The organism is Nocardioides sp. (genome assembly GCF_050246775.1).
In the GTDB taxonomy this organism is placed as follows: domain Bacteria; phylum Actinomycetota; class Actinomycetes; order Propionibacteriales; family Nocardioidaceae; genus Nocardioides.
Genome location: NZ_JBFWVK010000004.1, coordinates 56,471 through 112,838, shown reverse-complemented (window position 1 = coordinate 112,838; position 56,368 = coordinate 56,471). Strand labels below are relative to the sequence as shown.

Annotated in this window: 55 protein-coding genes (2 of these 55 cut by a window edge); 24 read left to right on the top strand and 31 right to left on the bottom strand. The window is 68.7% G+C overall.

The genetic code is table 11. The features are described from left to right. Positions 1-160: the 5' end (the start) of a uroporphyrinogen-III C-methyltransferase gene (gene cobA, locus AB7I40_RS17430; RefSeq protein ID WP_428344405.1), read on the bottom strand. The gene continues 1,052 nt to the left of window position 1, outside the view; the window shows 160 of its 1,212 coding nt (coding positions 1-160); the start codon lies at positions 158-160; its stop codon lies beyond the left edge, outside the window. After that, a complete protein-coding gene (cobT, locus tag AB7I40_RS17425; protein WP_428344404.1) occupies positions 157-1,218 on the bottom strand; it encodes a nicotinate-nucleotide--dimethylbenzimidazole phosphoribosyltransferase in 1,062 nt (353 codons plus the stop codon). The genes cobA and cobT overlap by 4 nt, the downstream gene beginning before the upstream one ends. Positions 1,219-1,295: 77 nt before the next feature. Here cobT and AB7I40_RS17420 point away from each other — a divergent pair, with 77 nt between their 5' ends. From AB7I40_RS17420 to AB7I40_RS17405, 4 genes are all read left to right on the top strand, one after another. Beyond that, positions 1,296-1,817, top strand: a complete 522-nt coding sequence (locus tag AB7I40_RS17420) for a YbhB/YbcL family Raf kinase inhibitor-like protein (RefSeq protein WP_428344403.1) — start codon at positions 1,296-1,298, stop codon at positions 1,815-1,817. A 30-nt stretch (positions 1,818-1,847) separates the two neighbouring features. After that, on the top strand, positions 1,848-2,831 hold the full coding sequence (locus AB7I40_RS17415; RefSeq protein WP_428344402.1) for an alpha/beta hydrolase: 984 nt from the start codon (positions 1,848-1,850) through the stop codon (positions 2,829-2,831). Next, positions 2,828-3,373, top strand: a complete 546-nt coding sequence (locus AB7I40_RS17410; protein WP_428344401.1) for an RDD family protein — start codon at positions 2,828-2,830, stop codon at positions 3,371-3,373. The genes AB7I40_RS17415 and AB7I40_RS17410 overlap by 4 nt, the downstream gene beginning before the upstream one ends. A gap of 87 nt (positions 3,374-3,460) precedes the next feature. Continuing rightward, a complete protein-coding gene (locus AB7I40_RS17405) occupies positions 3,461-3,985 on the top strand; it encodes an RDD family protein (protein WP_428344400.1) in 525 nt (174 codons plus the stop codon). On the opposite strand, the gene AB7I40_RS17400 is transcribed toward AB7I40_RS17405, so the two are convergent. From AB7I40_RS17400 to AB7I40_RS17390, 3 genes are read right to left on the bottom strand one after another with little or no spacing between them, the layout of a single operon-like run. Then, positions 3,986-6,451 (bottom strand): GcvT family protein, encoded by a 2,466-nt coding sequence (locus tag AB7I40_RS17400; RefSeq protein ID WP_428344399.1) that lies wholly within the window; start codon positions 6,449-6,451, stop codon positions 3,986-3,988. Then, the gene (locus AB7I40_RS17395; protein ID WP_428344398.1) at positions 6,444-7,346 is read right to left on the bottom strand and encodes a choline/ethanolamine kinase family protein; all 903 of its coding nucleotides are present in this window, start codon (positions 7,344-7,346) and stop codon (positions 6,444-6,446) included. Before AB7I40_RS17395 ends, AB7I40_RS17400 begins: the two co-directional genes overlap by 8 nt. A gap of 1 nt (position 7,347) precedes the next feature. Further along, positions 7,348-8,967 carry an amino acid permease gene (locus AB7I40_RS17390; RefSeq protein ID WP_428344397.1) on the bottom strand — a complete coding sequence of 540 codons (1,620 nt, stop codon included), beginning with the start codon at positions 8,965-8,967 and terminating at the stop codon, positions 7,348-7,350. A 139-nt stretch (positions 8,968-9,106) separates the two neighbouring features. Between AB7I40_RS17390 and AB7I40_RS17385 the strand changes: the two genes are divergently transcribed. The 5 genes from AB7I40_RS17385 to AB7I40_RS17365 all read left to right on the top strand — a co-directional run bounded on the left by AB7I40_RS17385 (position 9,107) and on the right by AB7I40_RS17365 (position 14,372). Further along, on the top strand, positions 9,107-9,838 hold the full coding sequence (locus AB7I40_RS17385; protein WP_428344396.1) for a FadR/GntR family transcriptional regulator: 732 nt from the start codon (positions 9,107-9,109) through the stop codon (positions 9,836-9,838). A gap of 24 nt (positions 9,839-9,862) precedes the next feature. Next, the gene (locus AB7I40_RS17380) at positions 9,863-11,230 is read left to right on the top strand and encodes a glutamine synthetase family protein (RefSeq protein ID WP_428344395.1); all 1,368 of its coding nucleotides are present in this window, start codon (positions 9,863-9,865) and stop codon (positions 11,228-11,230) included. A gap of 2 nt (positions 11,231-11,232) precedes the next feature. Next, complete coding sequence (locus tag AB7I40_RS17375; RefSeq protein ID WP_428344394.1) at positions 11,233-12,654, top strand: aldehyde dehydrogenase family protein; 1,422 nt, start codon at positions 11,233-11,235, stop codon at positions 12,652-12,654. Positions 12,655-12,816: 162 nt separating this feature from the next. Then, complete coding sequence (locus tag AB7I40_RS17370) at positions 12,817-13,596, top strand: 3-oxoacyl-ACP reductase (RefSeq protein ID WP_428344393.1); 780 nt, start codon at positions 12,817-12,819, stop codon at positions 13,594-13,596. Positions 13,597-13,604: 8 nt separating this feature from the next. Then, positions 13,605-14,372 (top strand): gamma-glutamyl-gamma-aminobutyrate hydrolase family protein, encoded by a 768-nt coding sequence (locus AB7I40_RS17365; protein ID WP_428344392.1) that lies wholly within the window; start codon positions 13,605-13,607, stop codon positions 14,370-14,372. Here AB7I40_RS17365 and AB7I40_RS17360 read toward each other — a convergent pair. The 4 genes from AB7I40_RS17360 to AB7I40_RS17345 are packed head-to-tail and all read right to left on the bottom strand — an operon-like array spanning position 14,304 to position 17,532. Next, on the bottom strand, positions 14,304-15,062 hold the full coding sequence (locus AB7I40_RS17360) for a sulfite exporter TauE/SafE family protein (RefSeq protein WP_428344391.1): 759 nt from the start codon (positions 15,060-15,062) through the stop codon (positions 14,304-14,306). The two genes, AB7I40_RS17365 and AB7I40_RS17360, sit on opposite strands and share 69 nt — an antisense overlap. Then, complete coding sequence (locus AB7I40_RS17355) at positions 15,059-16,216, bottom strand: SPFH domain-containing protein (protein ID WP_428344390.1); 1,158 nt, start codon at positions 16,214-16,216, stop codon at positions 15,059-15,061. The genes AB7I40_RS17360 and AB7I40_RS17355 overlap by 4 nt, the downstream gene beginning before the upstream one ends. Before the next feature lie 12 nt (positions 16,217-16,228). Then, positions 16,229-16,690, bottom strand: a complete 462-nt coding sequence (locus tag AB7I40_RS17350; protein ID WP_428344389.1) for an NfeD family protein — start codon at positions 16,688-16,690, stop codon at positions 16,229-16,231. Between the two features lie 41 nt (positions 16,691-16,731). Further along, on the bottom strand, positions 16,732-17,532 hold the full coding sequence (locus tag AB7I40_RS17345) for an ABC transporter ATP-binding protein (RefSeq protein WP_428344388.1): 801 nt from the start codon (positions 17,530-17,532) through the stop codon (positions 16,732-16,734). Between the two features lie 37 nt (positions 17,533-17,569). On the opposite strand from AB7I40_RS17345, the gene AB7I40_RS17340 reads away from it, so the two are divergent. Together AB7I40_RS17340 and serB are read left to right on the top strand one after the other, a co-directional pair. Then, positions 17,570-18,319: a hypothetical protein gene (locus AB7I40_RS17340; protein WP_428344387.1), complete on the top strand. Its 750-nt coding sequence runs from the start codon at positions 17,570-17,572 to the stop codon at positions 18,317-18,319. Between the two features lie 31 nt (positions 18,320-18,350). Then, positions 18,351-19,565, top strand: coding sequence for a phosphoserine phosphatase SerB (gene serB, locus AB7I40_RS17335; RefSeq protein WP_428344386.1), 1,215 nt, complete (start codon positions 18,351-18,353; stop codon positions 19,563-19,565). Between the two features lie 33 nt (positions 19,566-19,598). On the opposite strand, the gene AB7I40_RS17330 is transcribed toward serB, so the two are convergent. Beyond that, positions 19,599-20,123 (bottom strand): SixA phosphatase family protein, encoded by a 525-nt coding sequence (locus AB7I40_RS17330; RefSeq protein WP_428344385.1) that lies wholly within the window; start codon positions 20,121-20,123, stop codon positions 19,599-19,601. A gap of 33 nt (positions 20,124-20,156) precedes the next feature. Between AB7I40_RS17330 and AB7I40_RS17325 the strand changes: the two genes are divergently transcribed. Then, a complete protein-coding gene (locus AB7I40_RS17325) occupies positions 20,157-21,182 on the top strand; it encodes a cyanophycinase (protein ID WP_428344384.1) in 1,026 nt (341 codons plus the stop codon). After that, entirely contained in the window at positions 21,179-23,968 is a 2,790-nt protein-coding gene (gene cphA, locus AB7I40_RS17320) for a cyanophycin synthetase (RefSeq protein WP_428344383.1), read from the top strand. Before AB7I40_RS17325 ends, cphA begins: the two co-directional genes overlap by 4 nt. A gap of 64 nt (positions 23,969-24,032) precedes the next feature. On the opposite strand, the gene AB7I40_RS17315 is transcribed toward cphA, so the two are convergent. The 4 genes from AB7I40_RS17315 to AB7I40_RS17300 are packed head-to-tail and all read right to left on the bottom strand — an operon-like array spanning position 24,033 to position 27,479. Further along, positions 24,033-25,718 carry a Mur ligase family protein gene (locus AB7I40_RS17315; RefSeq protein ID WP_428344382.1) on the bottom strand — a complete coding sequence of 562 codons (1,686 nt, stop codon included), beginning with the start codon at positions 25,716-25,718 and terminating at the stop codon, positions 24,033-24,035. A 16-nt stretch (positions 25,719-25,734) separates the two neighbouring features. Continuing rightward, positions 25,735-26,505, bottom strand: a complete 771-nt coding sequence (gene fabI / locus AB7I40_RS17310) for an enoyl-ACP reductase FabI (protein WP_428344381.1) — start codon at positions 26,503-26,505, stop codon at positions 25,735-25,737. 1 nt (position 26,506) lies between these two features. Beyond that, on the bottom strand, positions 26,507-27,211 hold the full coding sequence (locus AB7I40_RS17305) for a beta-ketoacyl-ACP reductase (protein WP_428344380.1): 705 nt from the start codon (positions 27,209-27,211) through the stop codon (positions 26,507-26,509). A gap of 55 nt (positions 27,212-27,266) precedes the next feature. After that, positions 27,267-27,479: a dodecin gene (locus tag AB7I40_RS17300; RefSeq protein WP_428344379.1), complete on the bottom strand. Its 213-nt coding sequence runs from the start codon at positions 27,477-27,479 to the stop codon at positions 27,267-27,269. A 64-nt stretch (positions 27,480-27,543) separates the two neighbouring features. On the opposite strand from AB7I40_RS17300, the gene AB7I40_RS17295 reads away from it, so the two are divergent. Both AB7I40_RS17295 and AB7I40_RS17290 read left to right on the top strand, forming a co-directional pair. Next, positions 27,544-27,864 (top strand): DUF3099 domain-containing protein, encoded by a 321-nt coding sequence (locus tag AB7I40_RS17295; RefSeq protein ID WP_428344378.1) that lies wholly within the window; start codon positions 27,544-27,546, stop codon positions 27,862-27,864. A 138-nt stretch (positions 27,865-28,002) separates the two neighbouring features. Next, positions 28,003-28,197 (top strand): acetone carboxylase, encoded by a 195-nt coding sequence (locus AB7I40_RS17290; RefSeq protein WP_428344377.1) that lies wholly within the window; start codon positions 28,003-28,005, stop codon positions 28,195-28,197. A 6-nt stretch (positions 28,198-28,203) separates the two neighbouring features. Here the strand turns inward: AB7I40_RS17290 and moaA are convergent, their stop codons facing one another. Beyond that, positions 28,204-29,265, bottom strand: a complete 1,062-nt coding sequence (gene moaA, locus AB7I40_RS17285) for a GTP 3',8-cyclase MoaA (protein ID WP_428344661.1) — start codon at positions 29,263-29,265, stop codon at positions 28,204-28,206. On the opposite strand from moaA, the gene AB7I40_RS17280 reads away from it, so the two are divergent. Continuing rightward, positions 29,259-30,071, top strand: a complete 813-nt coding sequence (locus AB7I40_RS17280; RefSeq protein ID WP_428344376.1) for an SURF1 family cytochrome oxidase biogenesis protein — start codon at positions 29,259-29,261, stop codon at positions 30,069-30,071. The two genes, moaA and AB7I40_RS17280, sit on opposite strands and share 7 nt — an antisense overlap. Here AB7I40_RS17280 and AB7I40_RS17275 read toward each other — a convergent pair. The 3 genes from AB7I40_RS17275 to AB7I40_RS17265 all read right to left on the bottom strand — a co-directional run bounded on the left by AB7I40_RS17275 (position 30,012) and on the right by AB7I40_RS17265 (position 34,349). Next, positions 30,012-30,767, bottom strand: coding sequence for an SDR family NAD(P)-dependent oxidoreductase (locus AB7I40_RS17275; protein ID WP_428344375.1), 756 nt, complete (start codon positions 30,765-30,767; stop codon positions 30,012-30,014). The two genes, AB7I40_RS17280 and AB7I40_RS17275, sit on opposite strands and share 60 nt — an antisense overlap. An 18-nt stretch (positions 30,768-30,785) precedes the next feature. Further along, positions 30,786-32,672: an ABC transporter ATP-binding protein gene (locus AB7I40_RS17270; RefSeq protein ID WP_428344374.1), complete on the bottom strand. Its 1,887-nt coding sequence runs from the start codon at positions 32,670-32,672 to the stop codon at positions 30,786-30,788. Between the two features lie 78 nt (positions 32,673-32,750). Then, positions 32,751-34,349 (bottom strand): ABC-F family ATP-binding cassette domain-containing protein, encoded by a 1,599-nt coding sequence (locus tag AB7I40_RS17265; protein WP_428344373.1) that lies wholly within the window; start codon positions 34,347-34,349, stop codon positions 32,751-32,753. 124 nt (positions 34,350-34,473) lie between these two features. Here AB7I40_RS17265 and ypfJ point away from each other — a divergent pair, with 124 nt between their 5' ends. Continuing rightward, a complete protein-coding gene (gene ypfJ / locus AB7I40_RS17260; RefSeq protein ID WP_428344372.1) occupies positions 34,474-35,379 on the top strand; it encodes a KPN_02809 family neutral zinc metallopeptidase in 906 nt (301 codons plus the stop codon). A gap of 2 nt (positions 35,380-35,381) precedes the next feature. Here the strand turns inward: ypfJ and AB7I40_RS17255 are convergent, their stop codons facing one another. From AB7I40_RS17255 to AB7I40_RS17200, 12 genes are all read right to left on the bottom strand, one after another. After that, positions 35,382-36,281 (bottom strand): phosphotransferase, encoded by a 900-nt coding sequence (locus AB7I40_RS17255; protein WP_428344371.1) that lies wholly within the window; start codon positions 36,279-36,281, stop codon positions 35,382-35,384. A gap of 32 nt (positions 36,282-36,313) precedes the next feature. After that, the gene (locus AB7I40_RS17250; protein WP_428344370.1) at positions 36,314-37,885 is read right to left on the bottom strand and encodes an ABC transporter permease; all 1,572 of its coding nucleotides are present in this window, start codon (positions 37,883-37,885) and stop codon (positions 36,314-36,316) included. Next, positions 37,882-38,787, bottom strand: coding sequence for an ATP-binding cassette domain-containing protein (locus AB7I40_RS17245; protein WP_428344369.1), 906 nt, complete (start codon positions 38,785-38,787; stop codon positions 37,882-37,884). Before AB7I40_RS17245 ends, AB7I40_RS17250 begins: the two co-directional genes overlap by 4 nt. A gap of 9 nt (positions 38,788-38,796) precedes the next feature. Then, positions 38,797-39,420 carry an acVLRF1 family peptidyl-tRNA hydrolase gene (locus AB7I40_RS17240; protein WP_428344368.1) on the bottom strand — a complete coding sequence of 208 codons (624 nt, stop codon included), beginning with the start codon at positions 39,418-39,420 and terminating at the stop codon, positions 38,797-38,799. A 166-nt stretch (positions 39,421-39,586) separates the two neighbouring features. Beyond that, positions 39,587-39,949: a metal-sulfur cluster assembly factor gene (locus AB7I40_RS17235; RefSeq protein WP_428344367.1), complete on the bottom strand. Its 363-nt coding sequence runs from the start codon at positions 39,947-39,949 to the stop codon at positions 39,587-39,589. After that, the gene (sufU, locus tag AB7I40_RS17230) at positions 39,942-40,430 is read right to left on the bottom strand and encodes a Fe-S cluster assembly sulfur transfer protein SufU (RefSeq protein ID WP_428344366.1); all 489 of its coding nucleotides are present in this window, start codon (positions 40,428-40,430) and stop codon (positions 39,942-39,944) included. Before sufU ends, AB7I40_RS17235 begins: the two co-directional genes overlap by 8 nt. A gap of 5 nt (positions 40,431-40,435) precedes the next feature. Further along, on the bottom strand, positions 40,436-41,701 hold the full coding sequence (locus tag AB7I40_RS17225; RefSeq protein ID WP_428344365.1) for a cysteine desulfurase: 1,266 nt from the start codon (positions 41,699-41,701) through the stop codon (positions 40,436-40,438). Further along, positions 41,698-42,462, bottom strand: coding sequence for a Fe-S cluster assembly ATPase SufC (gene sufC / locus AB7I40_RS17220; RefSeq protein WP_428344364.1), 765 nt, complete (start codon positions 42,460-42,462; stop codon positions 41,698-41,700). Before sufC ends, AB7I40_RS17225 begins: the two co-directional genes overlap by 4 nt. Positions 42,463-42,512: 50 nt before the next feature. Beyond that, positions 42,513-42,848, bottom strand: a complete 336-nt coding sequence (locus tag AB7I40_RS17215) for a non-heme iron oxygenase ferredoxin subunit (RefSeq protein ID WP_428344363.1) — start codon at positions 42,846-42,848, stop codon at positions 42,513-42,515. Next, positions 42,848-44,029 (bottom strand): Fe-S cluster assembly protein SufD, encoded by a 1,182-nt coding sequence (sufD, locus tag AB7I40_RS17210; RefSeq protein WP_428344362.1) that lies wholly within the window; start codon positions 44,027-44,029, stop codon positions 42,848-42,850. Before sufD ends, AB7I40_RS17215 begins: the two co-directional genes overlap by 1 nt. Before the next feature lie 52 nt (positions 44,030-44,081). After that, positions 44,082-45,512 (bottom strand): Fe-S cluster assembly protein SufB, encoded by a 1,431-nt coding sequence (gene sufB / locus AB7I40_RS17205; protein WP_428344361.1) that lies wholly within the window; start codon positions 45,510-45,512, stop codon positions 44,082-44,084. Next, positions 45,509-46,198 (bottom strand): helix-turn-helix transcriptional regulator, encoded by a 690-nt coding sequence (locus tag AB7I40_RS17200; protein ID WP_428344360.1) that lies wholly within the window; start codon positions 46,196-46,198, stop codon positions 45,509-45,511. The genes sufB and AB7I40_RS17200 overlap by 4 nt, the downstream gene beginning before the upstream one ends. Positions 46,199-46,321: 123 nt before the next feature. Here AB7I40_RS17200 and AB7I40_RS17195 point away from each other — a divergent pair, with 123 nt between their 5' ends. Genes AB7I40_RS17195 through AB7I40_RS17185 form a run of 3 tightly spaced genes read left to right on the top strand, consistent with a single transcriptional unit; the run spans position 46,322 to position 48,944 of the window. Further along, on the top strand, positions 46,322-47,260 hold the full coding sequence (locus AB7I40_RS17195; protein ID WP_428344359.1) for an ABC transporter ATP-binding protein: 939 nt from the start codon (positions 46,322-46,324) through the stop codon (positions 47,258-47,260). Next, a complete protein-coding gene (locus AB7I40_RS17190) occupies positions 47,257-48,036 on the top strand; it encodes an ABC transporter permease (RefSeq protein ID WP_428344358.1) in 780 nt (259 codons plus the stop codon). The genes AB7I40_RS17195 and AB7I40_RS17190 overlap by 4 nt, the downstream gene beginning before the upstream one ends. A gap of 2 nt (positions 48,037-48,038) precedes the next feature. Further along, the gene (locus tag AB7I40_RS17185; RefSeq protein ID WP_428344357.1) at positions 48,039-48,944 is read left to right on the top strand and encodes a COX15/CtaA family protein; all 906 of its coding nucleotides are present in this window, start codon (positions 48,039-48,041) and stop codon (positions 48,942-48,944) included. Here AB7I40_RS17185 and AB7I40_RS17180 read toward each other — a convergent pair. Further along, positions 48,890-49,870 carry a heme o synthase gene (locus tag AB7I40_RS17180; protein WP_428344356.1) on the bottom strand — a complete coding sequence of 327 codons (981 nt, stop codon included), beginning with the start codon at positions 49,868-49,870 and terminating at the stop codon, positions 48,890-48,892. The genes AB7I40_RS17185 and AB7I40_RS17180 overlap by 55 nt on opposite strands. A 219-nt stretch (positions 49,871-50,089) precedes the next feature. On the opposite strand from AB7I40_RS17180, the gene tkt reads away from it, so the two are divergent. The 4 genes from tkt to zwf all read left to right on the top strand — a co-directional run. Continuing rightward, positions 50,090-52,117, top strand: a complete 2,028-nt coding sequence (gene tkt / locus AB7I40_RS17175) for a transketolase (protein ID WP_428344660.1) — start codon at positions 50,090-50,092, stop codon at positions 52,115-52,117. A 64-nt stretch (positions 52,118-52,181) separates the two neighbouring features. Beyond that, positions 52,182-53,288: a transaldolase gene (tal, locus tag AB7I40_RS17170; protein ID WP_428344355.1), complete on the top strand. Its 1,107-nt coding sequence runs from the start codon at positions 52,182-52,184 to the stop codon at positions 53,286-53,288. Continuing rightward, a complete protein-coding gene (locus AB7I40_RS17165; protein ID WP_428344354.1) occupies positions 53,285-54,934 on the top strand; it encodes a glucose-6-phosphate isomerase in 1,650 nt (549 codons plus the stop codon). The genes tal and AB7I40_RS17165 overlap by 4 nt, the downstream gene beginning before the upstream one ends. Beyond that, a protein-coding gene (gene zwf / locus AB7I40_RS17160; protein ID WP_428344353.1) for a glucose-6-phosphate dehydrogenase crosses the window boundary here: on the top strand, positions 54,931-56,368 show its 5' portion. Its footprint extends 104 nt past the window's final position; only the first 1,438 of its 1,542 coding nucleotides appear in the window; the start codon lies at positions 54,931-54,933; its stop codon lies beyond the right edge, outside the window. Before AB7I40_RS17165 ends, zwf begins: the two co-directional genes overlap by 4 nt.

Sequence of the window (56,368 nt, the reverse complement as noted above, 5' to 3'; positions counted from 1 at the left end):
CCTCGATGGCGGGCGTGACCACTGGTGAGACCAGCGTGACGTCGGCGCCTGAGGCAATGAGCACCGGCACCCGCCGCTGGGCCACGTTGCCACCACCGACCACGACCACCCGCCGTCCAGCGAGACGGAGTCCGGACGGGTAGGGAGGAAACTCGCTCACGCGTCGATTCCCGCACTCTCGAACGTGGCCATGTGGCGCAGGACCGCGGCGGCCGACCGGATCAGCGGGAAGGCCAGCGCGGCGCCACTCCCCTCACCCAGGCGCAGGTCGAGGTCGACCAGTGGTCGCAACCCCAGCTGGTCCAGTGCAGCTCGGTGGCCCGGCTCGACGCTGCGGTGACCCGCGAAGCAGTAGCCGATCGCGTCCGGTGCCATCCGTTGTGCCACCAGGGCGGCGGCACCCGCGATCACCCCGTCGAGTACGACGGGCACCCGGGCGGCGGCGCCTCCGAGGATCAACCCGACCAGGCCGGCGTGCTCCAGCCCTCCGACCTCGGCCAGCACGTCGATCGCATCCGCGTCGCCCGGGATCCGAGCGGCGGCCTCGGCCACGATCCGGGTCTTGCGCGCGAGCATGTCGTCGTCGATGCCGGTGCCACGACCGGTGATCTCGTCAGCCGGGCGCCCGGTCAGGAAGCTGATCAGGCACGCAGACGCCGTCGTGTTGCCGATGCCCATGTCGCCAGTGGCCAGCGCGTCGTACCCCCGCGCGACGAGGTCCCTGGCCACCTGGATCCCCACCGCGACGGCGTCGTGGGCCTCGGTGCGTGACATCGCCGGTCCCCGCGACAGGTCGGCGGTCCCCGGTCGGATCTTGCGCACCCAGACGACCTCGTCCTCCTTGAGGTCCGAGGCGACCCCGATGTCGACGACGACCACGTCCCCGCCGGCCTCCGCCGCCAGGACGTTGACCGCGGCACCGCCTGCCCGGAAGTTCTCCACCATGCCCGTGGTCACCGCCTGGGGCCAGGGAGTGACCCCACTCGCGACGACCCCGTGGTCGGCGGCGAAGACGGCCACGACCAGTTCCTCCGGCACCCGCGGCGGACAGCGACGCTGGATGCCGGACAAGGTCACCGACACCTCCTCGAGCACGCCGAGGGAACCAGGTGGCTTGGTCAACTGGGACTGACGGGCCCGGGCGGCGTGCATCGCCTCCACGTCGAGGGGACGGATCGAACCCAGGGTCTCGGCCAGCAGGTCCTCGGAGGTGTCCACCCGGTCATTGTGTCGAAGTGACGCCCCGAGCGTCACACCTGGTTGGCCCGGACCACCCTGCGGACTAGGTTTCGAGCATGAGCCTTGATCGCCCCGTTGCCCCCGACCCCTACGACCTGTTGCCACGCACGGCCACCTTCTCGGTGACCAGCGCCGACGTCACCGATGGCCAGCCGCTCAAGGACGACCAGGTGGCCGACCTCGGCAACACCTCGCCCCAGCTCAGTTGGAGCGGTGCACCCGAAGGCACGAAGTCCTACGTGGTCACCTGCTTCGATCCCGACGCCCCCACCCCGAGTGGCTTCTGGCACTGGGTTCTCGTGGACGTGCCCGCCGATGTGACCTCCCTGGCAGCGGGAGCCTCGGCAGCCGACCTGCCCGGTCCCGCCTTCCACGTCCGAAACGACGGTGGTGCGGCAGGTTTCATGGGCGCCGCACCGCCGCAGGGCGACCAGGTGCACCGTTACTACTTCGTGGTGCACGCCGTTGGCGAGGAGAGCCTGGGCGTCGACGCCGACGCCTCCCCCGCGGTCGTCTCCTTCAACCTGGCCTTCAAGACGTTGGGCCGGGCCATCGTCATGGGCACCTACCAGCACTGATCCGGGCCGGTCCCTGTCAGACTTGCGCCCATGACCGAGCCGGACATCCTGGGGGCGCCGTACACGGCCGAGCAGATCGTGCTCGCCGACGACGACGAGGGCGCCGTCGTCGCGACGCTCGTGCATCGCCCCGCCGACGGGGTCTCCAGGCCGGTCGGCGCGGTGTTCCACGTCCACGGGTTCGCTGACTACTTCTTCCAGACCGAGTACGCCGAGTGGTGGACCGCGAGGGGCTACGACTTCTACGCCGTCGACCTGCGCAAGTACGGCCGGTCCTTGGGCGAGCACCAGACCCCGAACTATGTGGCTGACCTGCGTGAACACTTCGCCGAGATCGACGAGGCGTGGACCCGGATCACCGGTCGTGACGGCCATGCTCGGGTCATCCTCAGCGCCCACAGCACCGGTGGTCTGATCGTGCCTCTGTGGGCCAACGACCGAAGCCCTGCCGAGGCGGTGGGCATGGTCCTGAACTCGCCCTGGTTCGACCTGCGCGGATCACTGCTGCTGCGCACCCTCGGGACGAAGGTGATCGATCGCCTCGGCGCCCTCCAGCCCAAGCGGGTCCTGCCCCGCGACGTCTCCGGCTTCTATGCCCGCAGCCTGCATCGCGATCACGAGGGCGAGTGGGACTTCAGCCTGGACTGGAAGCCGCTGTCCTCCTGGCCGGTCCACGCCGGTTGGCTGCGAGCCGTGCGGCGCGGACATGCCGAACTGCAGGCGGGACTGGACCTGACCATCCCCACGCTGGTGCTCTGCTCCACCGCCACAGGCGCCCCGGTGGAGATGGACGAGGTCGTGCACAACACCGACATCGTCCTCGACGTGGCGCACATCCGACGTTGGTCTCCCGCCGTGAGCCGCCACGTCACCATCGTCGGCATCGAAGGCGCACGGCACGACACCGTCCTGTCGCGCCCGCCGGTGCGCGCCCGGGTGTACGCCGAGATCGAACGCTGGCACTCGGCGTACCTGAGCACTCAGGCCCATCAGCAACGAGAGGAACTCGCATGACGAACCCACCGCCGCCCGACTTCACCAAGTCGGGCGGTTCGCAGGCTGAGACCGTCCCCGGCGGCCTGGGCGCGCGATTCTCGGCTCGCCTGATCGACGGAGTGCTCCTGCTGCTGGTCAACTTCACGGTGGTGTCGCTGATCGTCCGGGTAGGTTTCGGCATCGGACCCACCGAGAAGATCAGCGCCGACACCGCTGCCGGTATCGGTGCGGTGACCGCGCTGGTCAGTGCCCTGATCTACGTCGGCTACTTCACCCTGCTCGAGTCCACGCGTGGCCAGAGCGTCGGCAAGATGGTGATGAGGCTGCGCACCGTCGGTCCGGACGGCGGGGTGCCGACGCGGAAGGAGGCGCTGCGACGCAACCTCTTCATGGGCTACCCGCTGTTGGCCGCCATCCCCGGGATCGGCGGACTGATCGGGCTGGGTGCCCTTCTCGCGGGTGGGCTGATGATCGCTGTGGGCATCAGCAACGACCCGGTCCGGCGCCAGGGGTGGCACGACCGATTTGCCGGCGGCACCACGGTGATCCGGCTTCGCTAGTTGCCCGTTCGGGGCCACGCGGCTTCGCTCAACCTCTACATTGTGATCCACGCGTGGATTTCCGGCGCGCCTCGAAAGGATCCGCACATGAGCTACACACCTCCGCCCCCGCCCGATCCGTCCGCCTACGGCGTACCTCAGACCGGGTCCCGGCCAGCCGAACTGCTCGACCGCTTCGTGGCTCGCCTGATCGACGGCGTCCTGCTGGCCGTGGTCTGGGTGATTCTCGGGGTCATGGTCGTCGGCAGCGTCCTGCTGGGTGGGGTGAACAGCTACGTCGCGGGCGCCGCGACAACGATCATCCTGGTGGCCCTGCAGATGGGCTACTTCATCTACCTCGAGAGCACGCGCGGCCAGACCCTCGGCAAGATGGTGATGAAGCTGCGGGTGCTCGGGGCCACCGGCGGCAACCCCACGGTCGAGGAATCCGCGCGCCGCAACATCTGGATGGCTCTGAGCATCCTGGGCGTGGTCCCGGTCATCGGCCTGCTCAGCGTGCCTGCCCAGATCGTGGCCGTCATCATGATCGCCGTGACCATCAACGGCGACACGGTCGCCCGGCTCGGCTGGCACGACAAGTTCGCGGGCACCCGGGTCATCAAGGTCGGCTGATCAGCGCAGGGGCGCCTGCAACGAGAGACGTACACCGTGCAGGCGTCCGGCCACATCCACCTCGAACCCACCTGCCTCCAGCCAGGAAGCAGTGATCGGCTCCTCCCGCCGGACGTAGGCCAGTGCGACGCCCGCACCGACGGTGGCTCCCCAGGCCGCGCTGGACACCTGGCCAATGGGCGTGCCGTCGCGCAGGACGAGCTCCCCACCCCACAAGGTGGCCTCCTCGTCCCCGACGACGAGGCTGACCAGCCGCCTGCGCGGACCACCCTGCCGCAGTGCCTCGCGATGGGCCTCGAGCGCCGTACGCCCCAGGAAGTCGAGCTCTGCTCCGTGGCGGTCCACCCGGCCCAGCCCGGTGGCGAAGACCAGACCTGCCTCCACCGGTGTGAGGTCCGGAGTCAGCTCCCGGCCGAAGGCACGGTAGCCCTTCTCGAGACGAAGCGACTCGATGGCGTAGTAGCCGGCGTTGACCACCCCCAGGTCCACCCCGGCCGCCATCACCGCGTCATACACGATGGCCGCGAACTCCACCGGCACCAGGAGCTCCCAGCCCAGCTCGCCGACGTAGGTCATCCGGGTCGCCCGGACCGTGGCCATGTCCAACGAGATCACCTGGCTCGAGGCGAAGGGGAACGCCGCGTCACTCAGGTCGGTGTCTGTCAATCGGGCGAGCAGGTCGCGCGAGGCGGGCCCCATCACCCCCAGCACGGCGTACGCCGTGGTGACATCGACGACGCTGGTCGTGCTTCCCGTCCGCAGGTTGCGCCTGATCCAGTCCAGGTCGCGCACCGTGGTCGCAGAGCTGCTCACCAGCAGGTAGTCGGCCTCCCCGGTGCGGGTGACCGTGAGGTCGGACTCGTAACGACCCCGCTCATTCAGCAAGGGGGTGTAGACGGCGGTGCCGATCGGCACATCGATGTCGTTGGCGCAGATCCACTGCAGGTCGGCCGTCGCGTCCGTGCCGGACACGGCGTACTTCGAGAAGGAGGTCTGGTCGAACACCGCCACCGCGCTGCGGCAGGCACGCTGCTCGGCCGCCGACCAGGCGAACCAGTTCTGCCTGCCCCAGGAGTACTCGATCTCGGCGGACTCCCCGGACGGGGCGAAGAAGTTGGGGCGCTCCCAGCCCATGCGGGAGCCGAATCCGGCGCCGGCCGCGGCGAGCCGATCGTGCAACGGCGAGGTGCGGAACGGCCGGGCAGTCGTCATCTCCCGGTTCGGCCATGGCACTGCGTAGTGCAGGCCCAGCACCTCGGCCACCCGTTCGCGAAGCCACCGCTGGTTGCCGTTGAAGGCTGCGAACCGGCGGATGTCGACCCCGACCAGGTCCATCGTGGGGGTGCCTTCGACGATCCACTCCGCCAAAGCGCGGCCAGCGCCGCCGGCGGACGCGATGCCGACGGAGTTGAATCCTGCTCCCACGAAGTAGTTGCGCAGGCCAGGAGCCTCTCCCAGGACGAACTGGTTGTCCGGGGTGAAGCTCTCCGGGCCGTTGTAGAACTTGCGGATCCCGGTCTCGGCCAGCACCGGGATGCGGCGTACGGCCTCGTCCATGAGCACGGAGAAGTGCTCCCAGTCCTCGTCCAGCAGTTGGAACTCGAAGGGGTGCGGGATCTGGTCCGGGGCCACCCAGGGTTTGGCCTCGGGCTCGAAGCCACCGACGACCAGGCCGCCGACCTCCTCCTTGAAGTAGGTGTAGCCATCGGGGTCTCGCAGGATCGGGAGGCCGGGGTGCACACCGTCGATCTGGTCGGTGACCACGTAGAAGTGCTCGGCCGAGTGCAGCGGCACCGTGACCCCGACCAGATCACCCAAAGCCTTGGCCCATTGGCCCGCACAGTTGACGACCACCTCGGCCTCGACGTCCCCGTGATCGGTCCGCACGCCGGTGACCCGGCGGCCGGCAGGTCCGTCCTCGGTGGTGAAACCTGTCACCCGGACCTTCTCGCAGACCTGGGCCCCGCGTTGGCGCGCACCCTTGGCCAGCGACATGGTCAGGTCCGTCGGGTTCGCCTTGCCGTCGCCCGGCAACCAGATGGCGCCGAGCAGGTCGTCGATCGCCATCACCGGCCAGCGTTCGGCGGCCTCGGCCGGGCTCAGCATCGCGCAGTCCAAGTCGTACGCCGCCGCAGTGGCCGACGTCCGCCGCAGCTGCACCATGCGGTCCTCGGTGCGCGCCACGATCACGCCTCCGCACTGCTGGTAGCCAGTGGACAGGCCGGTCTCCGCCTCGAGTGCGGCATAGAGCTCGGCGGAGTACTGCACCAGCCGGGTGCCGCTCTCCGAGGCCCGCAGGAGCCCCACCAGGCCGGCGGCATGCCAGGTGGTCCCCGACGAGAGCCGCCCCTGCTCGATGAGCAACACGTCGTTCCAGCCGAGGCGGGTGAGGTGGTAGGCCACGCTTGCGCCGATGACCCCACCTCCGACGATGACCACGCGGGCACGGGAAGGCAGTTCAGTCATCGAGTTGGACCTCGTCGAGCAGGTGGCGGAAGGTGGGACTGGTGAAGGTGCGGGCGGCCTTGTCGAAGCGGTGCTGACCCCAGCCTGCGAAGTCGTAGTCCAACGGACTTGAGCCCGCCTGGATGAAGCCCCAGAGGGACCAGCCGTACTCGCTGACCAGGCTCTGCAACCGGACCCGGGCCAGCAGGGCGCGCGAGGCTCGGCCCAGGTAGGCCTCGGTGTAGGCGGCCGTCTGGTCCGGGCTGAACTCGCACTCGGTAGCCGTGTTGCCGATCTCGAAGAAGGGATCGTTGTTGCCCGAGTACTCGTAGTCGATCAGCCAGATCTGGGTGCCGTCGTCGACGAAGTTGCCGGCGAGCAGGTCGTTGTTGCACGGCGCGAGCGGCCCGGCCGTGGCGGCGAGGGCGGCCTTGACGTCCGCCCAAGCGGGATCGAAACGCGTGTAGTCGGCCGGCAGCGCGAAGCCGTGGGCGCGGGCGGTGGCGAGGTAGTCGTCGCGCCGTTCGAACATGTCGAAGCGCCCGGTGAAGCGCGGCCCTGCCTGGAGCCGTCGGCACGCCTGGGCCGCGCGGGAGAGCACCGCGGGATCAGCGAAGTCAGTTTCCGTCAGCGTCCTCCCCTCGAGGAAGTCGATCACCAGGAGACCGAGATCGGGCCGGTAGTCGACCACGCCGGGCCCGACCCCGGCGGCCGCGGCTGCCGCGGTGTTGAGGTGCTCGGCGTCGCGGTCGATCGCCAGCAGGGAGGCGTCACTCTGCGAGCAGCGGACCACGTAGACCCCCGACGCCGTGACCACTTTGAGGTTGCGGTTGGTGAGGCCGCCCGAGAGCTCCTCGACCAGGCTGCGTCCGGCAAGTGCCGGCACCTGGTCGAGGAGCTCGTCGAGTTCATGCACGTCAGTCGTTGAAGGCCTTGACGACGGCCTCGTCGATCGTGTGCTTCGGGCCCGTGAACCAGTTCTTGGCAGACACCTGCCACCAGATGCCGAGCAACGCCAGAGCCCCGAAGGTGAGGATCGGTGCGTAGTTCACGAACTTCCACGAGAAGTCGCCGCCGAAGGGGTTGCCCTGTGGGACGAAGGGGAGGATGAAGTAGACGGAGATGATGGCGATCTCGGCCACCGCGATCAGGTTCATCCACTTGTACTTCGCCCCGTTGTTCCAGCTGCCGGCCTGGAACGAGTCGCCCATGCGCCAGCGCAGCCAGATCGGGATCAGGAACGCCAGGTAGAGCCCGATGACGGCCACCGACACCACGGCGTAGAAGGCCGTCGGGACGATGAGGGGCTCCTCAGCGGTCCCGATGTTGACCTCGATGAGCGCCGGCAGCGTGATGATCGCGCTGACCACGGCGACCATGAGCACCGCATTGGCCGGGACCTTGCTGGAGCTGAGTCGAGAGAGGTAGCCGGAGCCCGGGATGGCACCGTCGCGCGAGAACGCGAAGGTCATGCGCGAGGCACTGGTCATGCAAGCCATCGTGCAGAAGAACTGGCCGATGGCGGAGATCGCCAACACCAGCGCCGCTGTGTCGTTGCCCAATGACTGGACGAAGATGTAGGCCACACCACCACCGCCCACCCCGGCGTTGTCGGCGGCGCCATCAGCCCCGTTCGGCACCGCGAACAGGAAGGCCAGCAGCAGGATCCAGCCTCCGATGGCCGAGTAGAAGATCGACTGCCAGATCCCCTTGGCCGCCGCGGACGACGCGGCCGAGGTCTCCTCCGACAAGTGCGCGGAGGCGTCGAACCCGGTGATCGTGTATTGCGTCAGCAGGAGGCCGAAGGGGGCCACCAGCAACCAGTACGCCGCACCGCTCGTGGCTCCTCCGTCGTAGCCGGAGTTGTTGAAGCGCTCGGTGAACACATAGCTGAAGCTCTGGTGCTGATCGGGGACGAAGATGAGGATGAGGACGATCAGAGCGGCACCGAACACGTGCCACCACACCGAGATGTTGTTGAGCACCGCCATCAGATGTCCGCTGAAGATGTTCAGCAGGGCTGCTGCTGCGAGCACGACCAGGAAGATCAGGAACACCCGCGTCAATGAGTAGCCGTCGGCGAACCCGGTCGAGAAGGTGCTCAGGGTGAGGTCGATGAAGGTCGCACATCCGTAGGCCACCGAGGCCGTGACGGCGACGAGGCCGATCAGGTTCAGCCAGCCGGTGAAGAAGCCGGCAGCCGGTCCACCCATCTTCGAGGCCCACCAGTAGATGCCTCCCGAGGTGGGGTACGCCGACACCAGCTCGCTCATCGTGAAGCCGATGATCAGGATGAAGAGCGACACGATGGGCCAGCCCCACGAGATGGCGATGGGACCACCGTTGTTGAACCCCTGGCCGAACGTGGTGAAACATCCGGCGAGGATCGAGATGATGGAGAAGGAGATGGCGAAGTTGGAGAAACCCGACCAGGATCGGTCGAGTTCCTGCTTGTACCCGAGTTTTGCAAGATGTTTCTCGTCCGCCGTCAGTTCGACGACAGGGTGTTCGGGGAGTGGTTCGTGGGCTTCAGGCATGTGACACCTTCTCGGGATACGGACCAGCGTTTGAACCGGAGGCTAAACCCGTCGCTGCAACGGCGTAAATACGTTCGTGAAAAATTGGTATGAATTCCGACCATTGACAGGCCCGCCGCCGTTCACGAAACTGACGCCCATGACGGCCTCGCCTTCGGCTGACCTCACCGGAGCGGTGCTGCGCCCGGTCCGCGGTCACCACGCGTTCGAGGCCTGCGTGGAGCAGTTGGCCACCGCCATCCGGCTCGGGGTCTACCCGCGCGACACCGTGTTGCCACCGGAGCGGGAGCTTGCTGAGCGCATGTCGGTGTCTCGGGCCACCCTGCGTGAGGCCATCGCCGCGCTCCGGGCCGCCGGGATGGTCCAGACCACCCGGGGACGTGGCGGCGGCACCGTCGTACTCCACCGGCCCAGGGCGCCACGGGCTTCGGCCGCCGCTGCCCTCAAGGGCCGCACCCCGCAGCTGCTCGACGCCCTGGCCTTTCGCCGGGTGGTCGAGCCCGGCGCCGCCGAACTGGCCGCCGAGCGCGACCTCGACGAGGCCACCCAGAGGATGCTGCGCGACTGCCTCGCGGCCGTGGGAGCCGCCGAGTCACCAGCCGATCACCGCCAGTGCGACTCCCGGCTGCACCTCGCCATCGCGACCGCCTGCGGATCGCGGCTCACCATCGCGGCGGTGACGCAGGTCCAGGCAGACCTGCACGACATGCTGCAGGCGATCCCGGTCCTCGCAGTCAACATCGACCACTCCAACGCCCAGCACGAAGCCATCGTCGCAGCGATCCTCGCCGGCGACGCGCGCAGGGCACGTCGGGTGATGAGCGAACACTGCGCGGACACCGCTGCATTGCTGCGCGGTCTGCTCGGCTGAGGCACAGGAATCGAAGGAGAAGCAGTGAGCACCAGGAACGAACGCCATCTCACGATGGGCAATCTCGTCGACCGGATCCGCATGGGTGCGATCGACACCGTCATCGTGGGGTTCACCGACATGCAGGGCCGGCTCCAGGGCAAGCGGCTGCACGGGAACTACTTCGTCGATCACGTGGTCGGGCACGGGACGGAGGGCTGCAACTACCTGCTCGCGGTGGACGTGGACATGAACACCGTCGACGGCTATGCCATCTCCTCCTGGGAGCGCGGCTACGGCGACATGGAGTTCGTCCTGGACGAGGCGACGATCCGGCTGCTCACCCATCTGCCTGCCACCGCCCTCATCCAGTGCGACCTGGTCTGGCCGGACCACTCCCCCGTGCTCCAGTCCCCCCGCGGCATCCTGGCCCGCCAGCTCGAACGGGTCGCGGACCGGGGCTGGACGGCACTGTCGGGCACCGAGCTGGAGTTCGTCGCGTTCACCGACACCTACGAGGCGGCCCACGACGCGGGCTACCGGGGCCTGACGCCGGTCAACCAGTACAACGTCGACTACTCCATCCTCGGCACCAGCCGCGTCGAGCCGTTGCTGCGCGACATCCGCAACCACATGTACGCCGCAGGCATGAACGTCGAGGGGGCCAAGGGTGAGTGCAACTTCGGCCAGCACGAGATCGGCTTCCTGTTCGACGAGGCGATGGTGACTGCCGACAACCACGCCGTCTACAAGAACGCCGCCAAGGAGATCGCCGCCCAGCACGGCCAGTCACTGACCTTCATGGCCAAGTACAACCAGCGCGAGGGCAGTTCCTGCCACATCCACCTCTCCCTGCGCGGCCTGGACGGTGAGCTCGTCTTCTGGGACGCCGAGTCCGGGCAGCGCACGGCGCTCTACGACCAGTTCGTGGCGGGGGTGCTGGCCACGACCGCTGACTTCACCCTGCTGTACGCCCCCAACATCAACTCCTACAAGCGCTTCGCCGACGGATCCTTCGCGCCCACCACCATCGCCTGGGGGATGGACAATCGCACCTGCGCCGTACGCCTGGTCGGGCGTGGCGCCGGTGCGCGGATGGAGAACCGGGTGCCCGGAGCCGACGTGAACCCCTACCTCGCGCTGGCGAGCATGATCGCCGGCGGCCTGCACGGGATCGAGAACGAACTGGAGCTCGGCCCGGAGCTTGTCGGGAACGCCTACGCCTCCGGCCTGCCGAAGGTGCCCACCACGATGGGTGAGGCCCGTGAACGGTTCGCGAACTCCGCGGTCGCCCGGGGTGCCCTGGGGGACGAGGTCGTCGAGCACTATCTCAACATGGCTGACGTGGAACTCAACGCCTACAACGCTGCCGTCACCGACTGGGAGCTCCAGCGCGGATTCGAAAGGCTCTGACATTGGTCTCGACACGCTCGACCACCGACACCGGTTCGACAAGCTCGACCAGCTCGACCAGCTCGACCAGCAACGTGTACACCGTCATCAACCCGGCGACGGCCCAGCCGGTCACCGACATCCACCTGGCCTCCGTCGAGGAGACCGACGCAGCCATCGCCCGGGCCCACGAGGCGTTCGCGGGGTGGCGGGCGATGGCCCCCGGCGATCGGGCCAGGCTGCTGCGCCGGTTCGCGGGGGTGGTCGAGGAGCACATCGACGAGCTGGCCGGTCTCGAGGTGACCAACGCCGGGCACACCTGGGGCAACGCGCGGTGGGAGGCGGGCAACGTCCGGGACTGCCTGAACTACTACTCGGCCGCGCCGGAGCGGATGTTCGGGCGCCAGATCCCGGTCGCCGGCGGCGTGGACCTGACCTTCCACGAGCCGCTGGGGGTCGTCGCGATCATCGTGCCCTGGAACTTCCCCATGCCGATCGCCGCGTGGGGCTTCGCTCCCGCGCTGGCGGCGGGCAACACCGTCGTGCTCAAACCCGCCGAGCTGACGCCGATGACCGCCATCCGGATCGGGGAGCTGGCCCTGGAGGCCGGACTGCCCGAAGGCGTGCTCACCGTCATCCCCGGCAAGGGTTCGGTGGTCGGAGAGCGGTTCGTGACGCACCCGTTGGTGCGCAAGGTCTGCTTCACCGGTTCCACCGAGGTCGGCAAGCGGATCATGGCCGGCTGCGCGGAGCAGGTGAAGAAGGTGACCCTGGAGCTCGGCGGCAAGAGCGCCAACGTCATCTTCGCCGACGCCGACCTCGCGGCGGCGGCGGCCAGTGCGCCGTACGCCGTCTTCGACAACGCCGGACAGGACTGCTGCGCACGTTCCCGGATCCTCGTCGAGCGCTCCGTCCACGACGAGTTCCTGTCCCTCATGCAGCAGGCGGTGGAGGGCATGCGGGTCCTCGATCCCACCGACGAGACCAGCGAGATGGGCCCGCTCATCTCGGCCGGTCAGCGATCCACCGTGCAGGGCTACCTGGACGACGTCGAGGTCGCCTTCGCCGGCAGCCACCCCGGGGGCGACGGTTTCTGGGTGCCGCCCTCCGTGGTCTTGGCCGACGACCCCGGTGCCCCGATCTGGCGAGAGGAGGTCTTCGGGCCGGTGGTGGCGGTGATGGCGTTCGACGACGAGGCCCACGCGGTCGAGCTGGCCAACGACACCGAGTACGGCCTGTCCGGGTCCATCTACACCCGTGACCTCGGGCGCGGCCTACGGGTGGCCCGAGCCATCGAGGCCGGGAATCTCAGCGTCAACTCGCACGCCTCGGTGCGCTACTGGACACCCTTCGGTGGCTACAAGCAGTCGGGGCTCGGGCGGGAGCTCGGCCCGGACGCCCCCATGGCCTTCACCGAGGAGAAGAACGTCTTCATCGCCCACTGATCTCGACAGGCTCGATCACCGACACAGGCTCGACCACCAACACAGGCTCGATCACCGACACAGGCTCGACCACCGAACAGGCTCGATCACCGACAGAGGCTCGACCACCGAAACAGGCTCGACCACCAGCACAGCTCGACCACTGACAGGAGAGAACAGCACATGGCAGGACGCATCGAAGGCAAGGTCGCGGTCGTCACCGGAGGATGCTCCGGCATCGGCCTGGCGACGGTACGCCGGTTCGTCGAAGAAGGCGCACGCGTGGTCATTGCCGACATCGACGCCGTCCGCGGCGCTGAAGTGGTGGCCGAACTGGGCGGATCAGAGGTGGCGACGTACGTGCAGGTGGACGTCACCGACAAGGACCAGGTGGACGCGCTGTTCGCGACGGCCAAGGACACCTACGGGTCTGTCGACATCGCCTTCAACAACGCCGGCATCTCGCCTCCCGAGGACGACTCCATCCTCGACACCGACCTGGACGCCTGGCGTCGGGTGCAGGAGGTCAACCTGACCAGCGTCTACCTCTGCTGCAAGGCGGCCCTGCCCCACATGCTCGAGCAGGGCAAGGGCTCGATCATCAACACCGCGTCCTTCGTGGCGGTGATGGGAGCAGCCACCTCCCAGATCTCCTACTCCGCGTCCAAGGGAGGCGTGCTGTCGATGTCGCGTGAGCTCGGCGTCCAGTTCGCCCGCCAGGGCGTGCGCGTCAACGCCCTGTGCCCCGGGCCGGTCAACACGCCGCTGCTGCGCGAGCTCTTCGCCAAGGATGCCGAGCGAGCAGCCCGACGTCTGGTCCACGTGCCGATGGGCAGGTTCGCCGAGCCCGAGGAGATGGCCAATGCCGTGCTGTTCCTGGCCTCGGACGAGTCCAGCTTCATCACTGCCAACACCTTCCTGGTCGACGGCGGCATCTCCGGCGCCTACGTGACGCCTCTGTGAGTGCCGCCATGAGCCTTCCGGTGATCGGGCTGACGACCTACCGTGAGCAGGCCGCGTGGGGGGTCTGGCAGCAGCGGGCTGACCTGTTGCCCACGCAGTACGCCGTGGCCGTCGAGTCGCTGGGCGGCGTGCCGGTCCTGTTGCCGCCGACCGGGCTGGCCGGGGCGGCACCGGCGGTGCTCGCCCGGCTCGACGGGCTCATCATCAGCGGCGGCGCGGACGTGGATCCCGGTCAGTACGGCGAGGATCCGCACCCGCGCACGGCACAGTGGCGCGAGGACCGCGACGCGTGGGAGCTCGCCCTGCTCGATGCCGCTGGAGCGCAGGGACTTCCCGTGCTCGGAGTGTGCCGCGGCATGCAGGTGATGGCCGTTCATGCCGGCGGGGTCCTGGACCAGCACACACCCGACCTCGTCGGCCACGACGAGCACAGCCCCGGCGGGGACAGCTTCGGCCGGGTCGAGGTCAGCACCGTGCCGGGCTCACGTGTGGCGCAGCTCGTCGGCACCGCGCTCCACGTGAACTGCCATCACCACCAGTCGGTGCGGTCCTCCCCCGGCTTCACACCGGCGGCGCACGCGGCCGACGGCACGTTGGAGGCGATGGAGGCTGCCGGTGACCGGTTCTGCGTCGCGGTCCAGTGGCACCCCGAGACCGCTGCCGACGTCGGGCTGCTGGCCGGGTTGGTGGAGGCCGCAGCGGCTCGGTCAGTCCAGCAGGAACGCCGTCAGCGCGACCAGTCCGACCAGCACGATGAGACCGCGCAGCGCCACTGACGGCAGCTTCCGGCCGTACGACGCCCCCAACTGTCCTCCCACGACGGATCCGATGGCGATCAGCCCGGCCACGACCCAGTCCACGTCGGCCACTGCGATGAAGACGACCCCGGCGACGGCGTTGGCGATCGAGGCCAGCACGTTCTTGATCCCGTTGAGCCGCTGGAGACTCTCGTCGATCCCGATGCCCATCACCGCCATCAGCAGCACGCCCTGTGCGGCGCCGAAGTAGCCGCCGTACACCCCGGTCAGCAGGACAGCCGGCCACACCCACCAGACACCGTGCTCGGGCACCCCTCCCTCGTGGCGCCGGGCGACCCAGGCCGAGATCCTCGGTTGGAGGACGACCAGGACACAGCCGAGCAGGATCAGCACCGGGACGATCGCTGCGAAGGCGCCGTCGGGAAGCACGAGCAGCAACCCCGCCCCGATGGCGCCGCCGATGAGGGAGCCGGCTCCGAGTCGGAGGATCCGTCGCCGTTGGCCGCTGAGCTCCCGCCGGTAGCCGATCGCCCCGGAAACACCACCGGGCACGAGACCGATGGTGTTGGACACGTTGGCGGTCACCGGTGGAATGCCGAACGCCAACAGGGTCGGGAACGTGATCAACGTTCCCGACCCCACCACGGTGTTGATGGTGCCGGCGGCCATCCCGGCGAGCAGGATGGCTCCGACCTCGAAGAGGCTCACGGTGCCGGTGTTGCCCCTGTCTCGTCCCCGGAGCTGTCAGTCGGGTCGTCGGCCACTCCGAAGGAGTCTGGCAGTGGATCGCTGAGCGGATCGTTGAGCGAGGACGTGGCAGCACCCTGGGCCTCCGCGATCGCGGCCTGAACGGCAGCGTTGGCCTTGCTGACCTCGTCGTCGCTCTTGCTCAGCGACATCGGCTCGGTGGAACCCATGTCGACCCGCGTGACCGGACCGTCGACCTTGCTCGGGATGCCGGCCATGCTCGTCATCGTGGAGCCGAGGCCCTCCAGCGCCTTGCCGATCTCGGACGGGACGATCCACACCTTGTTGGCGTCGCCCTCAGCGATCTTCGGCATCATCTGCAGATACTGGTAGGCCAGGAGCGACTGGTCGGGTCGACCGTCGTGGATCGCCTGGAACACCGTCTGGATCGCCTGTCCCTCACCCTGAGCGCGCAGGATCTGCGACTCGCGGTCGGCCTGGGCGCGCAGGATCTGCGACTCCCGGTCACCTTCGGCGTTGAGGATGGCTGACTGCTTGGAACCCTCGGCGGTGAGGATCGCCGCCTGCCGCTGGCCCTCCGCGGTCAGGATGACGGCCCGCTTCTCGCGGTCGGCACGCATCTGCTTCTCCATGGAGTCCTTGATCGAGGGCGGCGGGTCGATGCCCTTGAGCTCGACCCGGTTGACCCGGATCCCCCACTTGCCCGTCGCCTCGTCCAGGACGCCGCGCAGCCCGGAGTTGATCTGGTCGCGACTGGTCAGGGTCTCTTCGAGATCCATGCCGCCGACGATGTTGCGCAGCGTGGTCATGGTGAGCTGCTCGATGGCCTGGATGTAGTTGGCGATCTCGTAGGTCGCTGCGATCGGGTCGGTCACCTGGAAGTAGATGACGGTGTCGATCGACACCACGAGGTTGTCCTCGGTGATCACCGGCTGGGGAGGGAAGCTCACGACCTGCTCACGCAGGTCGATCATGTAGCGCACCTTGTCGATGAACGGCACCACGATGCTGAGGCCCGCGGGCAGGGTGCCCTTGTACTTCCCGAAGCGTTCCACGATCCCGGCTCGGGCCTGTGGCACGATCCGGACGGTCTTTCCCAACAGGACCACCACGAAGATGGCGATCAGCAGCAGGAGTACGTAGACGACTGTCATGGCCGACCTCTTTCAGTTGTCGAGTTGGGGGATGGGGTGCACATAGGCGGTGGCCCCACGGATCTCGATGACTTCAACTGTCTCCCCCGGTGTGATGGTTTCGAACTCGTCGTACGGCGCCGCCGACCAGATCTCGCCGTCGAGCTTGATGCGGCCGTGCTCCTGGGCAGTGATCTGCTCGGTGACGATCCCCTGGTGGCCGACCAGCTTGCCGTGTCCCAGCCGAAGCTCGGGGCCGGTGTGCAGGCGCTTGACCACACTGGGGCGCACCAGCACCAGCATCGCGGTGGACGCTGCAGCGGCAGCGAGCAGCTGTGCCTCGAAGGGCAGCCCGGTGGCCGCGGTCAGGGCTCCGGTTGCGGCGCCCGCGGCCAGCATCAACAGGACCAGGTCCATGCTGAACAGCTCGAGCACGACCAGCAGCGCCATGAGGCCCAGCCAGGCCTGCCATGCGTTGTCGGTGAACCAGTCCATGCGGTGAACAGTAGCCGGAGCCGCCGAGGATCCGGCTCGGTTCAGCCGAGGTGTCGTCGGGTGCGGCGGCGGGCGGCGTACCTGCCCTCGGACTCGGTCACCTCGAGCGGCATGCCGAACGTCTCGGACAGCAGCGGCTCGGTGATCACCTCGCCGATCGGTCCTGCCGCCACGACCCGGCCCTCGCGCAGCAGCAGGGCGTGGGTGAAGCCGGGCGGGATCTCCTCGACGTGGTGGGAGACCATCACGATCACCGGTGCGTCCTCGAAGTTCGCCAGGATGGACAGGATCTGCACCAGGTCCTCGCGGCCACCGAGGTCGAGTCCGGCGCCGGGCTCGTCGAGCAACAGCAGCTCGGGGTCCGACATCAGGGCCCGGGCGATCTGGACCCGCTTGCGTTCCCCCTCGCTCAGCGTGCCGAAGGTGCGGTCCGCGAGCTCCAGCATGCCCACCTCGCGCAGCAGCTGACCAGCGCGGTGGTGATCGAGGGCCTCGTAGTCCTCGCGCCAGCGCCCGACGACGCCGTACGACGCCGACACGACCGCGTCCCGCACGATCTCGTGGCGCGGGATCCGCTCGGCGATCGCGGCACTGGTGAGGCCGATGCGGGGGCGCAGGTCGAAGACGTCGACCGAGCCGAGCTCCTCGCTGAGCACCGCTGCCACTCCGTCGCTCGGGTGGATCTGGGCTCCGGCCACCTGCAGCAGGGTCGTCTTGCCAGCTCCGTTGGGTCCCAGGATCACCCACCGCTCACCCTCGTCGACAGCCCACGTGACCTTGTCGAGCAGGGTGGCGTCGCCACGTCGGACACTGACGTCGACGAAGTCCAGGACCGTGCTCATGCGCTCACCCTATCGGCGCCACGTAGGCTTTCGGGCCGTGGACCCGCGGCCTCGACTCGACCTTCCTGCCTCGGGCGTGTTCGCGTGGTGGTTGACGGCCTGGCTCGCGGGTCACGTGAGCCCCGACGCGCTGCTCGAGGCCGTGCGCGGCGAGGACGCCGCCCACCACGTCGCAGGACTACCAGGCGACGGTGACGACGCGGTGCCCCTGCTGCTTGCCATCGGGACCCTGCGCAGCCTCGGGGCGACCACGGCCGGCCTGGCCCTGCCGGTCGAGGGCGACCCGGTCGGCCTCGGAGGACCGGCGCCGTTCAACCTCGAGGCGATGGACCAGGGCGAGGCGGTCGTGGTCTCGAACATCGGACTCGGCCTGGTCCCGGTGCGCGCCGGACGTGGGGTGGTGTGGCGCTGCCTCCCCGCGCAGCGGCGCCAGGTCCCCGACGTGGGTGAGGCGGACCGGACCCTGCGCCTGGCCCTGCTCGAGGCGGCGCGTTCACTGGCCGACCTCGACGTGGCTCGCTGGCGGCCCGAGGTGGCCGATGAGCTGATGAACCTGCGCCATCTCAGGGTGCCTGCTGCCCCCCACACGACCCCCGCCGCATGTGTGCAGCTGGCAGGGAGGGGGTTGCAGGCGCTGGGCGTCGTCGAACTCGCCCTGAGCGACGACGGTGGAGCCGTCACCGCTGCTCAGGCCGAGGATCGGCGCAACGCCCTGCAGCCACTGGCCCGAGCCGGCCGACGAGCTCTCGTGGCTGCCTGTTCGCCCGAGGTCTGGCCACCGGCCTGACGAGGTCCCCGGGAGGGCTACCCTCGCCTCGATGACTCTGCACGCGCCCGAGACCCTCCTGATCACCCTGACCGGCAAGGATCGGCCAGGGGTGACCAGCGCGTTGTTCTCGACGCTTGCGCTGTCCGGGGTCGAGGTGCTCGACATCGAACAGATCGTGTTGCGCCGGCGACTGGTGCTCGGCCTGCTGGTCACGGCGCCACGAGACTGGAAGAAGCTGCGCGACGCGATCGAGAACGCTGCCGCCGCCCTCGAGATGCACGTCGAGGTCTCCCGGGGCACCGGGGACAACAGGGCCCGCAAGGAGGGTCGCAGTCACGTCACCATCATCGGCACGCCCCTCAAGGCGACCGCGATGGCGGCCATCGCGGGTCGGATCGCGGACTCGGGCGCGAACATCGACCGGATCGAGCGGATGGCCCGCTACCCGGTCACCGCGATCGACCTGCACGTCTCCGGCGTCGACACCGACCGGCTGCGCAGCCAGCTCGCGGCTGAGGCCGCCCGCCACGACGTCGACGTGGCGGTCCAGTCGGCGAACCTGCTGCGCCGCGGCATGCGCCTGATCGTCATGGACGTGGACTCGACCCTGATCCAGGGCGAGGTGATCGAGATGATCGCGGCGCACGCCGGCCACGAGCAGGCGGTGGCTCGGATCACCGAGTCGGCCATGCGCGGCGAACTGGACTTCGAGGAGTCCCTGCGCGCCCGGGTTGCCCTGCTGGCCGGCGTACCCGCGAGCGCGCTCGACGAGGTGTACGACGCGATCGTGCTCGCCCCCGGAGCCAGGACCATGGTGCGGACCCTCAAGCGTCTCGGCTATCGCTTCGCGATCGTGTCCGGTGGCTTCAGCCAGATCACCGATCGTCTCGCCGAGGATCTGGGGATCCACTTCGCGCGCGCCAACGAGCTCGAGATCGTCGACGGGCGCCTCACCGGCCGGATCGTGGGCGACGTCGTCGACCGCGCCGGCAAGGCCCGCGCCCTGCGCGAGTTCGCGGCGCTCAGCGGCATGACGGAGAAGTCGGTGATCGCCATCGGCGACGGTGCCAACGACCTCGACATGCTCAACGCAGCCGGGCTGGGGGTGGCCTACAACGCCAAGGCCATCGTCCAGCGGGCGGCGGACACCGCCGTCAACGTGCCGTATCTCGACACGATCATGTACCTGCTCGGGATCTCCCGGGAGGAGGTCGAGGCGGCTGACGCCGAGGCCGGCATCATCACGCCCGCTCCCCCTGTCTGAGACCCGGCCCTTCCGGGGACCCCGCCGAGAGGCTCAGGCTCGCGGGTCGCGTCCCACGTGGAAGCCAGTGACCCGCGCCACGCCCATCTCGAGGTCGGCCCAGTCACCCTCGTAGTCGAACACCGTGAGCGCGCAGGTGGGGTAGCCCTGACTCATCTCCGAGATCGAGTCCGCGTCACCGTCGCCGTCGTCGAGCAGCTGGGCCAGGTAGGCGACGGTCGGGTTGTGGCCGATGAGAAGGACACTGGTGGCGTCGTCGGGCAGGGACCGGATCACGTCCAGAGCCGTCTCCGGTCCGGCGGCGTAGAGCGAGTCGTCGACGTCGGGATCGAGCTCCCAGTCAGCGGCTTGCGCCACCGCCTCCCAGGTGCTGATCGTGCGCGCTGCAGACGAGACCAGGGCGTAGTCGCACTCGATCTCGTGCAGGGCCAGCCAGGAGCCGGCGTCGGTCGCATCCCGGCGTCCGCGCGGCTCCAGTTCACGCTCGTGATCGGTCGGGGCGAACTGCTGCGCCTTGGCGTGTCTCATCAGCACCAGCACTCGGGGAGTCTTCTGCACACGGCAACTCTGTCACCGGCTAGCCTGCCTGTCATGCCAACGCCCTCCAGCGAAGGAGAACACGTCATCTCGAGCACACCTCCCGGACCCGGTCGCGGGCCGCTGATGATCATCGGTGGAGCCGAGGACAAGCTTCGCCGCCGCAGCGTCCTGACCGAGTTCGTGCGCGCCGCGGGCGGCGCCGAGGCGAGGATCGCGGTGATCGCCACCGCCTCCTCGCTCGGTTCGGAGGTGATCGAGGTCTACGACGCCCTGTTCCGCAAGCTCGGCGCCGCCTCGGTGGTGTCCGCGCGACCGGAGTCTCGCGACCAGGCCCACGACCCGGCGTACGTCGACCTGCTCGACGACGTGACCGGCATCTTCATGACCGGCGGCAACCAGCTCAAGCTCTCCGGGGTCATCTGTGGGACCCCGTTCGGCAAGGCGATCCAGGTCGCCAACGAACGGGGCGTGGTGATCGGTGGCACCAGCGCCGGCGCGTCCATCCAGTCCAGCCACATGGTGGCGTTCGGGGTGGGTGGTGCGACCCCCAAGCAGCGGATGACCCAGGTCGCGGCCGGCCTCGGGCTCCTCGAGACCACCGTGATCGACCAGCACTTCGAACAGCGCAACCGCTACGGACGACTCCTCATGATCGTGGCCCAGTCGCCCCAGCTGCTGGGCATGGGGGTCGACGAGGACACCGCGGCGATCATCACCTTCGACGGCGACCAGCAGACCCTCGCCGTGATCGGCCGGGGGGCCGTCACCATCTTCGACCCGGCACGGGTCGTCACCAACGCCCACGAGGCGCCACGGTCACGGCCGATGCTGACCAGCGGGGTGGTCCTCCACGTGCTGCCGCAAGGCGCCCGGTTCGACCTCGTCAACCGCCAGCTGATCCCGGTGCCACCCACGATCGACGCGTCGGAGGCCGCTGAGATCGCCGAAGCCGGACGTGACCTGAAGCAGATGGCTCGCGACATCGCGGCCGCCGACGCCTCTCCCTCGGTGCTTCGGCGTCGGCTGGCCCGCTCGCGCAAGAAGACCTCTCCTCGACAGAACGGAGCAGACTCATGACCGAGACACCGCTGGGCGGAGGGCGCCCGACCCCCGACCTGTCGATCGTGGAGACGCGCGTCTACCGCGGCGCCAACATCTGGTCCTACGAGAAGGCCATCCATCTGGTCGTGGACCTCGGCAGCCTGGAGCAGTATCCGACCAACACCATCCCGGGCTTCACCGAGAACCTCCTCGACATGCTCCCCGGACTGCGTGAGCACTCGTGCTCGCGCGGGCGGCGCGGCGGCTTCGTCGAGCGGCTCAACGAGGGCACCTGGCTCGGCCACGTGGCCGAGCACACCGCTCTCGCCCTGCAGCAGGTCGTGGGCCACGACATCCGGCGGGGCAAGACCCGCCAGGTCAAGGGGAAGCCCGGCCACTACAACGTGATCTTCGGCTACGTCGACGAGCAGGTCGGTCTGGCCGCCGCCCGGCTGGCGGTCCGCCTGGTCAACCACCTCGTCGAGGCTGATCCCGATCTGGACTGGCACGACGAGCTGGAGTCCTTCATCCGCCGCGCCGAACGCACCGCCTTCGGGCCCTCGACCCAGGCGATCGTGGACGAGGCCGTCTCGCGCGACATCCCCTGGATCCGGCTCAACCAGCATTCCCTGGTCCAGCTCGGGCAGGGCGTGCACGCCAAGCGGATCCGGGCCACGATGACCTCGGCCACGTCCGCGATCGCCGTCGACGTGGCCTCCGACAAGGACCTGACGACCAGGTTGCTCGGGGCAGCAGGCCTGCCGGTGCCCAAGCAGGAGCTGATCCGCACCGCCGACCAGGCCGTCCGGGCCGCGGGACGCATCGGCTATCCGGTCGTGGTCAAGCCCCTCGACGGCAACCATGGGCGCGGGGTCTGCCTCGACCTCCAGAACGAGGCCGAGGTCCGCGAGGCCTTCGTGACGGCCGAGAGCGAGACCAGGCGTGGCGGTGTCATCGTCGAGTCCTTCGTCACGGGCAAGGACTACCGGTGCCTGATCATCGACGGCCGCCTGGCCGCTGTCGCTGAGCGGGTGCCGGCCTCGGTCACCGGTGACGGCACAGCCACCGTCGAGCAACTGGTCGACACCGCGAATGCCGATCCCCGACGAGGGGTGGGCCACGAGAAGGTCCTGACCCGGATCAAGGTCGACGACGCCGCGGTCGAGCTGGTGCGCGAGCAGGGCTTCGAGATGACCGATGTGCCGCCCGACGGGGTGATGGTCAAACTGGCCCTGACCGGCAACATGTCCACCGGCGGGATCTCCATCGACCGCACCTTCGAGGCCCACCCGGAGAACGTCGAGATCGCCGAGGAGGCCGCCCGGATGATCGGGCTCGACATCGCCGGCATCGACTTCATCTGTCCCGACATCACCGAGCCGGTGCGCGAGACCGGAGGAGCGATCTGCGAGGTCAACGCCGCCCCCGGGTTCCGGATGCACACCCACCCGACCATCGGGGAGCCGCAGTTCATCTCCAAGCCGGTCGTCGACATGCTGTTCCCGCCTGGTGCGCCGTCGCGGATCCCGATCGTGGCCGTCACCGGGACCAACGGCAAGACCACGACCAGCCGCATGATCAGCCACATCTTCAAGGGCATGGGACGCAAGGTCGGCATGACCTCCACCGACGGGGTGGTGATCGACGAGCGGCTGCTCATCAAGTCCGATGCGTCGGGACCGCGCTCGGCGCGCATGGTGCTGCAGAACCCCCGCGTGGACTTCGCCGTCTTCGAGGTGGCGCGCGGCGGCATCCTGCGTGAAGGGCTCGGGTATGAGCGCAATGACGTGGCCGTCGTACTCAATGTGCAGCCCGACCACCTCGGCCTGCGCGGCATCGACACCGTCGAGCAGTTGGCTGACGTCAAGGCGGTGCTGGTGGAGGCCGTCCCGCGGGACGGTCACGCGGTCCTCAATGCCGACGACCCGCTGGTGCGTGAGATGCGGCGCCGCTGCTCGGGGCAGGTCGTGTGGTTCTCGATGGCCGAGCCCGGGTCGGAGACCCGCGACATGATCGACGCGCACTGCCGCCGCGGCGGCAAGGCTCTGGTCCTGGAGCCGTCCGAGCGGGGCGAGATGATCGTGGTCAAGCACGGCCGGCGAGAGATGCAGCTGGCCTGGACCCACCTGCTGCCGGCCACCTTCGGTGGACGGGCCCGCATGAACGTCCAGAACGCCCTGGGGGCAGCGGCCGCCGCGTTCGCTGCGGGCGCCCCGCTGCACGACATCCGGCAGGGCCTGCGCACCTTCAACACCAGCTACTACCTCTCCCCCGGACGCCTCAACGAGGTGGAGGTCAACGGCGTCAACGTCATCGTCGACTACTGCCACAACGCCCCCGGCATGCGGATGCTGGGCGACTTCGTCGACCGGGTCGGCGACTCACTGGTCTCCACCCACGAGCTCGCGCGTCCCTCGCGGATCGGGGTCATCGCCACTGCGGGTGACCGCCGCGACGAGGACATGCGTGAGCTCGGATCGATCGCTGCGCACCACTTCGACGTGGTCGTCGTGCGTGAGGATGTGGCCCTGCGCGGTCGCAAGAAGGGCGAGGTCGCCAAGCTGGTGGCCGAGGGTGTGCGGTCGGCGATGGACGACGGGACCCGGTGCAAGCAGGTCGAGGTGGTCACCGACGAGATCAAGGCCGTGCGTCACGCGATGGGTCGCGCCAACCGTGGCGACCTCGTGGTGCTCTGCGTCGACCAGCACCCGGCCGTCATGGCTGAGCTGGAGACGTGGTCGCACCAGGCTCAGGCCGGTGCAGGCGTCTCGGAGGAGGCGCCCGCGGCCGACCCGGACTTCTCCCCCGCCGACCCGTCGTAGATGTACGCCGGAAACCCGCTGACCCGTCGCAGATGTACGTCTCTCGATGTACATCTGCGACAGGTCAGTGTGCGGCGCGAACCTTGAGCTTCAGAGTCTCGGGATCATCGGCCGTGCCACCGGCGGCAGCGATCCAGTCGTAGACACCCTGCCGGTCGGCGTGACACATGAGCCCGACGACATCGCCTGGCTGGGCGTGCGACATGAGGGCGGACAGGCACGCCACCTCGGTGGGGTACGCCGGGACGTCCTCCACGCCGACCCGGGCGGCTCCGGCGCGCATCAGCTCCTCGATGCCCTCGGTGGTGCGGCCGCGAAGGTACTGCGACTTGTGCCCGATCGCCACCTCGTCCGCATCGCGGGCCCCGATCTCGCCGAGCTTGTCGATCAGGTCGTCGGTGCGGTCCCCGACCGCACCGAGACCGAGCAGCAGTCGTGAGCCGGAGCGCCTGATGCCGTTCATGATCTCGATGAGGGCTTCGAGCCCGGCCTCGTTGTGGGCGAGGTCGACGACCACGGAGACCTCACCGATCGAGAAGATGTTCATCCGGCCCGGGTTGTGCTCGGCGTCCGGCAGGAACGTGCGGAGGCCCTCGACCACGACCTCACGCGGGATGCCGATGGCCAGCGCGGCACTCGCTGCCGCCAGGGTGTTCTCGACGTTGAACCGGGACAGCCCCGCCAAGGTCATGGGTACGTCGACCAGCTCGACCAGCGGGTCGGCGTCGGCGTGGGCTCGCAGCACACAGATCCACCCGTCGATGACGGTGGTGGCCCGGCCGCCCGCGTTCAGCACCTCCCGGACCGCCGGGGAGTCAGGGTCTCGGGAGAAGACCCACGGCTGGGCCTTCGTCGTCGTACGCATGGCGTAGACCCGGGGGTCGTCCCCATTGAGGACCGCCCACCCTCCCGGCCGGGTGATCCTGGGCACCACACCCTTGACCTCGGCGAGCTGGTCCACGGTGTCGATGCCCTGCAGTCCGAGGTGATCGGCCGTCACGTTGGTGACGACCGAGACGTCGTTGCGGGTCAGTCCGATGCCCTTGAGGAGGATCCCTCCCCGAGCTGTCTCAGTCACCGCGAGCTCGACGCCGGGGTGCGCGAGCACCCGCCCCGCGCCACTGGGTCCGGAGTAGTCGCCGGACTCGACCTGCTCGCCGTCGATGTAGATGCCGTCGGTGTTCGACCAGCCGACGAGCTTGCCTCCCGTCCTGGCGATGTGGGCGATCATGCGTGAGGTGGTGGTCTTGCCGTTCGTGCCGGTGACCGCGACCACGGGGATCCGCGGCACGATCGTGTGTGGAGCCGCGCCTGCCTCAGAGGCGGCCACGGTGGCCGCGGCATGGCTCACGGCGGCGTCGATGTCGTCGGACAGCAGTGCGTCGAGCACCTCGGCGACCGCTCGACCCATGGCCTGGGCGCGCTCCCGGCGACGCCAGGGGAAGGCGACGACGAGCTGATGTGGGTCGCTGGTGGGTCGGACCCGGACCGCGAGCCGCGACGTACCCGACTCGGCGGCGACGGCGCGCACCAGCCGGGCCACGGCCCGGGCGGCGAAGCGCTGCCGGAAACCGGTCTCGGCGGCCCCTGGCCGGGCGTTGCGCAGGCCGATGCGGCGAGCGAACCGCACGGCGGTCTCCTCCGGGGCAGCGGCCAGACTGCTCACGTCCAGGGTGAGCTTGATCGCCGCACGCGGGAAGTAGAGATTCGGTCCTTCCAGGACCCTGAGCTCGACGAGTGAGGAAGTCACCCCCGAACGGTACCGATCACATGCCCATCGCGTGGAAGCCACCGTCGACGTGCACGATCTCGCCGCTGGTCGCGGGGAAGAAGTCCGACAACAGGGCCACGACCGCTTTGGCCGTCGGGGTGTGGTCGGACTCGTCCCAGCCCAGCGGCGCCCGGTCCTTCCAGGCCGACTCGAGGTCCTCGAAACCCGGGATGGCCTTGGCGGCCAGGGTCTTCAACGGTCCCGCGGCCACCAGGTTGCACCGGATGCCATCGGGTCCCAGGTCGCGGGCCAGGTAGCGCGAGCAGGACTCGAGCCCGGCCTTCGCGACGCCCATCCAGTCGTACGCCGGCCAGGCGACCGTGGCGTCGAACGTCAGTCCCACGATGGATCCGCCGGGACCCATCAGCGGCTTGCACGCCTGTGCCAGCGCCTTCAGGGAGTAGGCCGACACCTGCAGGGCCTGGGCGACGTCGGGCCACGGGCCCTCCATGAAGTTGCCGCCCAGCAGGGTGGCGGGGTTGCCGTAGGCGATCGAGTGGACGACCCCGTCGAGGCCGTCGACGTGCTCGCGGACGGCATCCGGCAGGGCCGCCAGGTGGGCCTCGTCGGTGACGTCCAGCTCGAGGACCGCCGGCTCGACGGGCAGCCGCTTGGCGATCCGCTTGGTGATGTTGAGGGCCCGTCCGAAGTTGGAGATCAGGACGGTGGCGCCCTGCTCCTGGGCGACCCGTGCCGTGGCGAAGCCGATGGAGGAGTCCATCGTCACGCCGGCCACGAGGATCCGCTTGCCGTCGAGAATTCCCATGTCAGTGTCCCATTCCGAGTCCGCCGTCAACCGGGATGACTGCCCCGGTGACGTATGCCGCTCCGTCAGATGCGAGCCAGGTGACCGCGGCAGCGATCTCCTCCGGCGAGGCGTAGCGCCCCAGCGGAACCTGGCTCTTGATCGCCGCGCGTTGCTCGTCGGTGAGCACGCCCGTCATGTCGGTCTCGACGAAGCCGGGCGAGACGACGTTCGCGGTGATCGAGCGGCTGCCGAGCTCGCGGGCCAGGGACCGCGCCATCCCGACCAGGCCGGACTTGGAGGCCGCGTAGTTCACCTGGCCGGCCGAACCGAGGAGCCCGACGACCGACGAGATGAAGACGATCCGACCCCGCTTGAGCCGCAGCATCCCCTTGGCGGCGCGCTTGGCCACCCGGAAGGAACCCGTCAGGTTGGTGTCGATCACCGAGGACCAGTCCTCGTCGCTCATGCGCAGCACCAGCGTGTCCTTGGTGATGCCGGCGTTGGCGACGAGGATCTCGACCGGCCCGTGCGCCGCCTCGGCGTCGGCGAACGCCTGATCGACGGCCGCCGCATCGGTGATGTCGCAGCGCAGGTCGAGCGCTCCCTCGGGGGCGCCCCCGTTGCGCGTGGTGACGGCGACCTTGTCGCCCTGGGCTAGGAAGGCTTCGGCAATCGCGCGGCCGATGCCGCGGTTGCCGCCGGTGACGAGGACTGATCTGCTCACGGGGCGACGCTATCGCTTACCACTCGGTACTCATAAGCGGCTCGACCGTGGGTGCTCACTCGTCCTCGAGTCGGAAGCCGACCTTGAGCCCGACCTGGAAGTGCTCGACGACGCCGTCCTTGACCTGGCCACGGACCTGGACCACCTCGAACCAGTCCAGATGACGCAGCGTCTTGCCGGCTCGTTCGACTCCGTTGCGAACGGCCTGGTCGATGCCGTCGGGGGAGGTTCCGACGATCTCGGAGATGCGGTAGGTGCGGTCGGTCATCGTGACTCCTGGGGTGGTTGTCGAGGACGGGTGTTGTGGAGCCTAGCGACGTACGATGAAGGACATGGCAGCCCGGCGGCAACGCGATGACCGAACAGCGGTGCGGATCACCACCGCAGGAGCAAGTCGAGGCGACGACATCGCCGGACGTCAGCGCCGCTATCTGCTCTCCATGGGGGTCCGCACGATCTGCGTCGTGGCCGCAGTCCTGGTCGGTCCGACGTGGTATCGCTGGGTCCTGATCGCCGGGGGCGTGTTCATTCCGTACGTCGCGGTGGTGTTGGCAAATGCGGTAAATGTCCGAGATGACGGGTTCTCGCTGCTCGATGCCACCGGTTCCCGCAAGGAGTTGTCAGGCGCCCGGACCCCCCTCGACACTCCCTGAACAGTTTCTTGGAAAACCGCTTGCGGTCATGCAAGAATCAACAACAGTGAACTCAGCCTCCCCCGTCTGAGTTCACTCTCGTGATGCCGGACGGCTTCCCCCGTGGCCGTCCGGCATCGCTCATTTCTGGAGAGGCTCATGGACGACATCACGGTGTGCTCGGCCCGCGGTTGCTCGGCCCCAGCCGTGTGGGCGCTGCAGTGGAACAACCCCAAGCTGCACACCCCGGATCGCCGCAAGACCTGGCTTGCCTGCGCCGAGCACCGCGAGACGCTGGGAGACTTCCTGACCGCCCGCAACTTCCTGCGTGAGGTCGAGGAGTTCCGCGACTGAGGAGCCTCAGCCCCCGATGGCCGACATCGGTCGATCGGGCTGCAGGAACGTGGGGTCGTCGATCCCGTGGCCGGCCCGCTTCGTGGCCATGGCCCTCACCCAGCGCGCGGCCAGCTCCTCGTCGGTGGCACCGGCGCGCAGCGCGGCACGCAGGTCCGACTCCTCACGCGCGAAGAGGCAGTTGCGGATCTGCCCGTCTGCGGTCAGCCGCACCCGGTCGCAGTCGCCGCAGAACGGCCGGGTCACCGAGGCGATGACGCCCACGGTGGCCGGTCCCCCGTCGACGAGGAACAGCTCGGCCGGGGCACTGCCCCGCGGCTCGCTCGCCGGCTCGAGGAGGAACTCCTTCTCAAGGGAGGTGAAGATCTCGTCAGCGGTGATCATCTCCGCCCGGCTCCAGCCGTGCTGGGCGTCGAGGGGCATCTGCTCGATGAAGCGCAGCTCGTAGCCCTCCGCGATCGCCCAGCGCAGGAGCTCAGGCGCCTGCTCGTCGTTGAGACCGCGCAGGAGCACGGCATTGATCTTGATCGGTCCGAGCCCGGCTCTACGGGCAGCCTCGAGTCCCGAGAGGACGTCGGGGAGCCGGTTGCGCCGGGTCACCTCGTGGAAGCTCTCGGGTCGGATGCTGTCGAGGCTGACGTTGATCCGGTCGAGCCCGGCATCAGCCAGCGCCTGGGCGGTCCGGGTCAGGCCCAGGGCGTTGGTGGTCATCGACACGTCGGGAGTCGGACTCAGAGCCTTGGTGCGGGCCACGATGTCGACCAGCCCTCGGCGTACCAGTGGCTCGCCTCCGGTGAACCGCACCTCGCGGATCCCGAGCATCCGGACGCCGATGTCGATGAGCCGCACGATCTCGTCGTCGCTGAGGACACTCTCGTCCGGCAACCACTCGAGCCCCTCGGCGGGCATGCAGTAGGAGCAGCGCAGGTTGCACCGGTCGGTGAGGCTGACCCGGAGGTCCTGTGCGACACGACCGTAACGATCACTCAACTCCATGTGGACCATCCTAGGGGCGCCTCCCCAGCGCCGCGGCTTTCCTGGGTGCCGGATAGCCTCAGGGAGTGAGATCGCTGAGCTTCCTGCTGACGCGCCGTTGGCTCCTGTTCGCGCTCACTGTGGTCCTCCTGACGGCGCTGGCCTGGCGCCTGGGACTGTGGCAGTTCCACCGTCTGGAGGACCGCAAGGCAACCAACGCCATCGTGGAACGCAACGTCAGTGCCGAGCCGGTGCCGGCCGCCGACGTCCTCGAGGTCGGCGCGCCCGCAGGTGCCGGTGAGGAGTGGAAGCGCGTCACTGCCGTCGGCGAGTACAATCCGGCGGACACGGTGGTGGTGCGCTACCAGACGCGCGAGGGCGAAGCAGGAGTGGACGTCGTCGTACCCCTCCGCACGGCCGAGGGGCCGGTCCTGCTGGTCGATCGCGGGTGGATGGCGGCCAGCAACCGGGCCGCCGATGTCGCCGATGTCCCTCCGCCACCGGCGGGACGGGTCACCGTCACCGGGTGGGTGCGGCTGGACGGGTCCGGGTCCTCGACGCGGGTCTCGGACCAGAGCGTCCGATCGATCTCCTCCACCGCCATCGGCGACGCCCTCGACCTCGAGGTGTACGGCGGCTTCATCGACCTCGACACCGAGGACCCGGCGCCGGCCGATGCCCTCGAGAAGGCCGAACTGCCGGACCTCAGCAACGGTCCGCACTTCTTCTACGGGTTGCAGTGGTGGTTCTTCGGGGTGCTGGCCGTCTTCGGGTTCTTCTACCTGTTGTACGACGAGTGGCGTGGCCCAGGTCGCACGACGGGTCGCACGCAGCGATGGCTACAGGGCGCGGAGCATCCCGCCGTCGACCGGGAGCATGACGCCGTTGACAAAGCCTGAGGCTGGGGACATGAGGAAGGCCGCGGCCCGCCCGAACTCCGCAGGTTGACCGTAGCGGCGTAACGGGATCGTGGTCAGCGCCCGGGCCCGGGCGGCTTCGGCGTCCCCGGTGCTCGCATCGATCTCGGCGACCCGCTCGGTGCCGATCCTTCCCGGGAGCAGACCGTTGACCCGGATGCCGCGCGGTCCCCACTCGTCGGCCATCGTCTTGGCCACCATCGCCAGTCCGGGTCGCAGCCCGTTGGACACGGCCAGCCCGGCCAGCGGAGCGCGCACCGAGGAGGACAGCACGAAGGTGACGGTCCCGCCGGGCTCCAGCACCTCGGCGACCTCACGGGCCAGGCGCACAGCACCGAGGAAGACGGTCTCGAAGCTCTGTGACCACTGGGCATCGGTGATCGTGCTCGTGGTCCCGACCGGTGGTCCGCCGACAGAGATCAGGATGCCGTCGAGGCGTCCCCAGGCCTCCTGGGCGGCCGCGATCAGCCGCCCCGGGGTGCTCGGGTCTGCATTGTCGGCCACGACGGGGAGGGCATGCTCACCGAGCTCGGCTGCCGCGTCGCGCAGGGACGCCTCGTCACGTCCGGAGAGGACCACTCTGGCCCCGTCGGCGACGAGAGCGTCGGCGGTCGCTCGTCCGAGACCACGGGCGCCTCCGGTGATGAGGAAGACCCTGTCGAGCACGTCGAGTTCCATGCCAGGATCCTGCCACTCTCAGGCGCTGCCGGCCTCAGTGAGGTCGTCGATGAACTGGGTCCGGTAGAGGTCGCTGTAGAGACCACCCTCGGCGAGCAGGCTGGTGTGGGTGCCGGACTGCACCACGCGCCCACCGTCGATGACCAGGATCTGATCGGCCTGGCGGATCGTCGACAACCGGTGCGCGATCACCAGGGAGGTGCGGTCCTCCAGGGCCGCGTCGAGAGCCCGCTGGACGGCGGCCTCGGACTCGGAGTCGAGGTGGGCGGTCGCCTCGTCGAGGACGACGATCGGCGGGGCCTTGAGCAGGAGCCGAGCGATCGCCAGCCGTTGCCGCTCCCCACCGGAGAGACGGTAGCCACGGTCACCGACCACGGTGTCGAGCCCATCGGGCAGCGCACGGACCAAGGACTCGATCTGGGCTGCGGCCAGCGCGGCCCAGATGGTGTCGTCGCTGGCTCCCGGGCGGGCATAGAGCAGATTGGTGCGGATCGTGTCGTGGAACATGTGGGCGTCCTGGGTGACGTAGCCGACGACGTCCTCCAGCGACTGCAGCGTCACGTCGCGAACGTCCTCTCCGCCCACCCGGACGACCCCTGCGCCGGCATCGTAGAGCCGCGCCACCAGGTGCGTGATGGTGGTCTTGCCTGCGCCGGACGGGCCGACCAGGGCCACCATCTGACCCGGGCCCGCCTCGAAGCTGATGTCGCTGAGAACCTCCGCTGACACCCGCGACTCCTTGCGGGCCACCACCTCCAGGGACGCCAGCGAGATGTCCTCGGCACGCGGGTAGGTGAAGCTGACATGCTCGAACGCCACGCTGGCAGCCGTCGCCGGCAGCACCGCGGCGTCGGGCTTCTCCTCGATCATCGAGGGCAGGTCGAGCACCTCGAAGACCCGCTCGAAGCTCACCAGGGCGGTCATCACGTCGATACGGACGTTGCTGAGCCCCTGGAGGGGGCCCAAGAGCCGCAGGAGCAGGGTCCCGAGCGCGGTCAGCGTGCCGATGGTCAGGGTCCCCTGGACAGCCAGCCAGCCGCCGAGCCCGTAGACCAGCGCCGTGGCCAGCGCCGGGATGATCATCATCGCGGCCGCGAAGACCCGTGTGATCAGGGAGATCCGGATGCCGAGGTCGCGCACGTTGGCGGCCTTGGTCGCGAAGAGCACGTCCTCCTCGCCACGACGGCCGAACAGCTTGAGGAGCATCGCGCCGCCGACATTGAAACGCTCGGTCATCGCGTTGCCCATGTCGGCATTGCCGTCCATCTGACGCCGGGTGAGCCCGGCGATGTGCTTGCTCACCCACCTCGACGCCAGCCACAGCAACGGGAACAGCGCCAGGCAGAGCAGCGTCACCTGCCAGCTCAGCGTGAGCATGGTGATCCCGACCACGACGACGGAGATGGCGTTGGAGACCGTGCTGGACAGGGTCGAGGTGAAGGCACGTTGGGCGCCGATCACGTCGTTGTTGAGGCGACTGACCAAGGCCCCGGTCTGCGTGCGGGTGAAGAAGGCCAGCGACTGGCGCTGCACGTGGGCGAAGACCTGGATCCTCAGGTCATAGATCAGACCCTCACCGATCCGGGACGAAAGGTAGCCCGCAGCCAGCCCTAGCCCGGCGTCGACGACGGCCACCAGCGCCATGACCACCGCGAACCAGATCACCACCGACGCGTCGCCCTTGAGGATGCCGTCGTCGATGATGTGCTTGATCAGCAGCGGGGTGACGACCACCAGACTGGCGTCGACGACGGTCAGGCCCAGGAAACCCGTGATGGTCCCGCGGTGCGGCCGGGCGAAGCCCAGGACGCGGCGAACGGTCTGGCGGTCGAGTCGGTTGTCGGCGATGCTGCGGTCGGTGCGCAGGTTGCGCCAGATCGGGCCCATGCCGGTCATCCCTGACATCAGGCACCTCCCTGGTCGGTCTCAGTCGTGTGGGTCGTCCACGGGTGATTCAACAGCCCGGCACCGACAGTTTGTTCCTCAGGCCAGCGAGACGAGGTCGGCATAGTCGTCGCTCCACAGGTCCTCGTCGCCGTCAGGCAGCAGCAACACCCGGTCGGGCTCGAGGGCCCGGACCGCGCCCTCGTCGTGGGTGACCAGGATGATGGCGCCCGCATAGGTCCGGATCGCAGCCAGGACCTCTTCACGCGAGGCCGGGTCGAGGTTGTTGGTGGGCTCGTCGAGCAGCAGGACATTGGCGCTGGAGACCACCAGGGCCGCCAGGGCGAGCCGGGTCTTCTCGCCACCGGACAGCACGGCAGCCGGCTTGTGGGCGTCGTCACCGGAGAAGAGGAAGGAACCCAGCACGCTGCGCGCTTCGGAGTCGGTGAGCTGCGGCGCTGCGCTCTGCATGTTCTCCAGCACGGTGCGACTGGTGTCGAGCGTCTCGTGCTCCTGGGCGTAGTAGCCCAGCTTGAGGCCGTGGCCCGGCACCACCTTGCCGGTGTCGGGCTGGTCGACGCCGGCCAGGATGCGCAGCATGGTGGTCTTGCCGGCCCCGTTGAGCCCCAGGATCACGACCCGGCTGCCCTTGTCGATCGCCAGGTCCACGTCGGTGAAGACCTCGAGGGAGCCGTAGGACTTCGACAGCTCCTCGGCGGTGATGGGCGTCTTGCCGCACGGTGCCGGTGCCGGGAACTTGATCCGGGCCACCTTGTCGTTGGCGCGCTCGCCCTCGAGGCCGGCCATCATCTTCTCGGCACGCTTGAGCATCGACTGCGCCGCTGTGGCCTTGCTGGCCTTCGCACGCATCTTGTTGGCCTGGTCGGTGAGTGTCTTGGCCTTGGTCTCGGCGTTGGAACGCTCGCGCTTGCGGCGACGCTCGTCGGTCTCACGCTGGGTCAGATAGGCCTTCCAGCCCATGTTGTAGACGTCGATCTGGCCACGATTGGCGTCGAGGTGCAGCACCTTGTTGACGGTCGTCTCGAGCAGCGCGTTGTCGTGGCTGATCACGATCAACCCACCCTTGTGGTTCTTGAGGAACTCGCGCAGCCACACGATCGAGTCGGCATCGAGGTGGTTGGTGGGCTCATCGAGCAGCAGGGTCTCGGCCCCCGAGAACAGGATCCGGGCCAGCTCGACCCGGCGGCGCTGACCGCCGCTGAGGGTCCTCAGCGGTTGGGCGAGGATCCGCTCCTCGATGCCCAGGCTGCTGGCGATCTGGGCCGCCTCGGACTCCGCGGCGTAACCGCCGCCCGCGTGCAGCTCGGCATCCGCCCGGGAGTAGCGCCGCATCGCTCGCTCGGCCACGTCCGGATCAGTGGAGGCCATGTCGGTCTCCGATTCGCGCAGGCGGCGTACGACGTCGTCGAGACCGCGCGCCGAGAGGATCCGGTCGCGGGCCAGGACCTCGGGGTCGCCGATCCGCGGATCCTGGGGCAGGTAGCCGACCTCCCCGGTCGACAGGACCTTGCCCGAAGCCGGCAGTGCCTCACCGGCCAGGATCTTGGTGAGGGTGGTCTTGCCGGCGCCGTTGCGACCGACCAGACCCACCTTGTCACCGGGTGCGACGCGGAAGTTGACGTGTTCCATGAGGAGACGCGCCCCGGCACGGACTTCGAGGTGTTGGGCGGTGATCATGAGGGGGCTTAGTCTACGGCGAAGTACGACGTCGGCTTGCATCACGGCTGCCACCGAGCAGGGCATCACGAAGGGACCGCTGACCATGCGCTTCAACCCGAAGGCAAGGATTGACACCAGTCGCGTGTCCGACGGTGGCGGGCGCTCCGGCGGCGGCGGAGGCCTCGGCGGTGGGCAGATCCAGATGCCCGGAGGCATGAAGGCCGGCGGTGGTGTAGCCGGCATCGTGATCATCCTGATCATCGTGGCCGTCAACTACCTGATGGGTGGCCAGTCGCCTGCGGCCGGCGGCTCGCTGGACAGCGGACAGATGGTCGCCGAGGGCGCTGACAGCGGGCGCTACGACAACTGCAGGACCGGCGAGGACGCCGCCACCGATCCCGACTGCGCCCGGGTGCTCGTCGAGAACTCGCTGCGCGACTACTGGGCTGCCACGCTCCCCGAGCAGGCCGGGATCGAGCTGGATCCGGCCACCATGGAGACGTTCACCGGGGCCATCAACACCGGCTGTGGACAGGCGACCTCGGCGGTCGGCCCGTTCTACTGCCCACCAGACCAGCGCATCTACCTCGACACGACCTTCTTCGCCGACGTGCTCCAGCAACAGCTCAACGGCCCGGCGGGAGACTTCGTGGAGCCCTACGTGATCGGCCACGAGTACGGCCACCACATCCAGAACCTGATGGGAACCATGAGCCGGGTCAAGACCCAGCAGGGACCACGCAGTGACGCCGTACGACTCGAACTGCAGGCCGACTGCTACGCGGGCATGTGGGTCAAGGCGGCGACGTCCACCCAGGACGCCACCGGTGAGCCACTGATCCTGGAGCTCACCGACCAGGACATCCGCGAAGCCATCGCAGCCGCGAGCGCGGTCGGCGACGACAAGATCCAGCAGCAGACCCAGGGGCAGGTCACCAAGGAGACCTGGACCCACGGCTCGGCGGCGTCACGGATGAAGTGGTTCCAGACCGGCTACCAGCAGGGCAGCCTGCAGGCCTGCGACACCTGGGCTGTCGACACTCCCTAGTGTCACAGCAGCGCCTCGATCTGGGGGAACTGACGCTGGAGGGACCGCAGGTACGGCGCCACGCTGGGGTGGCGGAACTTGCCCACCAGTGCACCTGGGCCTTCGGCCGCCCGGGCCAGCGCCCACTCGGCGCGTGACATCACCGTGTAGACCGCGCTGACCCGAGCCCCGAGCTCCACCTGCTCGCGCGTAGCGAGGCCCTCGGGCAGCGCGGCGACATAGGCCTCCAGGAGTGGATCGAAGTCCTCCCGGGCACTCAGGCAGTAGTAGCCCAGGTCGGCACCCACCGGGCCGGCGCCCAGGGTCGCCCAGTCGATGGCGATCACCGAGTCGGCGTCGTGGGACAGCAGGTTCTGGGGCGTGGGGTCGCCGTGCTGGGCCACCTGGGGAAGCTCGGCCAGGGCGGACAGGAAGTGGCCCCTGCGGGTCCAGAGGTGGTCGGCCACATCGGCAACGGTCGTTCGCGCCAAAGTGGGCCAACCCCCGCGGTGCTCGACGCGCCGGACCCGGTCGAGGAGCTGGTTGCGCGCCAACCAGGGGTGCTCGCCGAGGTCGGCGCCGGCGAACCTCCCGAGACAGCGCGCCACGAACAGCCCTCCCGGGGGTCGTTCGTCGAGGTGGGCGGAGAACACGGTGATCCCCTCGGCGTCCTCCGCGACCCTGGTCGCCGGCTCGGAGCGAAGGCCCGGCGTTGTCGCCACCACGCCACTGAGGGCCACCTCGGCGGCGCGCCGCCAGTAGGCGAAGTGCCGCGGGTCGGAGAACTCCCCCGGGTCGCCCGGCACGGGCGCAGCGAACCGCTTCACCACCTGGTCGCCGCTCAGCCACACTCCGGCCGTGGAAGCGCCGAGTCCCGCCGTCAGCAGCTGCCAACCAGGCTCCGGTTGCCACATGCTGGTCATCCTGACAGATTCAGGCGCCGCAACAGGTCAGATCAGGCCACGTCGCGACGTACGAACCCCTGGCGACCTGCGGTGCTCAGCACCGCCGCAACAGCCAGGAGCGCCAGGAACGGCGCCCAACGGAACTCCTCGGCGGGGACCAGCGCCAGATGCTCGAAGGGCGAGAGGTCCTGCAGCCACTGGGGCAGGCCGAACAGGTCGCCGAACAGCATCACCACGACGGCGAGCACCAGACCCAGCCAGGCGACGACGCTGGCGCGTGGGGCGAGGCCGTAGAGCAGCCGCGCCAGCGCGCTGAGCACCAGCACCGGAGCGACGTACCCCATCATGGCGCTGGGATAGCGCAGCAGCGCCCCACCGTCACCTGTGGCGAGCGCGAACCCCGCTCCGAGTCCGAGGCCCGCGGCCAGCGTGACGAGCACGACGCCGACCACCGTCGCCGACACGTGGGCTGCCCACCAACGCTGTCGGGGCAGCGCCGTGGCCAGCAGGGCCTCGACCCGCCCGGCCTCCTCCTCCGCTCGCGGCCGCTGGGCCGACGAGATGGCGTAACCCGACACGATGAGCGCGAGCATCAACAGGGCCGTGGCGTAGAAGCCGTCGATCAGGTCGCCCTTCGCCTGCACGAACAGGTCCTGGGAGGCCTGGGAATCGCCGACGAGGTCAGCCACGTCGGTGCCCATGGAGCCGTAGGCGAGCCCCACCAGAAAGAGCCCGATGGCCCAGCCGAGCACGGGGCCGCGGTGCTGCCGCCACACCAGGCCCCAACCGGTGCGCAGTCCCGGACCAGCGGCGGCAGGTCCGGGCCGGGCCGCGAACACGCCGTCGCCGAAGTCGCGCCTCTCGAAGATCGCGTACGCCGCCGCGGTGGTCAAGGCCGCGGCAGCCACCAGGAGGAAGGCTGGCCACCAGCGAAGACCGGAGAAGGCGTGCATGGCCTGGTACCAGCCGATCGGAGACAACCACGTCAGCGCCGGCGTCCCCAGATCCCCGATGGCACGCAAGACGTAGGCGACACCGAGGACGCTGCCCGCGATCCCGTACATCGCTCGGCTCGTGGAGGTGAGCTGAGCCGCCAGCAGTGCGGTGGCGGAGAAGACCCAACCGACCAACATCAGGCCGACCCCCAGGCCGAGCGAGTCCGCCACGGCGAGGGGGTAGGCCACCAGACTGACCGCCACCATGGTCCCCAGCAGCGCGTTGGCGATCATGGCGGTGAGCAGGGCCGCGATCATCGGAGCCTGCCGCCCGATGGCTGCGGCCCGCAGCAACTCGTCGCGGCCCGTCTCTTCCTCGACCCGAGTGTGGCGCGCCACCAGGAACATGCTCATCAGGCCGGCCACGATCGCGCCGAACGCAGTCGCCTGCCAGGTCACCTGACCACCGATCGTGTTGAGCGCGCGGGCCGGGCCGGCCATGGCGATGAAGGCGGCGTTGTTCTCCATGCTGGCAGCAGCCCGGTCGAACTCAGCCTGGGTGGCATAGAGCCCATCGACGCTGATCGCCTGGCTGACGTAGAGCAGCATCGTGCCGAGGCCCCACCACAGAAGCATCCACCGATCTCTGCGCAGGAACAGGCGCACGAGCTGGCCGACCCCGCTCACGTCTCCTCCGGCGCTTCCACCTCGTCGCCGTAGTGGCGCAGGAACAGCTCCTCCAGGGTCGGTGGCTGGCTGGTGAGGGAGCGCACGCCCGCGCGGGTGAGGACGGCGAGGGCGGCGTCCAGCTCGGTGCTGTCAATCTCGAAGCTGGCGCGGTTCTTCTCGATCACGAGGTCGTGCACCCCCGGGAGGTCCGCCAGCCCGACCGGGGGCGCCGCCAGCTCGGCCAGGATCGAGGTCCGGGTCAGGTGCCGCAAGTCACCCAAGGTGCCGGTCTCGACCCGACGGCCGGCCCGGATGATGCTGACGCGGTCGCAGAGTCTCTCCACCTCGGCCAGGATGTGGCTGGACAGCAGCACGGCGTGCCCCTGGGCCCGGAAGTCGTCCACACATGACTGGAAGACCGACTCCATGATGGGATCCAGGCCGGAGGTCGGTTCGTCGAGGACCAGCAGCTCCACGTCCGAGGCGAGGGCCGAGACGAGCGCCACCTTCTGACGGTTCCCTTTGGAGTAGCTGCGGCCTTTCTTCGTCGGATCCAGTTGGAACCGCTCGATCAGATCGCGGCGCCGGGCCGTGTCGAGACCGCCGCGCAACCGGCCGAGGAGGTCGATGACCTCACCACCGGTGAGGTTCGGCCACAGGTTCACGTCCCCGGGCACGTAGGCGAGTCGTCGGTGCAGCTGGGCAGCTTCGCGCCAGGGATCACCACCGAACAGCCGCACGTCGCCCGCGTCAGCGCGCAGCAGCCCGAGCAGCACCCGGATGGTCGTCGACTTCCCCGAGCCGTTGGGGCCCAGGAAGCCGTGCACCTCGCCCGGCTCGACACTCAGGTCGAGTCCGTCCAGCGCGCGAGTGTGGCCGAATGCCTTGACCAGTCCCCTGATCTCGATGGGGTGCGTCACACCGCCACACTAGGCGTTGTGGATCTCGATGCGTGCACACGCAGCATCGAGGGCAGCCTGGTCGAGCGTGGCACGACGGGGATCGGGCACGCTCAGGAACGGGGCACACACCTCAAGCCCGATGAGTCGCGGATCCGCGAGCACCTCCTCCACAGCAGCGTGGTCGCCGCCGGTGACCACCGGAAGGCGCCGGGGCACTCCCTCCACGGAACCGAGGATGCGGGCCGCGTGGCCGGCGGCGGCCTCGTAGGCCTGTCGTGCCTGGTTGTCGCGGCGACGCGCGAACCGTTGCTGGCTCTGCCCCCCGGCCTTGGTGCGGCCCTGAACGTGGCGCTGACCGACCTTGGACTCGACCACGTCCAGCCCCTTCAGCCGGGCGATGGCGAACCCGCCCTTGCGGACCAGGATCACGCCCCAGTGCTCAGGTGTCGTCACGGACGCGGCGAAGGCTGCTGCATCCGGCTGCCCGTCGTACTCCTGGCTGAAGGGGAGGTACGCCGAGAAGTGGGAACCGTCCGTGGCCTCGCCGACCAGTGCGCCGCGCTCGACCGTGAACCGGGTGGTGCCGTGGCGCTCGGTGAAGTTGGAGACCCATCGCTCGACCCGGACGGAGGGCACGAGCACAGAGGTCATGCTCGGACGCTACCGCTGCCCGGTCCGTCGGTTGTCAGGGGTTGCGCACGGTTGTCAGGGGTTGCATCGGCTGACAACCGCGAGTTTCCCCGGTCGACCGGGGATCCCGACAGACCGCGACCGGGGATCCCGACAGACTGCGACCGGCGATCCCGACAGACTGCAATCAGACGTTGAAGCCCAACGCGCGCAGCTGCTCGCGGCCATCGTCGGTGATCTTGTCGGGGCCCCACGGGGGCATCCAGACCCAGTTGATCGCTACGTCGTTGACGATGCCCTCGAGCGCCGCGTTGGTCTGGTCCATGATCACGTCGGTCAACGGGCAGGCCGCTGAGGTCAGCGTCATGTCGAGGACCACGTTGTGCCCCTCGTCGAGGTGTACGTCGTAGACCAGGCCCAGGTCCACCACGTTGATCCCGAGCTCGGGGTCGACGACGTCCTTCATCGCCTCGGTGACGTCGTCGACGGTGACGGTGGCGGTGCCGCCGCCGGTCAGATCGACGTCGGGAAGGTCAGTGTGATCAGGCATGGTTTTCCTCCATCTGGTCTCGAGCAGGCTGCTGGGCAGCCTCCTCGACCACCGAAAGGGTGGCGTCTTTCCACGCCATCCAGGACAACAGGGCGCACTTGACGCGTGCGGGGAACTTGGCGACACCGGCGAACGCGATGCCGTCCTCGAGAATGTCCTCGTCCGGCTCCACCGTTCCCTTGCCCTGCATCAGGGTGAGGAACTCCTGGTGGATGGCCATGGCCTCGTCGACCGGCTTGCCGATGACCAGGTCGGTGAGCACCGACGCGGACGCCTGGGAGATCGAGCAGCCCACGGAGTCGTAGGACACGTCCTGGACGACACCGGCATCGAGGTGCACGCGCAGGGTCACCTCGTCACCGCAGGTCGGGTTCACGTGGTGAACCTCGGCCTCGAACGGGTCGCGAAGCCCTTTGTGGTGCGGGTTCTTGTAGTGGTCCAGGATGATCTCCTGGTAGAGCGAGTCAAGATCAGGATTCATGTCACTCAACCCAACTTGAAGTAGGACCGGGTGTATTCCAGGCCATCGATGAGGGCGTCGATCTCGGCCGGCGTGGTGTAGAGGTACGACGAGGCCCTGGTCGAGCTCTGGACGCCGTACCGCTTGTGGGCGGGCTTGGCGCAGTGATGCCCCGCTCGTACGGCGACGCCACGGTTGTCGAGCACCTGCGCGATGTCATGCGGGTGCACCCCCTCCAGCTCGAAGGAGATCGCTCCCCCGCGCTCAGCGGCGTCCAGTGGTCCGAGCACGGTCAGACCGGGCACCGTGGCGAGACCGTCCAAGGCGTAGGCGGTGATGGCCTGCTCGTGGCGGTGGACGTTGTCCATGCCGATGTGGGTCAGGTAGTCGACGGCTGCGCCGAGTCCGATCGCCTCGACGATCGGCGGGGTGCCCGCCTCGAACTTGTGCGGGATCCCGGCGTACGTCGAGCGTTCCATGGCGACGGTCTCGATCATCTCGCCACCGCCCAGGAACGGAGGCAGCTGCTCGAGCACCTCGCGGCGACCCCAGAGGACGCCGATGCCGGTGGGTCCGACGACCTTGTGGCCGGTGAAGGCCACGAAGTCCGCCCCCGAGGCCACCACGTCGACGGGCAGCTGTGGGGCAGCCTGGGACGCGTCGAGGACCACGAGCGCTCCCACCTCGTGGGCACGGCGCGCGATCTCGGCGACGGGGTTGATGGTGCCCAGCATGTTGGACACCCAGGTCAGCGAGACGACCTTGGTCCGCTCGGTGATGAGGGAGTCGATGGCGGACAGGTCCAGGTGACCGTCGTCGGTCAGCCCGAACCAACGCAGCGTGGCGCCCTTGCGCTCGGTCAGGAGCTGCCAGGGCACGATGTTGGAGTGGTGCTCCATCTCGGTGATGACGACTTCGTCCCCGGCACCGATCTCCAGCGGACCGCGCGCCCAGGCCAGCGTGTTGGCGACCAGGTTGAGCGCCTCGGAGGCGTTCTTGGTGAAGATGATCTCGTCGCGTGAGGGCGCGTGGATGAACGACGCGACCTTGTCGCGCGCCTCCTCGAACGCCTCGGAGGACTCCGCACCGAGTTGGTGCATGGCGCGAGCCACGTTGGCGTTGTGCCGCTCGAGATGGTCGACCATCGTGTCGATGACGACCTGCGGCTTCTGCGAGGTGTTCGCGGAATCGAGGTAGACCAACGGCTGCCCACCCGCGAGCACGCGCGTCAGGATCGGGAAGTCCTTGCGGATGACTTCCAGTTCGGGGAGCAGACCGTCGAGGGTGCTCATGCGCCTGCGGCCGCCTTGAGGTACTTGTCGTAACCCTCTGCCTCGAGCTGCTCAGCCAGCTCGGGGCCGCCCTGCTCAGCGATCCGGCCGTTGACGAAGACGTGCACGTAGTCGGGCGTGATGTAGCGCAGGATGCGCGTGTAGTGGGTGATCAGCAGCACGCCCTTGCCCTCCTGGTCGCGGAACCGGTTCACGCCGTCGGAGACCACCTTGAGGGCGTCGATGTCCAGCCCGGAGTCGGTCTCGTCGAGGATCGCCACCTTGGGGTTGAGCAGCTCGAGCTGGGCGATCTCATGACGCTTCTTCTCGCCACCGGAGAAGCCCTCGTTGACCGACCGCTGCCCGAAGGTGGGGTCGAGATTGAGGTCCTCGAGGGCCTTGTTGACGTCCTTGACCCACGTGCGCAGCTTCGGCGCCTCGCCGTCGATCGCGGTCTTCGCGGTGCGCAGGAAGTTGGAGACCGACACGCCGGGGACCTCGACCGGGTACTGCATCGCCAGGAACAGCCCGGCACGCGCCCGCTCGTCGACCGTCATCGCGAGGACGTCGGCGCCGTCGAGCGTGACCGACCCACTGGTGATCGTGTACTTCGGGTGACCGGCGATGGAGTAGGCCAAGGTGGACTTGCCCGATCCGTTGGGACCCATGATGGCGTGGGTCTCGCCGTCCTTGATGGTCAGCGTGACGCCCTTGAGGATCTCCTTGGGGCCGTCCTCGGTCGTGACCGAGACGTGCAGGTCCTTGATGTCCAGCGTGCTCATCTGTGTCTCTCTCTACTCACTGTCGGTCAGCCTCGACCGACGAACGAAAATCAGGAAGGTTCGACGCCGTTCAGCGTCTCGGTGATGTCGACGTACACGTCGTCGCCGCGCACCTCGATCGGGAAGGTGGAGACCGGCTCGGTGGCCGGGAGCCCGGTGGGCTTGCCGGTGCGCAGGTCGAAGCGCGAGCCGTGCAGCCAGCACTCGATCTGGCACTCGGCCACCTCGCCCTCGGACAGGGCGACCTCGGCGTGGGAGCAGAGGTCCTGGATGGCGAAGACTTCGTCGCCGTCACGGGCGATGGCCACCTCGAGGTCGCCCGCGGTGACCGCGAGCGCCTGGTCGGCGGGCACCTCACCCAGCGAGCAGACCCGGACGAAGCCCATCAGAACGCCTTCAGGGCGTTCTTGGCGAGCTCGGTCTCGACGGTGGCGATCAGCTTCTCCTGGATCTGCGGCACGTCGATCTGGCGGATGAGGTCGTTGAAGAAGCCGTGCACGACCAGTCGACGGGCCTCCGACTCCTCGATGCCGCGCGAGCGGAGATAGAACAGCTGCTCGTCGTCGAAGCGGCCGGTCGCCGACGCGTGTCCGGCTCCCTCGATCTCACCCGTCTCGATCTCCAGGTTGGGCACGGAGTCGGCCTGGCACCCGTCGGTGAGGACCAGGTTGCGGTTCTCCTCGTAGGTCTCGATGCCTTCGGCGACCTTGCGGATCAAGACGTTGCCGATCCAGACCGTGTGGGCACCCTTGCCCTGCAGCGCGCCCTTGTAGACCACATGGCTCTTGGTCTTCGGAGCGGTGTGGTCCACGAACAGCCGGTGCTCGATGTGCTGGCCCTCGTCGGCGAAGTAGAGACCGAGCATCTCCACCGAGCCACCCGGCCCGGCGTACTCCGCGGTGCTGTCGTGCCGCACCAGGTCGCCGCCGAAGCTGACGTCGACGTGCTTGAAGGTCGCGTCGCGACCGACCTTCGCGTGGCGGTGCCCGACATGGACCGCGTCGTCGGCCCAGTCGTCGATCGAGACGACGGTCAGCTGGGCGCCGTCGCCGACCACGATCTCGGCGATGTCGCTCAGAGTTGCCGAGCCCTCGAAGAGGAAGACCACGGTCGCCTTGCTGTGTCGTTCGGCGGTGACGACGACGTGCGAGGCCGCCGCCCCCTCGATGCCGCTGCCGGTGACCGTGACGATGACCGGTGCGTCGAGCACGGTCTCGGCCGGGATCGTGACGGCGTAGGTGCTGGTGGCGGCGTCCCACGTGCGGGCCGCGATCCGGTCGGTAGGGACGTAGCCACTGGACCCGCGCAACGGGCTGTCGGCCGGGATCTGCTCCACCCGGGCGCCCGTGGGGGCGTCCGCCGAGGTGCTCACCGACCCGGCCGTCAGGTCCGCGTCGGTGTGCAGTCCTCGGAGCCGCTTGAGCGGGGTGAACCGCCAGATCTCTTCCCGACCTGTCGGGACCGGGTGGTCAGCCAGGTCGAAGGAACCCTCCGGGTGGAGGTGGCTCAGCACCGTCCCGGGCTCGACGGTCTCGATCGCCTCGGCGACAGCCGGGGTTTCAGTCACAGTCACTGCATTCGCTTTCTGATGAACGGGTGGGACGGGGGCCGGCGAGAGGTCAGCCGACGGCCCCTTCCATCTGGAGCTCGATGAGCCGGTTGAGCTCGAGGGCGTACTCCATGGGCAGCTCCTTGGCGATCGGCTCGATGAAGCCACGCACGATCATCGCCATGGCCTCGTCCTGCTCCATGCCGCGGCTCATGAGGTAGAAGAGCTGGTCGTCGGAGACCTTCGAGACGCTGGCCTCGTGGCCCATCGACACGTCGTCCTCACGGATGTCGACGTAGGGGTAGGTGTCGGACCGGCTGATCTGGTCGACCAGCAGGGCGTCACACAGCACGTTGGACTTGGAGCCGTGGGCGCCCTCGTTGATCTGGATGAGGCCGCGGTACGACGTCCGCCCACCGCCGCGGGCCACCGACTTCGAGAGGATGCTCGAGGAGGTGTTGGGGGCGGCGTGCACCATCTTGGCGCCGGCGTCCTGGTGCTGGCCCTCGCCGGCGAAGGCGATGGACAGGGTCTCGCCCTTGGCGTGCTCACCCATCAGGTAGACCGCCGGGTACTTCATCGTGACCTTGGACCCGATGTTGCCGTCGACCCACTCCATGGTGGCTCCGGCCTCGCAGACCGCGCGCTTGGTCACCAGGTTGTAGACGTTGTTCGACCAGTTCTGGATGGTCGTGTAGCGGCAGCGGCCGCCCTTCTTCACGATGATCTCCACAACCGCGGAGTGCAGGGAGTCCGAGCTGTAGATCGGCGCGGTGCAGCCCTCGACGTAGTGCACGTAGGCGTCCTCGTCGACGATGATCAGCGTGCGCTCGAACTGGCCCATGTTCTCGGTGTTGATCCGGAAGTAGGCCTGCAGGGGGATGTCGACGTGGACACCCTTGGGCACGTAGATGAAGGACCCACCCGACCAGACGCTGGTGTTGAGCGCGGCGAACTTGTTGTCACCGACCGGGATGATCGTGCCGAAGTACTCCCGGAAGAGGTCTTCGTGCTCGCGCAAAGCGGTGTCGGTGTCGACGAAGATGACGCCCTGCTCCTCGAGGTCCTCACGGATCGAGTGGTAGACCACCTCGGACTCGTACTGGGCGGCGACGCCGGAGACCAGGCGCTGCTTCTCCGCCTCCGGGATGCCGAGCTTGTCGTAGGTGTTCTTGATGTCCTCGGGGAGGTCGTCCCACGTGGCGGCCTGCTTCTCGGTGGAGCGCACGAAGTACTTGATGTTGTCGAAGTCGATGCCACCGAGGTCCGAGCCCCACTTGGGCATGGGCTTGCGGTGGAAGAGGTTGAGGCCCTTGAGCCGCAGGTCGAGCATCCACTGCGGTTCGCTCTTCTTCGAGGAGATGTCGCGAACGACGACCTCGTTGAGGCCGCGGGTGGCGTCAGCGCCCGAGGTGTCGTTGTCGGACCAGCCGTATTCGTAGCGGCCGATGCCCTTCAGCTCCGGGTTGAGTTCCTCGATGGTCGGCTGGGTGCTCGTCATGCTGACTCGCCATCCTTCTTCTCGGGTGTGTTCGGAATGCAGGTGGTGCAGACCCCGTCGCCATGGGCGATGGTGGCCAGCCGCTGGACGTGTCGTCCCAGGAGCTTGCCGATCGCTTCGGTCTCGGCCTCGCACAACTGCGGGAACTCCGCAGCCACGTGCGAGACGGGGCAGTGCTGCTGGCAGAGCTGGTCGCCGATGGGCAGGGCCTTGACCGAGGCGGAGTAGCCGCCCACGGTCAACACCTTGGCCAGCACCTCGGCGGGGCTGAGGTCGGGGTTGAGATCGGCCACGGTCCTGAAGTCACGCTCGATGAAGGCCACTCGGCGCCGTGCGAACTCCATCACCGCGTCGTCACCCTGTGTCTCGCTGAGGAAGCGCAGGGCGAGCACGGCCAGGTCGTCGTACTGCTGGTCGAGCTCGTCACGACCCGCGTCGGTCAACCGGAACACCTTGGCCGGACGACCGCGGCCACGCGATCCGTAGACCCGCTGGTCCTCCGCTGCCAGGCTGCCGATCTCGACGAGGTGCTCGAGGTGGCGGCGGACGGCGGCCGGGGTCAGGTCGAGTCGCTGGGCGAGGTCGGCGGCGGTCAGGGGGCCGTTCTCGAGGATGCTGCGGATCACCCGGGCTCGCGTCGGGGCATCCCCTTCGGGGGTCACCACGGGCGTCCGGCTGAATTCCACAACAACAGTGTGACGTTAATGCTGTTGCCGTTTCAAGTAAGGCTCCCCTAACCCCCTCCCGGTTGGAAGGTGTGTCCTGGCCCTGCGCCCAACGGCGTGGGGTGGCGTTCCTACACTGGGGCCGTGCCTTCCCCCGCTCCCGCCGTCGAGATCGACGGCCTGGTGATGAGGTACGGCGCCAAGCTGGCCGTCGACCGCCTGAGACTCACCGTGGCCAGGCACGAGATCACCGCCGTCCTCGGGCCCAACGGGGCTGGGAAGACCACCACACTGGAGACCTGTGAGGGCTACCGCGCTCCCCAGTCGGGCACGGTCCGGGTGCTGGGACTGGACCCGATCCGCGACCGGTCCCAGCTGCTCCCCCGCATCGGGGTGATGCTGCAGTCGGGCGGTGCCTGGTCCGGCGTGCGGGCGGTCGAGATGCTCACCCACATCGCCCGGATGCACGCGAACCCCCTACCGGTCGACCTGCTGGTCGATCGTCTCGGACTGGGCGAGTGTGGCCGCACGCCCTACCGCCGCCTGAGTGGTGGGCAGCAGCAACGGCTCGGCCTGGCCATGGCCGTGGTCGGCCGCCCCGAACTGGTGTTCGTGGACGAACCCACCGCCGGCATGGACCCAGCCGCGCGGCGTACCACCTGGGAGCTCCTGCAGGAACTCAAGGCGGACGGGGTGAGCATCGTCCTCACCACGCACTACATGGACGAGGCCGAACGTCTCGCCGACCATGTCTTCGTCATCGACCACGGCAGCGTGATCGCCCAGGGCAGCCCGTTCGAGCTGACCCGCGCCCGCGGCCACGCGACCATCCGTTTGGTGGTCACCGAGCCGTTCCCACCACACGCACCCGCATCACTGCGCACCAGCCTCGGCTCGGACACCGAGGTCACCGAGATCAACGAGCACTCCCTGCTCATCTCCGGCCCGGCCGACCACCAGACCCTTGCGAAGGTCAGCGCCTGGTGCGACGAGCAAGGAGTGCTGCCCGAGTCCCTGTCCCTGGGCCAGCGCACCCTCGAGGACGTCTTCCTGCAGCTGACCGGCCGGGAACTGGTGCCATGAGCACGGCACCGAACGGCACCTTCACCCCCGCGCCCGGCGCGGCACCCTTCGCCAGCCAGGTCCGCGCGCAGGCCGCCATGGAGACCCGGCTGCTGCTCCGCAACGGCGAGCAGCTCCTCATCGCGGTGGCGATCCCGGTCATCGTGCTGATCGGCGGTGTGCTGGCCAGTCGCCACCTCGACCTCAAGCTGACCAGTCGCGCCGTCGACGTACTGACTCCCGGGGTCCTGGCGCTGGCAGTGATGTCCACCGCGTTCACCTCGCTGGCGATCGCGACCGGCTTCGAGCGGCGCTACGGGCTGCTCAAGCGGCTGGGTTCCTCGCCCCTACCCCGTTCGGGTCTGCTCGCCGGGAAGGTCGGTGCCCTCCTGGTGGTCGAGGTCCTGCAGGGGATCGTCATCTCAGTGGTCGGGTTCAGCCTCGGCTGGCGTCCGGATCCCGTCGGGTTCCTGGTCATCGTGCCGGTGGCACTGCTGGGCACCGCGGCCTTCGCGTCCCTCGGTCTGCTCCTGGCCGGCACCCTGCGGGCCGAGGCGACCCTCGCCGCAGCCAACCTGGTCTACCTGTTGCTCATGGCCGGGGGTGCGGTCGTCCTGCCGCGGTCGTCGTACGGCGGCTTCGGCGCCGTCCAGGCCATCCTGCCCTCGGGGGCGCTCGGGGATGCAACCCGGGCAGCGTTCCTGACCGGTCAGGTCGACATGCGGGCACTGCTCGTCCTTCTGGTGTGGGCCATGGTCGGTGCTGCCCTCGCCACCCGGTTCTTCAGATGGGAGTGAGCATGACTGCGACGACGGGGCCCTGGCTGTCCCGACTGGCGCTCGCCAACCTGGTGGCCAACATCGGGATCGTGCTGACCGGCGGAGCGGTCCGCCTCACCGGCTCCGGGCTGGGTTGTCCTACCTGGCCGAACTGCACCGAGGAGTCTCTGGTCCCCCACCAGGCTTTGGGCGTCAACGGCGCCATCGAGTTCGGCAACCGGATGCTGACCTTCGTGCTGACTGCGATCGCGATCGCCTGCTTCGTCCTCGCCGTGCGCTCGGGTCGCCGCAGGGTGACCCGACTGTCGTTCGCGGTGATGCTGGGGATCCCGGCTCAGGCGATCATCGGCGGCATCACCGTGCTCACCGACCTGAACCCGTGGATCGTGGCCTTCCATCTGCTGGTGTCGATGGCCATGATCGGGCTCTGCGTCTGGCTGGTCCAGGAGGTGAGAGGCGCCGAGGTCGACCCCGTGACGCCCCTCGCCCGACGGCTGTCCTGGCTCGTCTTCGCCTCCGGGTGGCTGGTGCTCTACCTCGGCACCGTGGTGACGGGCAGTGGTCCGCACTCCGGCGACCAGGAGTCGCGGCGTACCGGCCTGGACGCCCAGGTGATGTCACACGTGCACGCCTCGGCGGTCTACCTGCTCCTGGCCCTCACGGTGGGCCTGCTGGCTGTGGCGGTCAGGAGCGGACATCGCGGCCTGCAGCAGGCCACAGCGGCCCTGCTGCTGGTGGAGGTCGCCCAGGGGTTCGTGGGCTTCCTGCAGTACTTCCTCGGTGTGCCCGGAGGCCTCGTCGAGGTGCACCTGCTCGGAGCGGCCCTGACCAGCGCCGCGCTGACTCTCGTCGTGCTGCGCAGTGCTCCGGCTCAGCGGGTGAGCAACGGGTCGAGCGCCACAGCCACGAAGAGCAGGCTGAGGTAGAGGTTCGAGGAGTGGAACAGCCGCATCGGGTTGATGACCGAGAGCTCCTCGGTGCCTTTGGCCCGAGCGTGCATGCGATGTGCCTCGAGGAGGAAGAACGCTCCGAGCAGGCCGGCGGCAACGGGGTAGAACCATCCGGTGGAGGCCACGGGCCAGAGCAGCAGTGACGTCGCCACCATCACCCAGCTGTAGAGCACGATCTGGCGGCCGACCTCGCGAGCCGGAGCCACCACCGGCAGCATCGGGACCGAGACGTTGGCGTAGTCCTCGCGGTAGCGCAGGGCCAGGGCCCAGGTGTGGGGCGGTGTCCAGAAGAACACCACGGCGAACAGGATGACCGGCACCCACGACAGCGCATCGGTGACCGCGGTCCAGCCGATCAGGGCCGGGAAGCAGCCCGCCAGACCTCCCCAGACGATGTTCTGGGTGGTGCGGCGCTTGAGCACCATCGTGTAGACGAGCACGTAGAACGCGTTGGCCGCGACCGCCAGGGCCGCCGACAGCCAGTTGACCCAGAAGCCCAGCACCAGCGTCGACAACACCCCGAGCACGAGGCCGAACACGAGTGCGGCGCGGGTGGTGACGATGTGACGCGGCAGCGCCCGACGACGGGTACGGCGCATCTGCTCGTCGATGTCGCGGTCGTAGACGCAGTTGAGGGTCGAGGCCGATCCCGCCGACAGGGTGCCGCCGAGCACGGTCGCGGCGACCAGGCCCAGCGGCGGGATGCCGCGCTGGGCGAAGAACATCACCGGGACGGTCGTCAGCAGCAGCAGTTCGATCACGCGTGGCTTGGTGAGGCCGACGTACGCCGCGAGCACGTCCTTCCAGGACGCTGCGTGCGTCGAGGAGTCCGACGCCTCAGCGCCGGAGTCGCCGGAGTCGCCTGCCTGGGAGGCAGAGGCCGAGTGGCCGACGTACGTCACGACAGATATTTCCTCGCAGATCGGGCATGAATCAGGAGATGAAACCGGGGTCGAGTGTATGCCCACCCATGAGTAGGCTCATCGTTGAGTCCCGACGAGCCAGAAGTGGGTACTACCCCACCGAAGCACAACCCGAGAGGAACCTGCGTGAGCACGCTCAACAACCTGGAGTGGACGGACGCCGACAAGGCAGCCGTGGACACCACGCGGGCCCTGGCCATGGATGCCGTGCAGAAGGTCGGCAATGGCCACCCCGGCACGGCCATGAGCCTGGCACCAGCCGCCTACCTGCTCTTCCAGAAGGTCATGCGGCACAACCCCGCGGACCCGCACTGGCCCGGGCGTGACCGCTTCGTCCTGTCCTGCGGGCACTCCAGCCTGACCCTCTACATCCAGCTCTACCTGGGCGGTTGGGGACTCGAGCTCGACGATCTCAAGGCGCTGCGCACGTGGGGCTCCAAGACGCCCGGGCACCCGGAGTACGGGCACACCGCGGGCGTCGAGACCACCACGGGGCCGCTCGGCCAGGGGGTCGGCAACGCCGTGGGGATGGCCATGGCCGCGCGCCGTGAGCGGGGCATGCTGGACCCGAACGCCGCGCCGGGTGCCTCACCGTTCGACCACCACATCTACGCGATCTGCAGTGACGGGGACCTCGAGGAGGGCGTCAGTGCCGAGGCCTCGTCGATCGCCGGCACCCAGCAGCTGGGCAACCTGACGCTGATCTACGACGACAACAAGATCTCGATCGAGGACGACACGAACATCGCCTTCACCGAGGACGTGGCGGCGCGCTACGAGGCCTACGGATGGCACGTGCAGACCGTGGACTGGACCAACGGCGGCACGACCTACTCCGAGGACGTCCCCGCGCTGTACGCCGCGATCCAGGCCGCTGAGGCCGTCACCGACAAGCCCAGCTTCATCGTGCTGCGCACGGTCATCGCGTGGCCTGCTCCCACGCTTCAGGGCACGGGCAAGGCCCACGGGTCCGCACTGGGCAACGACGAGGTCGCGGCCACCAAGAAGATCCTGGGCTTCGACCCGGAGCGCACCTTCGACGTGGCGCCCGAGGTCATCGCGCACACCCGAGACCTGGTGGCCCGCGGCAAGGCCGCGCAGGCCGCGTGGGACGCGGACTTCGCCCACTGGACCACGAAGCCGTCGGCCGACACGGCCCTGTTCGAGCGCATGCAGACCCGCACCCTGCCCCACGGCTGGGCCGACGACCTGCCCAGCTTCCCGGCCGACCCCAAGGGCGTCGCAACCCGCAAGGCCTCGGGCGCTGTGATCAACGCCATCGCCGGGGCCCTGCCCGAGCTCTGGGGTGGTTCAGCCGACCTCGCGGAGTCCAACAACACCACCATCGAGGGAGCGCCCTCGTTCCTGCCCAAGGAACGCTCCACGAAGATGTGGACCGGCGACCCGGCTGCCGGCAGGGTCCTCCACTTCGGCATCCGCGAGCACGGCATGGGCGCGATCATGAACGGCATCGCCGTCCACGGCGGCACCCGCGTCTTCGGCGGCACGTTCCTGACGTTCTCCGACTACATGCGCGGCTCGGTGCGACTGGCCGCCATCATGGGGCTCCCGGTCACCTACGTCTGGACCCACGACTCGATCGGGCTCGGCGAGGACGGCCCGACGCACCAGCCGATCGAGCACTTCGCCGCACTGCGGGCCATCCCCGGCCTCGATGTCGTGCGGCCCGCCGACGGCAACGAGACGGCCGCAGCCTGGAAGGCGATCCTGGAGAGGACCGACCGACCGGCCGGACTGCTCCTGACCCGTCAGAACGTCCCGACCTGGCCACGGGGCGAGGACGGCTTCAGCGACACCTCCAACGTCCACCGCGGTGGCTACGTGCTGCTCGACGTCGACGGGGGCGCGCCTGACGTGGTCCTGATCGGCACCGGCTCCGAGGTTCAGCTCGCCGTCGAGGCCCGGGGCCTCCTCGCCGAGCAGGGGATCCGTGCCCGGGTCGTCTCCATGCCCTGCCGGGAGTGGTACGACGAGCAGGAGGAGTCCTACCGCGACACCGTCATCCCGCCGACCGTCAAGGCCCGCGTGTCAGTCGAGGCTGGCATCGCCATGGGTTGGCGCGAGGTCGTCGGTGACGCCGGGCGCATCGTCTCGATCGAGCACTACGGTGCGAGCGCCGACTTCGCCCGCATCTTCACCGAGTTCGGGGTGACTGCCGAGGCCGTGGCCAACGCCGCCCAGGACAGCATCTCGGCCGCCGGATGAGTGGTCGCAGCGCAGCTCGACCACCGAGCAGAACATTCGACTACACGAACACTGGAGGCAGCACATGTCTGACCGTCTGAAGAACCTGTCGGATGCAGGAGTGTCGATCTGGCTCGACGACCTGTCCCGTGAGCGCATCGAGTCCGGCAACCTCGCCGAGCTCATCAAGCAGTCCTCCGTCGTGGGGGTCACCACCAACCCGACCATCTTCGCCGCGGCCATCGCCAACGGTGAGCGCTACGACGCGCAGACCCGCGAGCTCGCAGCGAAGGACACCCCCGTGGACCGGGTCATCTTCGAGTTGACCACCGAGGACGTCCGCAACGCCTGCGACGTGTTCGCGCCGGTCTACCAGGCCGATCCCCATGACGGCAGGGTGTCGATCGAGGTGGCGCCGACGCTGGCGCGCGACACCGACGCCACCATCGCCGCGGCCCGGGACCTGTGGGGTTCGGTGCATCGTGACAACGCCCTGATCAAGATCCCGGCCACCGTCGAGGGCCTGCCTGCGATCACCGATGCGATCGCCAGCGGGATCAGTGTCAACGTCACCCTGATCTTCGGGATCGACCGGTACCGAGCCGTCATGGATGCCTACCTCACCGGTCTGGAGCGGGCCCTGGCCCAAGGCGGACAGGTCGCGAACGTCCACTCGGTGGCGTCGTTCTTCGTCTCCCGGGTCGACACCGAGATCGACAAGCGCCTGGATGCGATCGGCACCGACGAGGCGCTCGCGCTCAAGGGCAAGGCGGCGGTGGCCAACGCGCGCCTGGCGTACGGCGCCTTCGAGGAGGTGTTCGGCAGCGAGCGGTTCGAGACCCTCAAGGCCGCCGGCGCCAATGTGCAGCGCCCGCTGTGGGCCTCCACCGGTGTCAAGGACCCGGCGTACTCCGACACGATGTATGTCGCCGACCTCGTCGTCGACGGCTGCGTCAACACGATGCCCGAGAAGACCATGCAGGCCTTTGCCGACCATGGCGAGATCACCGGTGACACGGTCAGCGGTCGGGTCGCGGAGGCGGAGGCCCTGTTCGCACAGCTGGCGGAGGTCGGCATCGACTTCGACGACGTCCTGGTGGTCCTCGAGGACGAGGGCGTGGACAAGTTCGTGAAGTCGTGGGAGGAGCTCGTCGAGACCGTGGAGGGTCAGCTCGAGGCGGTCGGCAAGTGACCGACTGGAGCACCGTCAAGGGTGCCGCGGACCAGGGTGACTACGAGCTCTACTTCGGCTATCGCGACGAGCACTCGTTCGTGCGCGAGATCGAGCAGCTCGTCGGCGAGCGCGTGGCCAGTCGGCTCGCTGCTCAGGACCGGACCCTGTGGGGCCCCGAGGCCGAGGAGGAGGCCGGCAAACGCCTGTCGTGGGTCGGTCTCGCCGACTCGTCCCGACCGCTGGTCGACGAGATCGCAGAGCTGCGCAGCCAGCAGCACGAGTACGGCCTCACCAGGGTCGTGCTCTGCGGCATGGGCGGCTCGTCGCTCGCACCCGAGGTGATCTGTGAGGCGGCCGGTGTCGACCTCACCGTGCTGGACTCCTCGGATCCCGATTTCGTGCGCACCGCCCTCGAGACCGACCTGGACAGCTCGGTCGTCGTGGTCTCCAGCAAGTCCGGCGGCACGGTCGAGACCGACAGCCAACGCCGGGCTTTCGAGCGCGCCTTCACCGAGGCGGGGATCGACCCACGCGAGCGGATCATCGTGGTCACCGACCCGGGCTCGCCGCTCGACCAGTCGGCCACCGAGGCCGGCTACCGCGTCTTCCGTGCCGACCCGGATGTCGGCGGTCGCTACTCGGCGCTCACCGCGTTCGGCCTGGTGCCCAGCGGGCTGGCCGGAGTCGACCTCGGCAGGCTGCTCGACGAGGCAGCGTCGATCAGCGACACCCTGGCCACCGATGACGTGGACAACCCGGGGCTCCGCCTGGGCGCACTCCTGGGCGCGGCGAATCTCGCCGCCGTCGACAAGCTCGTCCTGGCCGACAACGGATCGCCCTACCCCGGCTTCGGCGACTGGGCCGAGCAGCTGATCGCAGAGTCCACCGGCAAGGACGGCAAAGGCATCCTGCCGGTCGTCGTCGAGGGGCTCGATGCCCCCAACTACGCGCCGAGCTCCGCCGACGAGGTGCTGGCCACCTTCGGCCCGGTCTTCGACTTCGACACCGTGCCCACCTCCGGATGGGGCGTGTTCGTCAACGCCCCCCTGGGTGCCCAGATCCTGCTGTGGGAGTACGCCACGGCCATCGCCGGCCGGATCCTCGGCATCAACCCGTTCGACCAGCCTGACGTGGAGAGCGCCAAGGCCGCGGCCCGCAGCATGCTCGACGGCGGCGGGGACTCTCCGGAGCCGGCGTTCGCCGACGGTGTCATCGACGTCTACGCCTCGGGTGACTGGCTGCCCGACGGCACCGGCACCGTGGCAGACGCCGTCGCCGCACTGCTCAAGGGACTCGACCCCAACCACGGCTACGTCTCGGTCCAGGCCTACCTCGACCGGCACCGCGACGCAGCGCTGGCCGAGGTACGCCGCAGCCTGGCCGACATCACCGGGCGGCCGGTGACCTTCGGCTGGGGACCGCGCTTCCTGCACTCCACGGGGCAGTACCACAAGGGCGGACCTGCTACAGGCGTCTATCTCCAGATCACCGGCACCCCGCTGGCCGACCTGGAGATCCCGGACCGGCCGTTCACCTTCCAGACCTTCATCACCGCGCAGGCGGTCGGGGATGGGAAGGTGCTCGCCGACCACGGGCGACCGGTGCTCCGGCTGCACGTCAACGACCTGGGCGCGCTGTCGATCATCCGGGAGGCACTGGCGTGACGTCCGCGGGCGGGTCGACGTACACCAATCCACTGCGGGATCCGCAGGATCGTCGGCTCCCCCGCATCGCGGGTCCCTGCGGCCTGGTGCTGTTCGGGGTGACCGGCGACCTGTCCCGCAAGAAGGTGATGCCGGCCATCTACGACCTCGCGAACCGGGGCCTGCTGCCGCCGGGGTTCTCGCTGGTCGGCTACGCCCGACGCGACTGGGCCGACGAGGACTTCGCCCAGATCGTCCACGACTCGGTCAAGCAGTATGCCCGCACCGAGTTCCGCGAAGAGGTCTGGAAACAGCTGGCCGAGGGATTCCGCTTCGTGCCGGGCGACTTCGCCGATGATGCTGCCTTCGACCAGCTCAAGCGGACCCTGACCGAGCTCGACGACGTGCGTGGCACGGCCGGCAATCATGCGTTCTACCTGTCGATCCCGCCGAAGTTCTTCGCCGACGTGATCGGCCAGCTCAAGGAACACGGCATGGCAGAGCAGTCGGACACGTCGTGGCGCCGGGTCGTGGTGGAGAAGCCCTTCGGCCATGATCTCGCCTCGGCCCAAGAGCTCAATCGCGTGGTCTCGGAGGTCTTCCCCGCTGAGTCGGTGTTCCGCATCGACCACTACCTCGGCAAGGAGACGGTGCAGAACATCCTGGCGCTGCGCTTCGCCAACAACATGTTCGAGCCCATCTGGAACTCCAACTACGTCGACCACGTCCAGATCACCATGGCCGAGGACATCGGCATCGGGGGGCGCGCCGGCTACTACGACGGGATCGGCGCCGCTCGCGACGTCATCCAGAACCACCTGCTGCAGTTGATGGCCCTCATCGCCATGGAGGAGCCCTCGGCGTTCGATGCGACCTCACTGCGGATGGAGAAGCAGAAGATCCTCTCGGCAGTGACCCTTCCTGCCTCGCTCGATCACTCCACCGCCCGCGGGCAGTACGACGAGGGCTGGAGCGGTGGTGAGCTCGTCAAGGGCTACACCGACGAGGACGACATCGCCGCGACCTCCACCACCGAGACCTATGCGGCCATCAAGCTCGGCATCGGCACCCGGCGGTGGGCCGAGGTCCCGTTCTACCTGCGGGTGGGCAAGCGACTCGGTCGGCGCGTGACCGAGGTCGCTGTGGTCTTCAAGCGTGCGCCACACCTGCCGTTCTCGGTCAACGCCACCGAGGATCTCGGGCAGAACGCGCTGGTGATCCGGATCCAGCCCGACGAGGGCATCACCACCCGGTTCGGCGCCAAGGTGCCCGGGACCGCGATGGAGATCCGCGACGTCAACATGGACTTCGCCTACGGCGGCACCTTCACCGAGTCGTCTCCCGAGGCCTACGAGCGACTCATCCTCGACGTGCTGCTCGGCGATCCTCCGCTGTTCCCCCAACAGCGCGAGGTCGAGCTGTCCTGGAACATCCTCGACCCGATCATGAAGCACT

Coding starts and splice junctions, on each gene's coding strand:
- AB7I40_RS17420 (WP_428344403.1), top strand. CDS start 1,296: ATGAGCCTTGATCGCCCCGTTGCCCCCGACCCCTACGACCTGTTGCCA.
- AB7I40_RS17415 (WP_428344402.1), top strand. CDS start 1,848: ATGACCGAGCCGGACATCCTGGGGGCGCCGTACACGGCCGAGCAGATC.
- AB7I40_RS17410 (WP_428344401.1), top strand. CDS start 2,828: ATGACGAACCCACCGCCGCCCGACTTCACCAAGTCGGGCGGTTCGCAG.
- AB7I40_RS17405 (WP_428344400.1), top strand. CDS start 3,461: ATGAGCTACACACCTCCGCCCCCGCCCGATCCGTCCGCCTACGGCGTA.
- AB7I40_RS17400 (WP_428344399.1), bottom strand. CDS start 6,451: ATGACTGAACTGCCTTCCCGTGCCCGCGTGGTCATCGTCGGAGGTGGG.
- AB7I40_RS17390 (WP_428344397.1), bottom strand. CDS start 8,967: ATGCCTGAAGCCCACGAACCACTCCCCGAACACCCTGTCGTCGAACTG.
- AB7I40_RS17385 (WP_428344396.1), top strand. CDS start 9,107: ATGACGGCCTCGCCTTCGGCTGACCTCACCGGAGCGGTGCTGCGCCCG.
- AB7I40_RS17370 (WP_428344393.1), top strand. CDS start 12,817: ATGGCAGGACGCATCGAAGGCAAGGTCGCGGTCGTCACCGGAGGATGC.
- AB7I40_RS17365 (WP_428344392.1), top strand. CDS start 13,605: ATGAGCCTTCCGGTGATCGGGCTGACGACCTACCGTGAGCAGGCCGCG.
- AB7I40_RS17355 (WP_428344390.1), bottom strand. CDS start 16,216: ATGACAGTCGTCTACGTACTCCTGCTGCTGATCGCCATCTTCGTGGTG.
- AB7I40_RS17350 (WP_428344389.1), bottom strand. CDS start 16,690: ATGGACTGGTTCACCGACAACGCATGGCAGGCCTGGCTGGGCCTCATG.
- AB7I40_RS17345 (WP_428344388.1), bottom strand. CDS start 17,532: ATGAGCACGGTCCTGGACTTCGTCGACGTCAGTGTCCGACGTGGCGAC.
- serB (WP_428344386.1), top strand. CDS start 18,351: ATGACTCTGCACGCGCCCGAGACCCTCCTGATCACCCTGACCGGCAAG.
- AB7I40_RS17325 (WP_428344384.1), top strand. CDS start 20,157: ATGCCAACGCCCTCCAGCGAAGGAGAACACGTCATCTCGAGCACACCT.
- cphA (WP_428344383.1), top strand. CDS start 21,179: ATGACCGAGACACCGCTGGGCGGAGGGCGCCCGACCCCCGACCTGTCG.
- fabI (WP_428344381.1), bottom strand. CDS start 26,505: ATGGGAATTCTCGACGGCAAGCGGATCCTCGTGGCCGGCGTGACGATG.
- AB7I40_RS17300 (WP_428344379.1), bottom strand. CDS start 27,479: ATGACCGACCGCACCTACCGCATCTCCGAGATCGTCGGAACCTCCCCC.
- AB7I40_RS17295 (WP_428344378.1), top strand. CDS start 27,544: ATGGCAGCCCGGCGGCAACGCGATGACCGAACAGCGGTGCGGATCACC.
- AB7I40_RS17290 (WP_428344377.1), top strand. CDS start 28,003: ATGGACGACATCACGGTGTGCTCGGCCCGCGGTTGCTCGGCCCCAGCC.
- AB7I40_RS17275 (WP_428344375.1), bottom strand. CDS start 30,767: ATGGAACTCGACGTGCTCGACAGGGTCTTCCTCATCACCGGAGGCGCC.
- AB7I40_RS17270 (WP_428344374.1), bottom strand. CDS start 32,672: ATGTCAGGGATGACCGGCATGGGCCCGATCTGGCGCAACCTGCGCACC.
- AB7I40_RS17265 (WP_428344373.1), bottom strand. CDS start 34,349: ATGATCACCGCCCAACACCTCGAAGTCCGTGCCGGGGCGCGTCTCCTC.
- AB7I40_RS17255 (WP_428344371.1), bottom strand. CDS start 36,281: ATGACCAGCATGTGGCAACCGGAGCCTGGTTGGCAGCTGCTGACGGCG.
- AB7I40_RS17240 (WP_428344368.1), bottom strand. CDS start 39,420: ATGACCTCTGTGCTCGTGCCCTCCGTCCGGGTCGAGCGATGGGTCTCC.
- AB7I40_RS17235 (WP_428344367.1), bottom strand. CDS start 39,949: ATGCCTGATCACACTGACCTTCCCGACGTCGATCTGACCGGCGGCGGC.
- sufU (WP_428344366.1), bottom strand. CDS start 40,430: ATGAATCCTGATCTTGACTCGCTCTACCAGGAGATCATCCTGGACCAC.
- AB7I40_RS17225 (WP_428344365.1), bottom strand. CDS start 41,701: ATGAGCACCCTCGACGGTCTGCTCCCCGAACTGGAAGTCATCCGCAAG.
- sufC (WP_428344364.1), bottom strand. CDS start 42,462: ATGAGCACGCTGGACATCAAGGACCTGCACGTCTCGGTCACGACCGAG.
- AB7I40_RS17215 (WP_428344363.1), bottom strand. CDS start 42,848: ATGGGCTTCGTCCGGGTCTGCTCGCTGGGTGAGGTGCCCGCCGACCAG.
- sufB (WP_428344361.1), bottom strand. CDS start 45,512: ATGACGAGCACCCAGCCGACCATCGAGGAACTCAACCCGGAGCTGAAG.
- AB7I40_RS17190 (WP_428344358.1), top strand. CDS start 47,257: ATGAGCACGGCACCGAACGGCACCTTCACCCCCGCGCCCGGCGCGGCA.
- AB7I40_RS17185 (WP_428344357.1), top strand. CDS start 48,039: ATGACTGCGACGACGGGGCCCTGGCTGTCCCGACTGGCGCTCGCCAAC.
- tkt (WP_428344660.1), top strand. CDS start 50,090: ATGGATGCCGTGCAGAAGGTCGGCAATGGCCACCCCGGCACGGCCATG.
- tal (WP_428344355.1), top strand. CDS start 52,182: ATGTCTGACCGTCTGAAGAACCTGTCGGATGCAGGAGTGTCGATCTGG.